This window comes from Mycobacterium scrofulaceum (assembly GCF_001667885.1).
In the GTDB taxonomy this organism is placed as follows: Bacteria; Actinomycetota; Actinomycetes; order Mycobacteriales; family Mycobacteriaceae; genus Mycobacterium; species Mycobacterium scrofulaceum_C.
Window position 1 is genome coordinate 1 of the sequence record NZ_LZJW01000182.1, and the last position, 57671, is coordinate 57671.

The following is a 57671-nucleotide window of genomic DNA, read 5'->3' on the forward strand; positions in this document are numbered from 1 at the left end:
ATGGCCGGATACGTTGTGCCGCAACGGCCGATAGTCGATGACGCAGAGATGGCCTCGTTCGCATCGGAGGTGCGCGCGGCGGCGGCGGCGACGCCGTCAGCGGCCGCCAGCGCCGCCTCGACCTCGGCCAGCTCCACGCGGAAACCGCGCACCTGGACCTGATGGTCGGAGCGTCCGACGAATTCCAGTTGGCCGTCCTCGGTCCAGCGGGCGAGATCGCCACTGCGGTACAGACGTGAACCCGGTTCGAGCGCAAAGGGATTGGCGATGAACCGGGTGGCGGTCAGTGCGGGCCGTTTCCAGTAGCCCCGCGCCAGTTGATCGCCGGCGTAATAGAGTTCGCCGACGACTCCGACCGGCACCGGCCGCAGGCCGTCGTCGAGCAGATAGGCACCCGCCCCGGGAACCGGCTTGCCCACCAGGGGATTCGGGGGCTCCAGCCGTCCGCGTGATACCGCGCCGGACGTTTCGGTGGAGCCGATGTTGTTCAGCAGCTCGATGTCCGCGCCGGCGCACACGGACACCAACCGCTGCAGCAGCGACGGGCTCACCGGCTCTCCGCCGCACACCAGCCTGGACAGTCCACGCACCGCGTCGGGCCGGCTGTCCAGCAGGGCGGAGACCAGGCTGGGCACCGCGGTCACCTGCGCGACCGCGTGCCGATTCATCAAGTCGCCGAGGGCTTCCGGGTCGCGGTGGTCGGCATCGTCGGCGAGGATCATCGTGGCCCCCGCCGCCAGGCCGGCCAGCATCTCCATGCCGCCCTCGAGGAACGTGATCGACGCCTGCGCCAGGCGGATGTCGTCGGTCCTCGGCGGGTAGTGCCGCAGCTGCCAGTCCAGCCGGGCCGCCATCGACCGATGGGTGCCCAGCGCGCCTTTCGGCTTGCCCGTGGATCCGGACGTGAAGACCAGGAACATCGGGTCGTCGGGGTGTGGCAGCGGCAGCTCCGGCCGGTCGCCGTCCCCGTTCTCGACGGCGGCGCGCACCCGAGGGTCATCGAGCGAAAGCACCTGGACACCGGCGACTTCGGGGACGCTGTCCGCCGCTTCGGCCGTGGCCAGCACGACGGGCGGTCGCACGTCGTCGAGCATGAACTGTTTGCGCGCCGGCGGATAGCCCGGATCGATGGGGAAGTAACCGCCGCCCGCCTTCATGATGGCCACCAGCGCCACCACCAGGTCGATGCTGCGCCGTGTCGACAACCCAACCAACGTTCCCGGTCGAACGCCGCGCGCCGCGAGCAGCGTCGCCAGGTTGTCCGAATGACGGTGCAGCGTCGGGTAATCGATCTGCTGATCACCGCAGTGCACCGCGATCCGGCCGGGGCCCCAGCCCCGGCTGGGCTCCAGCAATTCCGGAATGGTGCGTGGCCGGTCGTGCGGGGGCCGTTCGCCGCGGCTCCAGTGCTCCAGGCGGCGCCGCTCTGCGGCGTCGGTCAGCTGCACGTCTCGCAAACTCTGATCGACATTGTCGGCAAACTCGGTGATCACTCGGGTCAGCCATCCGGCCAACCGCTCGATCGTGGTCCTGCTGTACAGCTCGGTGCGGAAGATCAGATTGCCGTTGTATCCGACTCCGCCCGAGCCGTCGGTGCCGAAGAAGTTGACACTGAGGTCGGCGTGCGCCATGTCGAAGACGGGGTCCAGCGAGGTGCACACCGTGTCCTGCTCGCCGCCGTCGGGCGCTTGCTCGATCACCCGCGTCGCCGGCAGGTGGTCGCGGACGTGCACGACCACCTGGAACAGCGGGTTGCGCGACAGCGAACGCACCGGGCTGACGCTGTCGACCACGCGGTCGAACGGCAGGTCCTGATGGGCGTAGGCGGCCAGCGCCGTTTCCCGCGCCCGAGTCAGCAAGTCGCGCAGCGTCGGGTTGCCGGTCAGGTCGTTGCGCAGCACGAGGATGTTGACGAAAAACCCGATCAGTTGGTCCAATTCGGCCTCGGTGCGCCCGGCGACCGGGGTGCCCAGCGGGATGTCGAGCCCACCGCCCGCCTTGTGCAGCACCACGGCGACGGCGGTTTGCAGCAGCATGAATTCGGTGATGCCCAGCTCGCGAGACAGCTCGGCGAGCTTGGCGCGCGTGGCCGCGTCGATGCGGAAGTCGACGGATTCGCCCTCCCCGCTGGGCACCCGCGGCCGCGGGAAGTCGGGCCGCAGCCCGCTGTCCTCGGGCAGCCCGGCCAGCTGCCGGTTCCAGTACTCGCGCTGCTCGGCGGCGATGCGGGACTCGTGACCGCCCGCGTCGCCGAGGAACTCCCGCTGCCACGCCGCGTAGTCGGCGTACTGCACCCGCAGCGGCGCCCACGCCGGAACGTCCCCGGCTCGCCGCGCCCGGTACGCGGTCATCACGTCGGCGAACAGCACCCCGGCCGACCAGTGGTCGGAGGCGATGTGGTGGACCACCAGCGACAGCACGTGCTCGGCGGCGGCGGCGGCGGTGCGCAGCACCGCCACCCGAATCGGGAATTCGCGGTCCAGCTCGAAGCAATGCCGGCGCTCGGCATCCAGCTCCCGCTGCAGCCAGGCCTGATCGGGCCCGGTTGCGCGGCGTACGGAGACCTCACCCGCGGGCCCGACCACCTGGTAGGGCACGCCATCGGACTCCACGTAGGAGGTGCGCAGGATTTCGTGCCGGGCGACGACGTCGCCGATGGCGGCGACCAGGGCGTCGATGTCCCAGGGCCCAGTCAGTTTCGCGGCGAAGGGAATGTTGTTGACCCAGCTCGGCCCGTCAACGCGGTAGGCGAACCAGCTGCGCAGCTGGGAGGCCGACAGCGGCATGGGCCCGTCGTGGGCGGTCGTGATCAGCTTGGGCCGCGACTGCCGGACCTCGCCGGAAGTGAGCTGGTCAACCCGCTCGGCCAACAAGCCGACCGTCGCCAGTTCGAAGACGTCGCGGATGCCGACGTCCACGCCGCACTCGGAGCGGATCGCGGCGACCAGCTTCGTGGCCACCAGCGAGTGGCCGCCCAGGTCGAAGAACGAGTCGTCGACGCCCACCCGGTCGTGTCCGAGCAGCGCGGAAAACAGTGCGGCGATGCGGCGCTCGGTTCCCGTGTTCGGGTCCCGGTATTCGGCGGCGGCCGCGATCTGCGGTTGGGGCAGCGCGGTGCGGTCGATCTTGCCGTGCGCCGTGATCGGGATTTCGTCAAGCGCCACATAGGCGGCCGGCGTCATGTAGTCCGGTAGCGCCGCTGCCACCCGGGTGCGGATCCGCTCGATGTCAACGCTTTCCGGGTCGCCGCCCGGCGCGGGCGTGACGTACCCCACCAGGCTCTTGCCCAACCGCGGCAGGTCCATGGCCAGCACCACCGCTTGCCCCACGCTCGGGTCAACCGAGATGGCGGCCGCGATCTCGCCCAGCTCGATGCGGAAGCCGCGGATCTTGACCTGTTCGTCGGCGCGGCCCACGAACTCGATGTCGCCGTCGGCGTTGCGGCGGGCGAGGTCGCCCGAGCGATACAGCCGGCCCCCCGGGGCGAACGGGTCGGCGACGAACCGCTCGGCGGTCAGCCCGGGCCTGCGGTGATAGCCGTGCGCGACATGCGTTCCACCGATGTATATCTCGCCGATCACCCCGGGGGGCACCGGGCGCAGCGCGTTATCGAGCAGGTGGACCTGCGTGTTGATCTTCGGGCGGCCGATTGGCACCACCCGGGTGCCTTGGGCCCCTTCCACCGGGTAGCTGGTGCAGTTGACCACCGTTTCCGTGGGGCCGTAGAAGTTGTACAGCAGCGCATCGAAGGTGGCATGGAACTTGTCGGCGATCTCGCCCGGCAACGCCTCGCCGCCAATCGGCACGCGGCGCAGGGTGCGCCACCGGCTGACGCCGGGGAGCGAGAGGAACAGGCCGAGCAGCGACGGCACGAAATGCATCGAGGTGATGCCTTCGCGGCTCAGCAGATCCGTCAGGTACCCGATGTCGCGCAGCCCGTCCGGGCGCGGAATCACCAGCCTGGCGCCCATGATCAACGTGCCGAAGATTTCCCCCATGGACACGTCGAAGCTCGGCGACGCGACCTGCAACAGCCGGTCGGTCTCGTCGACGCGGTACTCGTCGCCGAACCAGACGAAATATTCGGCGATCGGCGCGTGGGGCACCGGCACGCCCTTGGGCAGCCCGGTGGAACCCGACGTGTAGATCAGGTAGGCGGTGTTGTCCGGGGACAGCGGCCTGATCAACTCGGCGGGCGCGGTCGCCGGGTACTCCGACAGCCCGGAAACGGGCTGGCGCAGCACGAGTTTGGCGTCGGCGTCGCCGAGGATGAAGCTCAGCCGGTCCTCGGGGTAGGTCGGATCCACCGGCAGGTAGACCGCGCCGGCCTTGAGCACGCCCAGCGCGGTGATGACCAGTTCGGGTGACTTGTCCAGCAACACCGCGACGCGGTCCTCCGTGCCGACGCCCCGCTCGATCAGCCAGTGCGCCAAGCGGTTCGACTCTTCGTCGATCTCCCGGTAGGTGTACTGGCGGCCCTCGTACACGACGGCGATCGCGGCGGGTGACAGCGCCGCTCGGCGGGTGACCAACGCCGGCAAGGTGGTGGCCGGGGTGTCGAAGTTCTCGCCGGTCGATGCCCGGCGTAGCCACTCGGCGTCGTCGGTGCCGATCAGCGCGCATGCCGACAGCGCGGTGTCGGGGTTCGCCAGCGCGTCGTCCAACAACACGGCGTAGTGCCGCAGCAGCTGGTCCACCAGCTGCCGATCCAGCACCTCGACCAGGTACTCGGCTTCGACCAACCCGCCCCCCGAGCGGTCCAGCTCGACCATGAAACTCAGTGGCAGCTGGTTGAAATGGCCACGCAGTTCCGCGCGCGTGCACCGCACCCCGGGCGGGCAGAAACCGGCGCCATCGGGCTCGCGCTGCCCGAAGCTCACCCGGGTCATCCGGTCGGCGCCGTGCCGGCGATCGGGGTTGGACTCACGGACGAGCCAGTCCAGGTCGGCGCGCGCATGGGCGAACGCGCCCACCGCGCGGTCCCGAGTTTCGGTCAGCAGCTCTCGAAAAGTCTGGTGGGGCCCCGGCCGCAGCCGGATCACCACGGTGTTGCCGTAGTACCCGATCAACGATTCGGTTCCGACGCCGCGGTTGAGGACCGGAGCGGCGATCAGGAAGTCGGTCGACTGGGTGTAGCGGTGCACCAGCGCGGCGAAGGCCGCCATCAGGACCATGTACGGGGTGGCACCGGTTTCCCGCGCCAGCGCCGCCGCCCGGTCGACGGTGGCCGCCGGCAACGGCATCGTGGCCCGCCCCGCACGCCAGGTGCTTGGCACGACCGATCCGTTGGGACCCGGAAGCTCAAGCGGCTCTGGCAGATTCGCCATCTGACGTCGCCAGTATTCGTAGTCCGCGGCGGGATTCGCGGCTTCGGCGGGCGGTGGGGCCGCGGGTGCGGGCTCGTCGCCGAAGCCGTCCGGATCGACATACGCGCGGGTCAGGTCGGCAAAAAACGGTGCCCACGAAGCGTCGTCCCAGGCGATGTGGTGGGCGGTGATCAACAGCATCAGCTCGTCGGCGGAAAGCCGCGCCACCGTGACCCGCAGGGGCGAATCCGCGGCAAGGTCGAAGGGCCGGCGGAAGTCGCGCTGCGCCAGCACGTCCAGCCGTAACTGCCGGGCCTGATCGGTCAGCCCCGACAGGTCATGCTCGGCCCACTCGGGGCGCAGTTCCTCGCGGATGACCGGATGCGGGTCGCCGTCGGCGCCCGTGTCATACGTCGTGTGCAGCACCGCATGCCGCGCGGCCACAGCGTCGACCGCGCGCCGCAGGCGTTCGGTGTCGACCGTGCCGGTGACGCGGTAGGAGACGCAGACGTTGAGGAGCGCGCTGTCCGGGTCCATCGACTGCACGAACCACATCCGGTGCTGTCCGACGGACATGCGCGGCTCGTCGTGGGTGGCCACCGGCGCTTCCGCGGCCGGCCTGGCCAGGCCGCGTTCGGCGATCTTGCGGCGCAGCAGTTCCAGGCGCTCGTCGTCGAGCCGTGCGTCGGCTCGGGTGGTTTCCGTCACGCGGGCAGTCCAACCTTTCTGGCTTCGCGAGCGTCGGGTGGTGCGCCTTCCGGCGGCTCGCCCGAGCCGGCGCGCAATGCGTCGACCAATTCGGTGAGGGTGATCCCGCCCAGCATGCGGGCGACGGGAACGGAGCGTCCGACCGTGCGGCGCAGCCGCTTACGCAGATCGAGTGCGAGCAGCGAGTCCACCCCGAGGTCGATGAGCGGCGCGCTCGGGTCGATCGAGACGGAGTCACTCAGGTGTAGCGTCGCGGCGAGTTCGCCGCGCACCACGTCGGCCAACGGCCTGGTCGCGGAGTCGCCCGCTCCCCCGCCGGTCTGGGCCGCGCTGAACGGCATTGGCATTCCCTGGCTTTCGAAGAACACCGCGAGCCGGTCGAAGTCCGCGTCGAAGATCAGCGGATCGCCGTCATAGCGGTGCAGGCCCGCCTCGATCGCCGCCTCGGGAACCATCGCGGTCAGGCCGGATCGTTCGGTGCGGGCGATCTCCTCGGCCCCCACCACGCCGGCGGCCTGCCAGAGTCCCCATCGGATCGCCACGCAGTCCTGGCCCCGGGCGCGCAGCTGAGCGACCAACACGTCCAGCATCCGGTTGGAGGCGGCGTAGGCGGCGTGGTGGTACCCGCCCCAGACCCCGAACACCGACGAACAGGCCAGGATTCGGCAGTCCGGCCGCAGCGGCCACATTTCGGCCAGCAGGGCCAGGCCACGCACCTTGGCGGCACACACCGCCGCCACGTCGGTGCCGGTGAGGTCGGTGCGGGAGCGCGTCTCGGCGATGCCGGCGGTATGGATTAGCAAGGACGCCGCCGCGCCGGCGTGCCGCACGGCTTCGGCCACGGCGGCCGGATCGGTGATGTCGCAGCGCAAGGCGCGGACATCGGTGTCGTGTCCTGCGGTGAGCCGGCGCAGTGCGGTTTGGTCGAGGCCGTTGCGGCTCAGCAGCGTGACCGTTCGCGCCCCGCGCTCGATGCAGTACCGCGCATAGCGCAGGCCGATAGCGCCGCTGCCGCCGGTGATCACCACGTGGTCCAGGGTCGCGGCGTCCAGCGGCCGATGGACCGCCGAATCGCGGCAGTCCCGGAAGGTTCGGACGTACCGTCGCGGCACTTCATCCCCGCGCACTGCCACCTCGGCCGCCTCGCCGAGCAACACGTCGATGACGGTGTGCGCGGCCCGCGCGTCGAGGTCCCGGCTCGACAGGTCGAGATGCCCGAAGGCCTGGTCGGCGAATTCGAAGCCGACGCTGCGGTGCATCGCGGCCAGCGCCGCCTGCGCCGGGGACGCCTCGACGTCGCCCGCATCGACGCTTTCCGCGCCCGCGGTGAGCAACCAGACGGCCCGGCAGCGCGGTCCGATCAGGGCGGCGTAATCGGGTAGGCCCGCGTCCGGCCGGCGGGCGATCTGCTCGATTGCCGCCACGGGATCCCGCTCGTCGAGCCCGGTGGCGACGACCGCGAGGATCTCCGCCTCCTGCGGTTCGACCACCCGGCAACCGCCTTGCGCGCCAACGGTATCGATCAGCCGCTGCGTCAACGCGCTACCCGCGCCGGTCACGTCGAAGAACCCGATGTCGGCGCCCGCCGCGTTCGACGGGGTCGCCCGCTGCCAGGTCTCGACCGCGACGGTGAGCGACGGGGCCCGCACCGTGTCGGTCAGTGGATCGGGCGCCGCCCATAGGTGCACCGCCCGCATGGGAGCGTTCGGGAACCCGCGCAGCGGCCGCCGGGCAGCGCCGGGAATGGTGTTCGCCCACTGGCACCCGGGATCGGCCGACGCCACGGTCACGATGTTCTTCGCCAGCACGTCGGTGACGGTCCCCTCGCGGTGACCCGAGCCGACCGCCACGCTGCTCTCTTCGATCAGGTCCGCGAGCGGGTACAGCAGCGAGGGGTGCGCGGACATCTCGATGAACGTGGTGGCCCCGAGTTGTCGGGCCGTGGCCACGGCCCGGTCGAAACGCACCGTGTTGCAGAGATTCTCATACCAGTACTCGGCGAATCCCACCCCGCTGCCGACCTCCCCACCGAAGGTCGAGCCGACGAATCTGACCGGGCTGTCCTGGAAGGCCGAACGGGGAACCAGCTCGGTCAACTGGGCGCGCAACGGCCGCAGCACGCTGGTGTGCCCGGGGTAGTCCACGGCCAGCTGGTGGGTGAACATCCCGCGTTGGCGGGCCAGCCGCACGGCGGCCGCCACGGCGTCGTGGTCTCCGGACACCACGGTCGACGCGGGGCCGTTGACCGCCGAGACTTCCAGCCAGCCCGTGGTTTCCCCGATCAGCGACTCGGCGTCGTCGACACCGGCGCCGAGCACCACCATGGCGTACTGACCCGCCAATTGGTCGACGATGCTGGCGCGGGCCCCGACCAGTGCGACCGTGTCGGGCAACGAAACCGTACCGGCTACGTACGCCGCCGCGACCTCGCCCAGGCTGTGACCGATGGTGATTGCGGGGAGCACACCGTGGAATCGCCATTCGTGCGCCAGGCTTACCGCGTGGGTGAATTGCGCCCCCTGGATTTCGGTCCGCGACCAGGTGCGGTCGAGCCCTCCGGTCAGGTAGGGCAGCGGCGAGGGCAGTCCCGCGGCGAGGAAGGCCTGCGCACAGCGGTCGGCCTCGGCCCGATACGCCGAAAGCTGTTGATACGCTTCGGCTCCCATCGATTGCCATTGGTTGCCCTGGCCGGGAAACACGAACGCGATGCACGGGGCGGCCCCGGCCGACGACCGGGTCACCAGGGGATGCTCTTCGCCGCGGGCCAGGGCGGACAGTCCACCGGTGAGCTCGGCGCGGTCGGCCGCCAGGACCACCGCGCGGTGCCGTCGCACGCGCCGCAGACGCAGCAGGCTCGACGCTATCGCCGCGATGTCCGCGTCAGTCCGATCCAGATAGTCCAGGATCGCTTGGGCGTCGTTGGCGATCAGCTCTGCGTCGTGCGCGGTGAGCAACACGGGTACGCGCCCGTCGGGCAGTGGCGAGGTGAGCATCACGCGACCTCGGGGAGGGAGACGATCACGTGCGCGTTGGTGCCGGCGATGCCGAACGCCGACGTCGCCGCGATCCGTTGGCCGCCGACCGCGGGCCACGGGGTCAGGGTCTTCGCCAGGCGCAAACCTTGGCTGTCCCAGTCGATTTCCCGGCTCGGGTTCGCCGCGTGCAGCGTCGGTGGGATGGCACCGTGTTCGGCCGCGACCACCACCTTGGCCAGCCCGAGTGCCCCGCTGGCGGCAAGCGAATGGCCCACGTTCGACTTCACCGAGCCGAGCAGCGCGCCACCACCGGGCGCCGTGTCGCCGTAGGTTTGCGCCAGCGACCGCAGTTCCGTGCGGTCACCGAGGCGGGTGCCGGTGCCGTGGCCCTCGACCATGCCGACCTCGTCCGGCCGAATCCCGGCCTGTGTCATGGCACGCCGGAACAGGCGGAGCTGGGCGTCACCGCTGGGCGCGCTGAGCCCGGCGCTGCGGCCGTCCTGGTTGACGGCCGTGGCGCGGACCTCGGCCACCACCTCGTGGCCGGCGCGCAGTGCGGCCGATCTGCGTTGCAGCACAAACATCGCCGCACCTTCGGCCCACACCGTACCGCTGGCCTGCGCGCTGTAGGGGCGGCAGTGGCCGTCGTCGGAAAGCGCGTGCTGCTTGGAGAATTCCACGAAGAACCCCGGCGAACCCAGCACGTTCACCCCGCCGGCCAACGCCAGGTCACAGTCGCCGTTCTGGACCGATCGCACCGCGACATGGAACGCGGCCAGGGCGGAAGCGCACGACGAGTCCACGGTCAGCGCCGGCCCGGCCAGCCCCAGCGTGTAGGCGACCCGGCCGGAGATCACGCTGAGCGCGGTCCCGGCGAGCAGGTGGCCGCTGTGCTGGGAGAAGCTGGCCATCTGCGGCCCGTACCCGGTGGCCGAGGCGCCGACGAAGCAGCCCACGTCGTGGCCGGCCAGGTCGTCGGGATTGATTCCGCTGTTCTCCAGCGCGCGCCAGGAGACGCGGAGCACGACGCGTTGCTGGGGGTCCATGGCGACGGCCTCCCGCGGCGAGATGCCGAAGAACTCGGGGTCGAAGGTTGTTGCCCCCGAAAGGAATCCGCCGCGATCATGGATTTCCTTGAAGCCGCTGCGCCGCGAGCCGGCGAGCAGCTCGCTTACCTGCCAACCGCGGTCGGTGGGGAACGGACCGAGCGCCTCGCGGCCCGCCGACAACAACTCCCAGTACTTCTCCGCGGTGTCGATGCCGCCGGGCGCTTCGAGCGCCATGCCGACGATCACGACGGGGTCGGCGGCCCCGTCGCACCGGTTGTCAGACATCGGCGTTCACCCGTTCGGCCACGGCGTCGATGTGTTCGTTGAGGTAGAAGTGGCCGCCGTCGTACAAGAACAGCTCGAAGTCGCCCGCGGTGTGGTTCTCCCACAGCCGCAGCGCGGCCGGGTCAACGCGGTGGTCGTCGCGCGCCGCCAACACCCGGATGCCGGCGCGGATGCGCACGCCGGGGGCGCACTCGTAGCGATTGATCGCTTGGTAGTCGGCGCGCACCGCCGTGGTCAACAACTCCGCGAATTCTTCGTCGGCGAGCAGTTCGGGGTCGGTGCCGCCGAGATCGGCGATGTCGGCGAGCAACTCGTCGTCGGTGGTGGGGAGTTCGGGCATCGCGGCAACCGCGGACGGCGCGGGACCGGCCGAGACCCACAGGCGCCGCACGGCGGTGTCGTGGGCTTCGGCGATCCTGGCGAACTCGAACGCCACGACGGCACCCATGCTGTGGCCGAACAGCCGAAGCGGCGCGACGCGACTCCACGGGCCCGCGTCGAACAGGCCCTGGGCGAGGTCGTGCACCGTATCGGGGGCCGGGTGATCCAGCCGGTCCGCGCGCTGCGGGTATTGCACGATGTAGGTGTCGCCGCCCGAAGCCAGGGCGGCCGCGACCGAGCGGTAGCTCGCGGCGGCGGCCCCGGCGTGCGGAAACACCAGGGTCGCGTGGGCGGGCCCGCTCCCGTTTCTACCGGGCACCCGCTTGATCCAGGATGCGAACTCCGTCGGCATGCTCAGCACATGGTCGGATGTCATTGCGTCGTCTCGGATTCCGCGGTGTGGCGACTGGCCGACAACACCGTGTCGGTATCCAGCCGGATGACCTCGAGGTACAGCTCGGCGACCTGCCCCAGCCGCGCGTCACCCCCCTCGCGTTCGGTGAGCAGATTGGCAAGCGCCGCTACGGTTTTGGTGGCGAAGATGTCGGCGACCATCACATTCGGGGTGTCCAGCCAGGTGCGAATGCGACCCACGGCCTGGGTGGCGAGCACCGAATCGCCGCCAAGCGCGAAGAAGTCGTCGTCACGACCCACCCGGTCGGTGCCGAGCAGGTCGCCGAGCAGCGTGGCGAGGGCGGATTCCAGCGGTGTCGCCGGGGCGCGGTAGCCGGGTTGCCCGGCCGCCGACATCGCGGCACCCAGGTCGCGCGCGACGGCACGGCGGTCGATCTTGCCCGCGTTGGTGAACGGGATCCGCTCCACCAGCGCCCAGTGGCGCGGAATCATGTGTGCGGGAACCAGTTCGGCCATCAGGCCCGTCAACCGTTCGGCGGTCAGTTCGGCACCGCCGGGGCTTTCGGGGCACACGGCGGCGGCCAGAACGTCTGATCCACCGGGACCCGGGAGCAGGGCGGCCACCGCTATGCCCACCCCGGGCAGTCGGCGCAAGGCGGCCTCGATCTCACCGAGTTCGACGCGGTATCCGCTGATCTTGACCCGGTGATCGGCGCGGCCGACGAACTCGAGTGTGCCGTCGGGCCAATACCTGGCCAGATCACCGGTGCGGTACCACCTGCGTCCCGCGTGCTCGACGAAGCGCTCGGCGGTGAGATCGGGCCGCCCGCGATAGCCCCGCGCGACGCCGCGCCCGGACACCCACAGTTCGCCGGCGACCCAGTCGGGGCAGTCGTCGCCCGCCTCGTCGACGACGCGGCAGGCGTTGTTGGTCAGCGGCACACCATAGGGCAGAGCGGTCCAGTCGGCCGGCAGTGCGTCCGGGTCGGCCACCTCGAAAATGGTGTTATGGACCGGCGTTTCGGTCGCGCCGCCCAGGCCGGCGAACCGGAGGTTGGGTGCCTCGGCCCGCAGCCGGCGGGCCAACTCCGGGCGCACCCAGTCACCGCCGGTGGGAATCACCCGCACGGAGGACAGCCGGCCGCGGCCGACTTCGATCAGCATCTCCAGCCACCCCGGCATGAAGTGCAGAACGGTGACCTGGTGGGTGTCGATGAGCCGGGCCCAGGCGTCGGGGTCGCGGCGCTGCGCTTCGTCGACCACCACGATCGACCCACCCGTTCCCAAGGTTACGAAGATGTCCATCACCGAGATGTCGCCCTCGAGCGTCGATAGGGCCAGGCATCGGTCCGCGGGACCGATGTCGAAGTGGCGGGCGATGAACTCGACGGTGTTCATCGCGGCGTCGTGCGTCACCTCGACACCCTTGGGCTCCCCGGTCGAACCCGAGGTGAACAGCACGTAGGCCAATTCTGCGGGATCGACTCTGGCGGGACGGGTCTCAGCGGCAACGGGCGCGTCGCGCAGCACGTCGGCGAGGCAGAGTTCGGGCACCGGCAGCCCCAGCCGCCGCCCACCGCACACCACGGCCAGGCGCACGTCGCCGGTCTGCAGGATGCGCTCGGCGCGGTCGCGCGGCTGGTCGACGCCGATCGGCAGGTAAACCGCGCCGACGGCCAGGATGCCCAGCAGGGCGGGTACCTGCTCGGCGGTCTTGGGGCCCATCACGGCGACCGTGTCGCCGGCGCCAACACCCGCCGTGCGCAAGGAGTCGGCCACCGCCAGCGCCTGATCGCGCAGCCGCGCGTAGCTGAGGTCCCCCGAACTGGCGAATACCGCGGGCGCGTCGGGCCGTTGCTCGGCTTGCCGAAAGAACCCCTCGTGCAACGCTTCTCCGCTGGGCACGGCGGTGCGGCCGTTGACCGCGTCACGCACCGCGCGCTGCGCGCCCGGTAGCGGCGGCGGCCCAACCCGATCCCAGCTGTCGTCGGCGGAGGCCAGCCCGAGCAATTCGTCGATGTGGTAGGCGAACATGGCGTCGATGACTCCGGGGGCGAAAACCCCGTCGCGGACATCCCAATTCACCAGCACGCCGCCATCGAACTCGGTGACCTGGGCGTCGAGCAGCACCTGCGGACCCTGGGAGATGATCCACGCGGGGGTGCCGAATTGGGCGGTGACGTCGCGACCGAACAACTCGCCGAGTCCCAGCGCGCTGGTGAACACGACCGGCGCGAGCACCTGCGTGCCGCGATGGCGGCCGAGGTCCCGCAGCACCGACAGCCCGGGATAGGCGGAGTGGGCGGCGGCGGACCGCATCGCGTCCTGCACTGCCCGTGCCCTAGCCACCGGGGCGCGCGCGCCGGTGAGGTCGACGTCCAGCAGCAGAGACGACGTGAAATCGCCGACCAGCGCGTCGACATCGGGATGCAGCGGCTGGCGGCCGAACAGGGGCACGTTCAGGAGGAAGCGTGAGGTGGTCGACCAGCGCGCCAGGGCGTTGGCGAAGGAGGCGGCCAGCGTCATCGCGGGGGTGACCCCGCGGGCCTGGGCGCGGGAGAACAGGGCGTCACGGGTTTCCGGGTCCAGCCAGTGCCAGACCCGGGTACTCCTGCGCGAGCCACGGTCACCGGTGGTGGGAAGCGCCGGCGGGTCCGGGAGTAGCGGAATGCGCTGTGCCCACCACTCACGGGCACTGTCGCGGGCCGGTTGCGGCCGCGCCTCTTCCGCCTCGATCGCATGGCGGTACTGCCGGTAGGTGTAGCTCAAGGCGGGCAGCTTATGGCCGGCATACAGGGCGGCCAGGTCGGCCATGAGCGTGCGATAGCTCATCGCGTCGGCGGCCTGCATGTCCAGATCGACATGCAGCCGCGAGCGTTCCGCGGGCAGCCGCGTCAGGGCGAGCTCGAACACCGCGCCGTCGAGCTGCTGGTGCGATTTGGCGTCGCGGATGGCGGCCAGGCGCTGCTCGACCCCGTCGGCGTCCATGTGGCGCAGGTCCTCGATCGTGACCGGGAATTCCCTCTCGGTTGCCGCGATGCGCTGGGTGCCGTCGGGCAGGAACTCGACCCGCAGCATCGGGTGGCGCCGGGCCAGCTCCGTGGCGGCCACGCGCAGCCGCGCGGGATCGACCGACGTGCCGTCGAATTCGACGTAGAGATGTCCGGCCACCCCACCCAGCTGCTGGTTGTCCTCGCGGCCAATCCACATCGCGTGCTGCATCGGGGCCAGTGGGAAGGGCTCGCCCGCAACCGGGTCCGCCTCGATGGAAGCCTCGCGGTTCGCCGGGTCGGCGGACGGCCCGGCGGTCACCAGTTCGGCCCAGGCCTCGACCGTAGGAGTTTCGGCCAGCGTGGCGAAATCGACGGCGACCCCCTGACGGCGCCAGCGGCCCGCCAGGGTCATCATCCGAATGGAGTCCAGGCCCTGGCCGATGAGGTTGGTGCTTGGGTGAACGTCGTCGACGCCGACGCCGAGCAGTTCGGCCACCTCTGCCCGGACGTCGTCTGCCGAGCGCGCCGAGGCACGCACCACGAAACCCTCCCTGAATTAGCACAGGCTGCCCTAAGTTGTGGTGGTTACCCTATCCTTACTCACGGATCCCCGCTACCACGCCCCCCGTCTGAGGACCTCGATGACCGCGAACGCACGGCAACCCCTGGCCGGGGCCCTCGACGGGTTCGTGCCTTTCCCCGCCGATCGCGCCGCGGCCTATCGGGCGGCCGGCTACTGGGCGGGCCGGACTTTGGACACCATCCTGAGCGACGCCGCGCAGCGCTGGCCCGACCGGACGGCCGTGCTGGACGCGGCGGACGGCGCCGGATTGACCTATGCCCGGCTCGACGACCACGCCGGCCGCGCCGCCGCCGGGTTGCGGACGCTGGGGATCGAGCCCGGCGACCGGGTGCTGTTGCAACTGCCGAACGGCTCTCAGTTCGCGGTGGCGCTCTTCGGACTGCTGCGGGCGGGCGCCATCCCGGTGATGTGTCTGCCCGGCCACCGGGCGGCCGAACTGGGGCACTTCGCCGCCGTCAGCCAGGCCACCGCGCTGGTGATCGCCGACGCGGCAAACGGTTTCGATTACCGCCCCATGGCGCGCCAACTCGTCGCGGACCATCCGGCGCTCGAGCACGTCATCGTCGACGGCGATCCGGGCTCGTTCACCTCGTGGACGCGCCTGTGCGATCAGGCCACCGCCCCGCCCCCGGCGCCACCGGCCGACCCGGGATCGCCTGCCCTGCTTCTCGTTTCGGGCGGCACCACCGGCACGCCCAAACTTATCCCCCGCACCCACGACGACTACGTCTTCAACGCGACCGCCAGCGCGCAGGTCTGCCGACTCACCGCCGACGATGTCTGCCTGGTGCTGCTGGCGGCGGGCCACAACTTCCCGCTGGCCTGCCCCGGGCTGCTCGGTGCCATGACGGTGGGCGCCACCACCGTATTCGGCACCGACCCGAGCCCCGAGGCAGCCTTCGCCGCCATCGAACGCCACGGCGTCACGGTGACCGCTCTGGTGCCCGCCCTGGCCAAACTCTGGGCACAAGCCTGCGAGTGGGAGCCGGTGACACCTAAGTCCCTGCGGCTCTTGCAGGTTGGCGGCGCAAAACTGGAGCCCGACGACGCCCGATTGATCCGCGCCGCATTGACCCCCGGGCTGCAACAGGTGTTCGGGATGGCGGAGGGGCTGCTGAATTACACCCGCCCGGACGATCCACCCGACGTCGTCGACCACACCCAGGGGCGCCCGCTGTGCGTGGCGGACGAGTTGCGGGTGGTCGACGCGGAGGGTGAACCGGTCGCGCCGGGCGAGGAAGGCGAGCTGCTGGTGCGCGGGCCGTACACGTTCAACGGCTATTACCGCGCCGAGCGCGACAACGAGCGCTGCTTCGACCCCGACGGCTTCTTCCGCACCGGTGACCTGGTCCGGATCCGGCCCGACGGGTATGTGACCGTCACCGGACGGGTCAAGGACGTGATTTGCCGGGGCGGCGAGACCGTCTCCGCGGCGGACCTCGAGGAGCAGATGCTCAGCCACCCGGCCGTGTTCTCCGCGGCCGCGGTGCCGCTGCCCGACCCGTACCTAGGCGAAAAGATCTGCGCGGCCGTCGTTTTCAGTGGGCCCGGGGTCACGCTGGCGGAGCTGAATGCCCACCTCGACCGGCGCGGCGTGGCCGTTCACGCCCGGCCCGATGTGCTGATCACAATGGCAGCACTGCCGACCACACCGATCGGCAAGATCGACAAGAAGGCGATCGCGACCCAGGTCTCGGCGCAACGAGCGCCCGGCTGACCAGGCCCCGTCAGCTGTCCTTGGCGCGCAAGGCGTTGAGCAGCCGATCCATCACCGCGCCTGCGTCAGCCCGGGCTTGGCGCTGATCGTCTGCGCGGGCGATATAGAGCGTTGCCTCGCGCAGCGCCCCCATCACGGTCAGGGCCGTGGCCTCAACCGGCTGGGGCGGAATGCTGCCGGACTCGATCGCATCGTTCAAAAGCGCCGTCACGAATCCGATGTTGTAGCGATGCCCGATGTCGCTCCAGCGCTCCCAGCCCAGCACCGCGAGCGCCTCCAGCAGGACTATGCGCTGAACCTCGGGATCGGCGCACGCGTCCAGCCAGAGGCCCGCGCACAGCCGCATGATCTCGACGGGGTCCGTATGGCCCGCGGCCGCGACGGCCTCGACCATCCGCGCGGCCATTTCGCCCTCCACTTGCTCGAACACCGCAGCGAAAAGCTCTGTCTTGTCGGCGAAATGGTGATACAGCGCGCCGCGCGTCACGCCCGCGTCCCGCACGATGGTTTCCAGCGATGCCTCCGCGAATCCCAGCGATGCGAACAGCGGCCGGGCGGCGCTGATCAACGCGCCACGCGTGTCGGCGGCCCGCTCGGCCTGAGTCCGGCGACCATCCTGCGCCATTCGACCGTTACCTTTCCACCTCGTATGCATTGTCATACATACCGTATGCAGGTGGCGGGAGGCGCTACGGCAGGGCGCGGCGTCGTTCAGAACACCCGGAGCCGACGGACGACGTCCAGAGCCGACGGGTCTCCCTCCGCCCGGACGCCCAGGCCTTCCCAGGTGCCGCGCTGAGTGACCCACCGGACGAACGCTTGTGAATCGGAGGTGATCCGCGCGGCCACATCGGCTCCGGCGCCGAGGCGCAGGGTCCTGGCACACAGTCCCTCCAGCCCCACCTCGACCCCGACGCGTAAAGAGTTGAGCAAGTGGGTGTTCTGCTGCGGCAACGCCGCCTCGATCCAGTCGAGCGTGGGGGCAAGCCGCAGCTCGTCGACGGCGGGGGGGTCCGACTGCAGCGGTCCGTCCGGAGCGAACAGGTCGTACCGGAGGTGGATGAACGACTCGAAGACGAAGGTCTTGGGCACCACCGAGGCCGGATAGGTTCCGACATCCCCGATCGGTATCTCGATGTCTTGGCCCTCGATGGCGGCGAGCAGCTCCACTCCCCGCGCACTGACTGCCTCGTAGTCGGCCAGGACTTCTGCGGGTGTCATGCGGCGACGCGACTCGACGTAGAGGTCCGCCGCACGTTCGGCGGGCAGCCCGCCAGGGTCGGGCAGCGTCGACGGATCGACCGCCAGCCGGTAGCTACACGCCATGTGCGACACCAGATCCTGGACAGACCAGCCGGCACATGCGGTGCCCTTTTCCCACATCGAAGCGGGCAGCCCCGAGCAGACCTCCAGGACGAGTTCGCGTTCCTTCGCGATGGCATCGAGCGTGGCACTCATGACCCCAGACCTCCTAGATACATACGGTATGTATAAACATACACACCGTATGTATGAAGTCAAGGTGTCGCGAGCCCGGAAGTCTCCGATTCAACGGTGGAGCTCGGACCTACGCCCTGGCCAATCGTGCTGCCGCACTGAGGGTTCCGCTCGCGGCCAAAACCGTTGCCACCAGCCAGAACTGGCGAAGCACGCCGAAAGACGTCCGTGTCGGTAGGCGGGGGCCTGAAGCGACTACCGGCAACACCCGCCTGGCCCCTTTAGCGGTGCACCCTGGACCACGCGTCGGGCCGAATGTAAGACTTTGCGGCACAAGGGGATAGCCCGAGTAGCGGTTGACCCGCCGCTGATGTCGCTCACGCCCGGACGTTCGAGAGACGAGGAGTCAACGGCGACCGCGACCGGCCTTTTCGCATTTTGGATAGCTCGTTCGCCGATCGGACGACGGGCGAACGAACTTTCTTTGGCTGGTACTATTCCGCCGTAACCGAACCTGCGATAAAGTACACGCGGCGCCGTTCCGCGGGCCCGGGGGTGACACGAATGGCATCGCCGAGATAGCGCACGCTATCCGGGGATGGTCGGGCCGTGGCGTCGAGTAAAAGGCTTTCAGCAGTAGTTGTGAGTTAGCCGTGCGCGCGAATTGAGCGATCGGCGTTGCGGTTACCTCGCATGGCAAGACGACGGCGATCGGGCGGGGTCTTCTGCATTCTCGTGCGATTGTCACGCCCGAGGAGAATCGTTTATGAGTACTCCGTGCGACCATATGACACGACTTCCAGCGTCAACTCGCGCCGGCGTGACCCAAATCACTTTTGCGCATTTCACGCAGCTAGCGACAGGGCCACTTGCTGAGCTCGCGGTGCGCAATTCCCTCGGCGGTCGAAATCATCCGGCAACCAATGCACGGCCACGTTAAGGTCATCCGGACCGACGTCGCCTACTGACGGGAGAAAGGTCGCGCATGTTCTTGGGCACGGTTGACGACTGGACAGCCGAGGGCACCGTCGTATCGTGGTTTCCCACCGCCCGCACCTACGAGCAGGCAGCCGAAGCTCAATACCACCCGGCGGCGGTCAGTTATCAGCAGTCGCAGCATCTTCGGTATTACCGACGCCAGGTCAGCCGCGGCCGCGATATCCCGCGATTGTGCATCGGAGCCTGGGAGATTTGGGGTGTCTGCGACATCGATGCGATGACCCACGCCTTGAACAGCCATGTGCGGCGGCATGACGCCTATCACGACCGATTCGTTTTCGGCGACGGTGACGAGGTGGTTCGCTACGTTATTGCCGACCCGGATAACATCACGCTGGCACCGACGGATCTCGGGGAAATGGCCCCGCAACAGATTCGCAAACTGATTCTCGATACGCCCGATCCGCTGCAATGGGACTGCTTCAGTTTCGGAATCATCCAGGGCGAAGATCGCTTCACCATCTACATTGCCGTCGATCACCTGCGCGCCGATGGCATGTCGGCCGGTGTGATTTTCCTGGACATCCAGACGGCGTACTTCGCCGCGCTACAGAAGTCGCCGGTTGCGCCGATACCCGCGCCTAGCCACCGCGAGTACAGCGCGCGACAGCGCGCATATACCGCGGGCTTGGCTGCCGATTCGCCCGAAATGCGGTGTTGGCGGGCGTTTCTCGCAGCGAATGACGGCATGCTGCCCAGATTCCCCCTGGAACTGGGCGAGGCCTCTGCCGATACGCCGGGGGCCATCGACGTGTTCGACCTCATCGATGACGACCAGGGCCGGCGATTCGAGGCGGCGTGTCGCGCCGCGGGAGCCCGCTTCAGTGGCGGGGTGTTCGCCTGCGCCGCCCTGGCCGAGCATCGATTGACCGGCGCCCCCACCTACTTCGGGCTCACTCCCTTCGACAATCGCCGAGACCCCGCCCACGCCGCCGCGGTCGGGTGGCTGGCCAGCTTCGTACCCTTGGCGATCCCCACTGCCGGTGCATCATTCGACGAGGTGGTCAGCGCCGCCCAGGCGTCCTTCGACGCGAACACGGCCTTGGGCGCGGTGCCCTATTACCACCTGCTCGAGACGACCGACGATGGATTCGAGGTCCCGGACCGACCCGTCCCGATGTTGTCCTTCATCGACATCCGGAAGCTGCCGTTCGGTGACTACTTCGACGGTTTGCGCGCCGGCATCTGGGGAGACAACCGGCTGTCGGAGACGGTGTGCATGTGGGTCAATCGCATGCACGACGGGACACAATTGGTGGTCGCCTACCCGGGAACCGACGTCGCCCGCAAGTCCGTCCAGCGCTACGTCGAGACGTTGCGCGCCGAATTCACGCGAGTGTGCGACGCCGGGTTGTGCACCCGCGCCTGATGGATTTGCGTTCTCCCGCGCGAGGTCCCGGCACCAGCACCGGGCAGCCAAGAGGTGTTGGGGAGCCGAGATGCGAGCGAGGCGGGACTTCGGTGCCGTGGTTGGCATTGCTGGACCAGGCGGCCTTCTTGCGGCTGCGTGCCACGGGTCAGGGCAGTACGGTGCAGTGCACGTGGGTTTACGACCGCGACGTGAATGTCGACCAGTTGCGGGTCTTCCAAGCCAATCTCGCGGCCGGCCTTCTCGGACGGCGGATCGAGCGCTCGCCGCTGCCGTTCGGGCGTCACCGCTGGGTGGCCGAACGCCGCTCAGGCGATATCACGCTGGAACCGCGCCGACCCCGGTCAGAACTCGGTGCGTGGGTCGAAAATCGGGCGCAGGTGGCCGTCGATCCCGAGTTCGGCCCGACGTTTCACCTTGGCGTGCTGCCCTTTGACGGTGGCGGCGCGGCGGTCACCTTGGTGGCATCACACTGTGTGGTCGACGGGCTCGGGCTCATAACGGCGATAACCGAGGCGGTCAACGCGGAGAGTCGCAAAGACCGCTACCCCCAACCCCTTTCGCGCAACCGGCTGCGAGCCGTGTTCGAGGACCTGGCCGATGCGATCAACGCCGTGCCATCGGTCATCCGCGCGCTGATCGCGACCCTGTCGATCTTGCTCAGGTCGTCGTCCGGTCCGAGGGTTCCCCGCACGGCGCCGGGGCCCGCCCCGCACTTGCCGATCGACGACGAGCGCACGGCGCTGCCATCGGTCACGCTGCAAACCGACGCCGCGGCATGGGAAGCCCGGGCGCGTGCCCTCAACGGAAGCAGCAACACCCTTTTCGTCGCGTTCGCGGCCCGGTTGGCTCACCGGATGGGCAGGGTGCTCGCGGACGGAAACTCGGTGACGGTCGTGCTTCCGGTCAGCGATCGCGCTGCCGATGACGACCGGGCGAACGCGTTGACCTCGATCACGCTCACCGTGGACGCGGTGGCGGCGGCCCGCGACTTGAGCCCCGTGCGCGCGGATGTCAAGAGGCTGCTGACGTCGCTGCAATTGGACCCCAACGAAATGCTTGCCGGCCTGCCGCTGATTCCGTTCACGCCACGATGGCTGGTCCGGCGCGCCGAAGGTGTCGCCATGTCGGCCGGCCAACTTCCGGTCGGCTGTTCCAACCTGGGTAGCCTTGACGCCGCCGTGGGCCGCATCGACGGCGCGGACGCAGCCGAGGTCTGCATCCGGCTGGCCGAGCAAGGGGTCACCCGGCGCCGGATCGAGCAAAACCATGGGCAATTGTTCTGCAGCACCGGGACGTTCAACGGAAGCCGGTTTCTCAACGTCATCGCGTGTCAAAGCGGGACCGACAGCGCCGCGGCCGCCCGCGAGCTCGCGTGTAGCGCGCTGGCCGATCTGCAGTTGTCCGCCAGCACCGTCTACCAAGGTCCGGCCGGATGGTGAACCTGGACGTCGACGCGAATCGGCACACACACCACCGTAGGTACGCGGCGGGCGCCGCCGCGATCGCCGCGTGGGCGCTCGCCGTGATGTGGTTTGCGGTCAAGGTCGTTCCGCTCGACGTGTACTGGATGTCGTACTACGCCGCCGACTACACGCACGGGTTCGTTCGCCGCGGGCTCGCCGGTGAACTGGTTCGCCTGCTCCCCGGGCATTATTTTGAGGCCACGCTGGGTCTGCGTTGGCTGTCGACGGCGGTGTATCTGTGCGGCCTGGCAGCCGTTGCGGGCGTGATGCTCTTCGGTCGCCGTCGCTCCGAGCGCCGGCTGATGGTTGCGCTGCTGATTCCGTTGCTGCCCTTCGGTGTCCCGTTCGCCGCGTATTCGGCCCGGCCGGACCTCTTCGGCGGAGCGGCCCTCGCGCTGTTCTCCTCTGCGCTGGCGGTGGGGCGTTCCCGCGGGATCGCGATGGCATGGTGCGCGGCCTACGGGGCCGCAATCGCGGCGTTGACGCTGGTGCACGAGGCGATCGGCCTGCAGTTTGCGCTGGGAGCCGTGCTGGCGATCATCGCCTTGGGCGGTGCGCTGGACAACGGTCGGGGCCCGGGCGCCATCCTGGCGGTGGCACCGGGCGTCTGCACGACGGTTGCGGTGGCGGCATTCGGCCGGCATGACATCGCGGCGCAACTGTGTGCATCGGTCCCCCATCACGTGATGCCCAACCCGTTCGCCACGATCACGTCGCCGACCACGCTGATCCACTATGTTGTTGACGGGCGACCCCTTCCAACCGACTATCACGACTGGGTGTGCCGCAACGTGATGCCGAACTACGACAACGGAATCGGCGATGCCGTCCGCACGGTCGGCCACATCGGCATGCTCGGCCTCACGGTCTCGCTGGTATTCGGCGCCGGGGCCCTCGTGCTGACCATGTGGGGACTCAGCACCGTATCGGGCGTGCCGCTCGGCGCGTTCAGCGACGCGCTGCGGGGCCGGATGGCGTGGGTCGTCGGCGCTCTGCTGTTGATCTGTCCGGTTTTCCTGACCGGCTATGACTGGACCCGCTGGTTGACGATCGTGACGTTCGATGTCGGCGTGGTGTTCATCCTCTTCGCGGCGGGCAGGCCGGAGATCGAGCGCGAGCCCACACCAAAAGCGTTGCGTTCCTTCGTTGTTCTCGCCGTCACCCTCGCACTGATCCCCGTGGGCACGGTTCCGGGTTTCGGCGGGCCGCGAATGATGTGACCGGCCCAATCTTCGATTTTCTGACCTGTGGTGATGCCGGTCGTCGCACGGCATGTCATCTGCACTTCGTCACAATTCGTATGATTTCCTCAGACGCAGCGTTTGCCACTTCGGCGTACTCCACCGTTCGGTTCGCTCACGGTATCAATTTCAGATGCGCCTTTTCCTTTGCATGTGATCGTTGACCTCTCTGACCGGCGAACGCGTTGTGAGCACGGTTGGAGAGGCCGTCTTGGCCGCCACCCGACGTGGACGTGAAAGGTTCTGCCCCGTCGGCACTGTGAGCGGGTAGCGCCGTGTGGATCACATTCGGTGTGTGGCTTGAATGAATTGCGCGGCCCGCTCGCCGATGACGACGCAGGGTGCCATGGTGTTGGCGGTACTGATGCGGGGCATGATCGATGCGTCGGCGACGCGCAGGCCCTCGATGCCGTAGACCTTGAGGTGTCCGTCGACCACTGACATGGGGTCGCGGCCCATTTTTGCGGTGCCGGATTCGTGCCAGTAGGTGGTGACGGCGTCGCGCAGATAGGTCTCGAGTTCGGTGCTGGTCAGATCGCCGGGCATGACCTCGCGTGCGGCGAACGGTCGAAGCTCGGCGGAGTTGCCGATCTCGCGCAGTGTTTCGATGCAGGCGATGGCGGTCTTGAGGTCCTCTGGGTCCGAGAGCGCGTTGGCTTCGATGCGAAGCGGGTCGGACGGGTCGCTGCCCGACAACCGAAGCCGTCCGCGGCTGTGGGGGTGCGTGGGCGAGCCGAACAGCACCCAGCTGTTAGGCGGCAGGCCGTATTTCGCGGTGTTCTCCGGGGTGGCTTTCGGGAATGGGCCCGAACAGGCGAACAGGTCCGGTCCCTGCACATCGGCTGCCCCGGAGTCCCAGAACATCGTCGCGCCCACCTGGGCGTTGCCTTGGATGTTCTCGGGAAACTCCCACACGCAGTCGAAGCCGAAATGGTCCTGAAGGTTGCGTCCGACTCCGGGCAGGTGCTGGCGAACGGTGATGCCGACTCGACGCAATTCGTCTTCGTCACCTATGCCGGACTGCATCAGCACCTTCGGCGTGTGAATAGCACCAAGCGACAGTACGACCTCAGCGTCGGCGCCTACACGATGCACCGTGCCGCCATGGACGACCTCGACACCGGTGGCCCGATTGCCGTCGAAGATCACTCGGGTGACCAGTGCGTGCGGGAGGACGGTCAAGTTCGGCCGCTGCCGATATGGGTCGATGTAGGTGCGAAACACCGAGAGGCGTTTCCCGTCCCGCCAGCGCAGATCGGCGATGGCGGCCCCACGGGTCTCCTCCATCAGCCGCCCGTTTGGGCTCTGGTAGGTGGGAATGCCGACGGCCCTGGCCGCCTCAAGAGTCGCCGCGGCGAGCGGGTGGGCGTCGGGCGCCGGTTGTACGAACACCGGGCCGCCCCTGCCCCGGTGACTCGGCTCGCCGATGCCGTGCCAGTCCTCGATTTCCCGGTAGAGATCGAGGATTGGCCCGTATCCCCAGGCGGTCTCGCCGGACTCCGCGGCGTAGTGGTCCCAGTCGCTGCGATGTCCGCGCGCCCAGATCATTAGATTGATGCTGGATCCACCGCCGAGGACTTTGCCCATCGAAAACGGGATCGCTCGTCCGTGAAGTCGCGGGTCCTTCTCGGAGATGAATCCCCAATCGCGTTCGCTGCCAAGGTTGGACGGCCATTGGCTTGCGTCGGTCACGCTGGGGACATCGTCGCTGCCGCCGGCCTCCAAAAGTAAGACCGCGATGTCGGGGTTGTCCGCCAACCGGCCGGCGATCACCGATCCTGACGACCCAGCACCACACACGATGACGTCGTAATGCGCCTCCAACTCAGTATTCACAAACGCCTCCTGACGCGTCCGCTGAGTATGTTCACTGATACCTAGACTCACGCGCGGAAAGGCGCGGCGGTTCAATCACATTCGGAACGAATCGGAGCCACTGACCGCGCTCGCGCGCACTGCTTTCCGCGGATCGTGCCGCGGTGGCCACATCGGCCAGTCTGCCGCGGATTGGTAGGCGTGGCCGACGCGCAGCACGGTGGCCTCGGCGAAGGGCCCGCCCACTACCTGCAGGCCGATCGGTAGCCCGGTGGTGGTGAAACCACAGGGCACTGACAACGCCGGCAAGCCCGCGAGATTCGCGGGGGCGGAGAACCGGATGTACGCCTGCACCGGGTCCTCGGTGACCCCGTCGGGCCACGTCACCTCGGGCCTGCCTGCGTCCATCGCCGCGACGGGCACCGTCGGAGCGATCAGGACGTCGATGTCATCGAAGAGCTCTCGCCACTGCTGCCGGATGAGGGCTCGCTTGCGTTGCGCGTCAAGGTAATCGATGGCCAATACCGACGCTCCGGCCTCCAATGCCTGGCGCACGTCGTTGGTGTACAGATCGGCGTGCTCGCGCAGCATCTGCCGGTGATAACTGGCAGCCTCGGGCTGCAGGATGGCGAATTCGGTGGCCATCACCTCGTCGGCTAGGGGCAGCCGGACTTCGCGTAGCCGTACGCCCAGGTCCGCGAGCAGTGCGCGCGCCGCCTCGACGGCTTTGCTGACTTCGGGGTCGACACGCTCGGTGAAGAAGTTGACCGGCACGCCGACCGTCGTGCCGGAGACCCCGCCGTCCAGTGTGGCCGAGAAGTCCGGCACCGGCACGTCGGCCGAGCCGGGATCGCTCGGGTCGTATCCGGCCATCGCGTTCATCGCCAGCGCCGCGTCCTCGACCGTGCGCGTCAGCGGGCCGGCGTGGTCCAGTGACCAGGAAAACGGCGTCACGCCCGTGCGGGACACCCGGCCGTAGGTGGGTTTGAATCCCACCGTGCCGCACAGCGCCGCGGGGATGCGGATCGAGCCGGCGGTGTCGCTACCCAGCCCGACCATGCACGCCCCGACGGCAACCGCGGCCGCCGATCCGCCGCTGGACCCTCCCGCGATGCGATCGGGACGCCAGGGGTTGCGCGTCTGCGGGGTGACGACGCCGTAGGCGAACTCGTGTGAGTGGGTGCGGCCCACCACCACCGCACCTGCCTGCCGCAACTTGGCGACGACGGCGCTGTCCCGCTCCGGCATGTACCGGGCCCGCACGCGCGAGCTCGAGGTGCTGACCACGCCGGCCATGTCATAGATTTCCTTGACCCCGATCGGAATTCCGTGCAACGGTCCGCGATACCGGCCGCCCGCAATCTCGCGTTCCGCTCCCGCCGCGGCCCGGGCCGCCAGCTCCACCGTGACATTGCTGAACGCGTTGATCTCCGGCTCGACCGCCTCGATGCGCGCCAGCACCGACTCGGTCAGCTCGACCGGTGACAGCGCCTTGGCCCGCATCTCCTTTGCGGCCGCGGCCAACGTCAGTTCGAACGGCTGCATAGCTCTCAGGCCACCGCAGTCTGGAGCCCGAGCGTGGAGCGCAGCCAGCGACCCATCTCGGCGATCGCGCGGTCGACCTCCTCGACGCGGCCCGCTCCCATGATGAAGGAGTGCTGCCCCTCGTCGACTCGCCGGACGAGGATGTCGTTGCCCGCCTCCTTCGCCCGACACGCGAAGGCGACGGCGTCCGACGCGAGCAGTTCGTATTCGCCGTAGTACACCGCTGTCGGCGGCAGTCCCGACAGGTCGGCCCCGAGCAGATGCACTCGCGGATCGGTGAATTCGACGCCGGTTCCATCAAGCCAGCACGACCGGAACAGTTCCAGCAGGCCCCGCGTGAGCAGCCTGTCCCGCTCGGCGTTGGTCTCGATGGATTCACCCGACAGCGTGGCGTCGGTCCACGGCGAGATGGACAGCACGGCGCCGGGCAGCGCCTCGCCCCGATCACGCAGCCGCAGCGCGAGCTCGACCGCGAGGTAGCCGCCGATCGAGTGGCCGACACTGCCGATCTTGTCGGGCCGGTAGCCCTGGGCGAGCAGCCAGCGATAGGCGGCATCCACATCGTCGACCTGCGCCGGGTACTTGTGCTCTGGGGACCGCCGAAAGTTCAACACCAACGACCGCACGCCCGCCGCTTTCGCGATGTGCGCCGCAGCTTTTCGGTCGGAATGCATCGACATCAGCACGCTGCCGCCCATGTGCGTGTGCAGAAGCGCCGACTCGGGGTCGCTGTCGACCGGGATGCACCACAATGCCTCCACACCGCCGGCGTCCACCTCGGCGTAGGTCACGCCCTCGGGTTCCTTCGTCGCCAAGTGGATGTTCTCGGTGACGTCGCGAATCGTCTCCAGCCCGAAACCGGGAGTCGAGGATCGCCTGCCGATCTCGGCGTAGAAGTCGGCGAACTCGATCGCTTGCTGGCTTGCCACGTGTTTTCCTTCCGTCCTGCCATAGAATAACGACCACTATATAACGATCGCTATCCCATGGCTAGCCCCCGCCGCAGTCCGGACGATTCACGGTCAGCGGCGGGAACCTCGCACCCGCCCGTACCAGACGGCGACCGAACCGTCTCCCGGCCGTCGCTTCGCACCTCAGCTAGGAGAAGTACGCGTCAAACGAGCCGACATCGGTCAAATGCGCTGTGACCTCGGAAATTTGGTCGCCACGGATGGTGAGCACGTTCACCACGTCCTGGTCAAGCCGCTTGCCGTTGTGTTCACCGTTGTCGTGCAACGTGACCGCGACGGTGTCACGGCCGAAAGCGAATCCCCGCGGGGAGATGTGCAGTCCGTACTGGGCGAATGCGTCGGCCAGCCTCGTAACGTCGTCGATTCCGGTCGCCCGGCCGGACACCACGCTGGACCCGGGGATCGTCCAGACGATATCGGGGGTGGCGTGTTCGGCGATCCCGGCATGGTCGTCATGCACGATGGCGGTCGCGAACGCTCCGACGATGGCCCGCTGGCGCTGGGTGGCCGCGGCGTCATCGTCCGGCGAGGCGGTCGAATCGGCGCCCGGCACCACGCAAACCAATGCCATAGCGATACCCGTGCCCGTCAGGAATGCTTTCCAAGCACTCGCAGCCCGCATGCCGCCTCCGATTATTTGCGGCGCTTGCCGGGTGAAATGAGCCTATCCGCGGTCTGCCGCGCGGCGTCGAGCACCTCTGTCTGCGTGCCCGGGTCGGACATCGCACGCGAGATCGACACCGCGCCCACCATCAGCGCGACGACGCTCCACGCCCGGCGCTCCCGATCGGCACCGTCGAGCACCTCGGCCACCCGGCTCGCCAGCGCGGCGATCTTGTCTTCGTATGCCTTCTGCGTGGACACTCCCGCCCGCGCCACATCAGCGCTCAGGGTCGGCATCACGCATCCGTCGCCCGGGTTTTCCACGTGGTAGGCGCTGAGGTATTCCGCGACAAAGCCTTCCAGCTTCGACCTGCGCTCAGCCTTGGTGCCGGACTCCGTCTCGGAAACGAAGGGCTCACCGACGCTGGCGTCGATGATCGCCTCCAGCATCGCTTCCTTGTTGGAGAAGTTCGAATAGAACGCTCCCGAGGTCACGTCCGCCGCGGCGGCGAGCCCGTCCACCCCGATCCCGTTGAAGCCGGCCACCTTCATCGCACGCGTACCGGCACGCACCAGCGCGGCACGCGCCTTGGCTTTCTGGTCTGCCGGGTATCTCATGACAAGACCAGTTATAGCATAACTATCGCTATCGTATCCTAACTTCCGATTCGGTCCGCGATCCGGCACTGCATAACACCTGAACCGGCCGCGGACTCGGCACCTCCCAAAGCTGCCATTGACTAATGTCACCATTTGGTATTGACTTCCTCGCATGGCGGACGGTGTTCCGGTCCTCGGGTCAGTGTTGGACAGACTGCTGGGCAGGTCGAAGACCAGCCGCGGCGCGTCGGCGGTGGTGACCGGCGCGGGCAGCGGCATCGGGGCGGCCTTCGCCACCGAACTCGCCCGCCGCGGCGGAGCAGTCGTCTGCAGCGACATCGACGAGGCCGCCGCCCGACGGACGGCTGACGCGATCACCGCGCAGGGCGCTCGGGCGACCGTGATCCGTTGCGACGTCTCGAGATTCGAGGACGTCGAGGCGCTGGCCGAGCGATCCGCGGCCTGGTTTTCCGGGCCGCCCACGCTGGTGATCAACAACGCCGGCGTCGGTGCCGGCGGGGCCGCCATCGGCGATACGCCGCTGGACGATTGGGTGTGGACCCTGGGGATCAACCTCTGGGGACCCATCCACGGCTGCCACGTCTTCACCCCGATGTTGCGGGAAGCCGGTCGGTCGCACGCTCCCCGCGGCATCATCAACGTCGCCTCCGCTGCGGCGTTCGGCGCGGCCCCGGGCATGGCCGCCTACAACGTCAGTAAGGCCGGTGTCCTGTCGCTCTCCGAAACGCTGGCCGCCGAATTGGTGGGCACCGGGGTGCGCGTCACCGTGCTGTGTCCAACCTTCGTCAAGACCAACATCGTCGAGTCCGGCCGGATCAGCGAGGAATCCAGCGAGCTGGCCAACAAGTTGATGCGCTGGACCGGATTCTCGGCGGACAAGGTCGCGCGGATCTGCCTGGACGCCCACGACCGCGGCGAGTTGTATTGCATGCCGCAGCTCGACGCCAAGATCGGCTGGAGTGTCAAACGCCTGGCCCCCCAGGCCTATACGCGCGCCGCCGGCGTGGTGTCGCGCATCAACTTGCCCTGATCAGCCGACGCAAAGGAGCTCCCGGTGGCCATCGACATGGAAGCAATGCTCGCCAAGATCAAAGATCGGCAATGGGCGCTCGCCGACATCGATTGGGAAGCACCGGGTGCCGATACGATTCGGAGCGAATTCCGGCCGAAGCTCAAGGCGTTCATGGCGGACCTGTGCTGGATCGAGAACGTGGGCGCCCGAGGGTTCGCCGCACTGGCCAAGAAGGCGCCCGACGCCACGCTCGCCGAGATATACCGGTATTTTCACGCCGAGGAGCAGCGGCACGCCAACGCCGAGATGGCGCTGATGAAGCGCTGGGGAATGCTCGATGACGGCGAGGTTCCCGAGCCGAACGTCAACATCCGCCTCGCCATTCAGTGGCTCGACACCTACTCCGACGACATGCCGCTGTCCGTGCTGGGCACCGTCATACCGATGCTGGAGGTCGCCCTCGACGGCGCGCTGCTGAAGTTCTTGCTCGATACCGTCGAAGACCCGGTGTGCCATCAGGTCTTCGAAAAGATCAACAATGACGAATCGCGCCACATCGCCGTCGATTTCGCGGTGCTCGACATGATCGGCCACGCGCGGGCGCGCAAACTGGCCATCGAGTTCGTCGGCACCATCGCGTCGCCGGGCGTGATCGTCGGCACCCTCATGTACATCCCGTTGCTGAATCGGGTCCGCAACGAGATGGCCGGGATGGGCATGGAGCCCGAGCGCCTGTACAACGCGGTCAAACGCTTCAAGCAGCTCGGCGAGCGGGGTGAGCGCACCTCGCGGGTGCCGGCATACCAACTGCTCAAGCGGCACGCCGCGATGGTCGTCAACCCCGCTCACCCGTACCACCTGCTGGCCAACTCGATGGTGTGGTTGTCCGACCGCTATCCCAGACCCCTGCTCAAACCCGTTCCCAGCTGGTTCAAGGAACTCACCTACCGGCCGGCGGCGTGACCGTGGCTGACGACCGCGTCCACGCGGCGCTCATCATCGGAGCCGGCTTCACCGGACTGGGCGCGGCGATCCGCCTGGCCGATGCCGGGGTCGACGACATCGTGATCCTCGAACGCGGCGACCGGGTCGGTGGGACCTGGCGTGACACCACGTATCCCGGCGCGAGCTGTGACGTCCCCTCGTTGCTGTATTCGTACTCGTTCGTCAAGAATCCCCGCTGGTCGCGGACGTACTCCCCCGCCCCGGAGATCCGCCGCCATCTCGAAGACATGGCCACCAGATTCGACATCCGCCGCCACATCCGATTCGGTCAGGAGGTCAGCGGTTTGGCCTTCGATGAGAACAGCGGCGTGTGGACCGCAACCACCAAACGTCGCAAGCGCTTTCGAGCGCGCACCGTCGTGTTGGCTTCGGGACCGCTGTCGGACGTCAGCTTCCCCGACATTCGCGGTCTGGACAGCTACCGCGGTCACAAGATTCACAGCGCGCGTTGGGATCACGACTACGACTTCACCGGCAAGCGGGTCGCCGTCATCGGCACCGGCGCGAGCGCCATTCAGATCGTCCCCGAGCTGGTGAAGCGGGCCGGGTTCGTCAAGGTGTTCCAACGCACGCCGTGCTGGGTGTTGCCCCGCTTGGACGTCGCCACCCCGCCCGCCGTGCAAGCCTTGTTCACCAAAGTGCCTGCTACGCAGCAGCTTGCGCGGCAGGCGTTGTTCTGGGGCCACGAGGCCAGCGCAACGGCTCTGGTGTGGGACACGCCGCTGACCTCATTGGCCGCCCGGCTGGGCCGGGCACACCTGCGCGCTCAGGTGAAGGACCCGTGGCTGCGGCGTCAGCTGACGCCGGACTTCCGCCCGGGCTGCAAGCGCATGCTGGTTTCCAGCGACTATTACCCCGCGCTGCAACGCGACAACTGCAAGCTCATCGACTGGCCGATCGCCACCCTGAGCCCCGCGGGCATCCGCACCAGCGACGGCGTCGAACACCACCTCGACTGCATCGTGTTCGCCACCGGCTACGACGTGCACCTGACGGGACCGCCGTTTGCGGTCACCGGGCTCGGCGGCCGCTCGCTGGGCGCCGAATGGGCCGATGGCGCACGGGCTTACAAGAGCATCAATGTGCACGGATACCCGAACCTGTTCGTGATGACCGGACCCAACTCGGGGCCGGGTCACAACTCGCTGCTGGTGTATATCGAGGGTCAGCTGGAGTATGCGGTACGCGGCATCACCGCCATTCTCGACAACGACCTGCGGTATCTCGATGTGCGCGAAGAGGTTCAGCGCCGCCACAACGACAGCCTCCAGCGCCGCCTCACGAAGACGACGTGGATGTCGGGTTGCCGCAGCTGGTACCTGACCAAGGACGGATACAACGGGTCGATGTACCCCGGCTTCGCGACGCAGTATCTTCGCCAGATGAGGGATTTCCGCTACGGGGACTACCAAGCGGTGGCGCGCAACGCCCGGGCGCTTGCGACCGCGTCGGGTTGACGCATGGCACCCGACCGCTCCTCGAGACCCGAGCCCGGCACGATCGCCAGCGTGCTGCACAACGTGCGGCGTGCGCCCAAGCGCGTCCGGCGCCAGTCGCGGGAGTACCGGCAATTGATCGAGACGGCGGTCTCGCAACTGTTCGACGCGGCCGTCCGTCACCCGCAGGGCATCGCCACATCCGGTGAGTACCGGATCGAGGACCTGGCCCGGCTGGCCGGCACGACCACCCGCAACATCCGGGTCTACCGTGACCGCGGGCTGCTTCCGCCGCCGTTGCGCGTCGGCCGCATTGCGCTGTTCAACGACACCCACCTCACCCGCCTGCGGCTGATCACCTCGATGCTCGACCGCGGGTACAACATCGCGCACGTGCGCGAGATGCTCAGCGCCTGGGAAGAAGGCAAGAACCTGGGCGACGTGCTGGGCCTGGAGACGGCCATCGTGGGCTCCTGGACCACGGAGAAGCCGGAGACCATGCCGCTGCTCGACGCGCAGCGGCTCGTCGACGACCCGGAGGCGTTCGATCGCCTGGTGGCGCTGCAGGTCATCCGGGTCGACGGCCCGCGCGCCACTGTCACCCGGCCCAAACTGATCGAGGCGTTCAACGAAATCCGGGGCTACGGCGTGGAATTGGAGAAGCTCGTGGACCTACACGAGCAGATCGTCCCCGAGATCGACAAGATCAGCGACATGCTGGTGCGTGCCGGGGCGGAGCATGTGCTGGACCGCATCAGGCCGGGTGAGCCCCTGCCGGCGGATGCCGAGATCGCCGAGTTGATCACCATGCTGGTGCGCTTCCGGACTCAGGCCGTGGCAACGGTCACGGCGACGCTTGCGTCGTCGATCGAATCGAACATCGAGTCACTGGTGAGCCGGATACTCGCCGACTATCTGGAGTCCAACGCGACTGCCGAATGGGCTTGAGCTACGCGATGAGGCGTGGCTGCTGCGCGGGTCGTTCCGCGTTGGGAGCGACCTGGCTTACGGGGTGCCTCGCTTTTTTACGAATGGCAAGGCCGTAGATGATGCCCAACTGGGGTGTGGACACAGCGGCCAGTTTGCCAAGGAACAGAAACCAATCTTCCTTGAAGCGGTCGATACGTGCGCTAAGCATGGGAATTCCTGATCTTCACGATATGAGGGGGACTCAGGAATTCCCGGTGCAGACCGGGTTCAAACTCCCAGATTTGCCGGCCGCGGGAGTTCGGCCCTATCGATGACGTGCTCTACGGTGGCCGCCGCCCCGATCTCCTGGACCGACGCATGGTCAGTGGCCGCTCAAGGTCAGCGTGCCCTCCGTTTGCAGCACCTTGCTGGCCGTGATCCGTTCGGTCTTGCGGGCCTCGCGCTCGAGATAGCGCTGCTTGGACTCGTCGAACTTGTCGGAGGCCTGCTCGAGCTCCTTGACCAACACGGCGAGATCGTCGCGCATCCGCGCGGCGTCGCCGGTGAAGTCCTCGCGTTCGAAGATGCGCCACTTCCTGAGCACGGGCATCACCACCTCGTCGAGGTGGATGCGCGGGTCGTAGACGCCGCCGACTGCGATGATCACCGCCTTGCGCCGGAATTCCGGCACCGTGAATCCGGGCATCTTGAAGTTGCGCAGGATCTTGTGCACCGACTTCATCGCCTGGTTTGGCGCGATGTCCAGACCCGCCGCGCTGACGTCGCGGTAGAAGATCATGTGCAGGTTCTCGTCGTGCGATACGCGGGCCATCAGCTGCTCGGCGATGGGTTCGTGCGAGGCCTTACCGGTGTTGCGGTGGGAGACGCGCGTGGCCAGCTCCTGAAACGAGACGTACATGACCGAGTCGAACAGACTCTCGGCAAACATGTCACCCTGCTGATTCTGCCCCGGGCTGAAGCCCCTGGTCATTTGCTCGAGCCGTAGCTGCTCCAGCGCCACCGGGTCTACGGCGCGGGTGACCACCAGGTAGTCGCGCAGCGCCGTGCTGTGCCGGGCCTCCTCGGCCGTCCACCTGTTGACCCACTGCCCCCAGGGGCCGTCCATGCTGAAGTTCATCGCGATCTCGCGGTGATAGGACGGCAAATTGTCCTCGGTCAGGAGGTTTTGCACCATCGCCACCTGCGCGACGTCGGGAAGCCGGCTCTGTCCGGGCTCCCAGTCCTGACCGTCCAGCGCGTAGAAGTTCTTGCCGTCCGACCATGGCACGTAGTCGTGGGGATTCCACTCCTTGAACATCGAAAGGTGGCGGTTGAGCAGGCCTTCGACCACAGGCTCGAGCTCGTGAAGTAGCTGCAGGTTAGTCAGGTCCTTGGACACGAAGCCCTCCAGTTATGTGTGCCGTCAAGTAACGCGCAATGTATCTGTGTCATTCGGTTACATAAAGATGACACGCGGGAAACTCGACCAACTAGGGCCAAAGGTCCCTACACGGCAGGGACGCCGCTCACACGGGGGGCCGAACAACGGGTGCTACTGCCGCGCAACCAGATAGGGCGCGAGGGTGGACAGCTTTTCGCAGGTCTCTTCGAATTCGCGCTCGGGAGTGGACTCTTCGATGATGCCCGCCCCCGCGCGCAACCATGTCTTGCCGTCGCGCTCGTACGCCGCTCGCAGCGTCAGCGCCGCGTCCAGGCCGCCGTCGGCCGAAAACATCACGACCGCTCCCGAATACAAGCCGCGCGGGGCCTCGTCGAGGCGCAGGATCGCCTCGACGCCGCCCGCCTTCGGGATGCCCGATGCGGTGACCGCGGGGAAAAGCGCTTCCAGCGCGTCCATCCGGTCATTCGGCGGACCCAGCCGTCCGCTGACCGTGGAGCCGAGGTGCTGGACGCTGCCGCGCTCGCGGACCGTCATGAAGTCCGTGACCACCGCGCTGCCGGGCTCGGCGATCTCGGTCATCTCCTGCAGCGAGCTGCGGACCGAGATCGCGTGCTCCACAATCTCTTTGGAGTTGGATTCCAGGTCGTCGCGGGCCTGCCGGTCGCGCGTCACACCGCGCCCCAGCGCGCGGGTGCCGGCCAGCGGCTCGGTCACCACGATGCCGTCATCACGGACTGCCGCGACAAGTTCGGGGCTGTAACCGACAGCGCGAATTCCGCCCAGCCGCAACAAGAACGACCGGACCGGCGTGTTGTGGCGACGACCGAGCCGGTAAGTGGACGGGAAGTCCAGGGGGAAGGGCACTTCCAGCGAGCGGGACAGGATCACCTTGTGGTAGCGGCCATCCGCGATCTCGCCGACGGCCGATGCCACCCGGTCGCGATAGTTGGACGGATCGGCGATGACGTCGACGGGGCGCGCCTGTCGCACCTCGGGCAGGCCGTCGCCCAACAAGCCGAGGATCGTGTCGCGATGCGCCTCGGTCGCGCCCCACAACTGGATCTGTTCGCGCGTCACCACGATGCGAGTGCGCGGCCAGAACACCCGGGCCAGCGGGGTTCTCGGTGCCAACCGTTGCTGCAGCCCGTACCGGTAGACGCCGAACTCGAAGGCGATCCAACCGAAGAGCTGATCGGTCTCCAGCAACAGTCTGTCGATGGCTTCGCCCAGGACCGGTCCGGGCCGCCCCGACCACTGTTGGCGCCGAGTCACTCCGTCCCGGATAACCCGCATCTCGTCGCTGTCGAGCTCGATCATCGCGCGCACACCGTTGGCCAGCACCCATTGACCGCCGTGCTCGTAGACCAGGTACTCCTCGCCGGCGTGTTCCGGCAACCGCGTGGCCAGCTCGGCGACCAGGTCGGCCGGGTGGACGTGCGCGGGAAGCGGAATCGACGATGACGTGGAGCCGGCGGAGCTCGTCTGAACGCTGACCTCGGTCACGGTTAGTAAATGTAGCCTAACCTATCTAAAAACACGCAACCTATCCCCGCGGCAGCCCGGCACATGCTGCCCGCCCCGCCGAAACCGCGGTGGAGTGAAGGCGCCGGCCCGTCCCGCTCGTGCCGCACATCGAAGCCACATCGCCCGGATCGCCGCAGGTGGACGGCGCCCCGACGCCGCCCGAGCGGGGCCGGCGACCGGGCGGGACCGCGGGACCTCTCCTAGACTCTGGGGCGAGACCGTGCGAACCCGCCGGCCGGCCGATTTAATTGAGTGCGGCGGTCCGGCAGGCCAGCGGCGTGAGTGAAGGAGTAGCGGTGAACTCCGGGGAGGACGTCGTGCGTGATCCGAGAGCGACCCCATGTTCGTGATCCGGCTGGCCAACGGCGAAGAGATCCAGGGCAGCGAGAGCGACGGGCTCGAAATCAATCAACAGACCGGTGTGCTCACGGTCTCCCGGGTCGACGGCTTAGAGGAAATCACCACCTATTACTCGCCAATGGCATGGCTGTCGGTGACGCACCGCAAGAAGGGCACGGGGGTCATGCCTTCCGCCGTTTCGTCGGCCCGTTGATTTCTGTGCGAACCACACAGCAAATACACAGCACATTCCCACCAAATGCACGCCTGCCGCGCCAGCGCCGCGCGGCGAAAAGGCCACCCGCAGCAAGCCTCTGACCAGCCGTTTTGCTGGACGTCGGCGCGCCGGCGTTGATTCGACACGCCTGTACTTCATGCTTTGCATTCGAGTGGCGGTTTGACATCGCCGGGGATAGGTTTTGCACGGTCGTCGGGATGTTCGTGGTGGCTCCGCTTGCGGACGGTGCTTTCCCTGATCACCGCACTCATCGAGGGAGGCATCGAATGCTGCAAGAGTTTTGGCAGAACTTCACCCACAACCTGTTCAAGCCGCTCCTGCTGTTCTTCTACTTTGGCTTTCTCATTCCGATCCTCAAGGTGCGCTTCGAATTCCCCTACGTCATCTATCAGGGCTTGACCATGTACCTGCTGCTGGCCATCGGCTGGCACGGGGGTGAAGAGCTCGCCAAGATCAGCGCGGGCAGCATCGGGATGATCGTGGGCTTCATGGTGTTGGGCTTCGTGCTGAACTTCGTGATCGGCGGCATCGCCTACCTGTTGCTGAATTGGCTCACCTCCCTTCGGCGAGTCGACCGAGCCACCGTCGCCGGCTATTACGGGTCAGACTCGGCGGGCACGTTCGCCACCTGCGTCGCGGTGCTGACGGCCGTCGGCATGGCATTCAACGCATACATGCCGGTCATGTTGGCGGTCATGGAGATTCCCGGCTGTCTGGTGGCCCTGTACCTGGTGGCGCGGCTGCGTCACCGCGGGATGGACGCGGCGGGGAACATGGTCGACGAGCCGGGCTACACGGCGCCGGTAAGGGTTTCGGTCGGACCCGGCACCGCGGCCAAGCCGCCACACGGCCAAAGCCTCGAGGCCGAGCACGAGCGCGGCATCGAAGAGGAACTCGAGTTCTCCCTGGAGAAGCTCGACCATCCGGACTGGGAGCCGGACCAGAGTCCGCCCCGCCCGACGGGCAGGCGCGTCCCGATCTTCTCGCGGGAGCTGTTCCAGGAGGTGTTCCTCAACCCTGGGCTGGTCCTGCTCATGGGGGGCATCATCATCGGCCTGGTCAGTGGCCTGCAGGGACAGAAGGTGGTCGCCGACGACGACAAATTCTTCGTCATGGCGTTCCAGGGCGTGCTGTGTCTGTTTTTGCTCGAGATGGGCATGACGGCCTCCCGGAAGTTGAAGGACCTGCGTACCGCCGGCCTCGGATTCATCTTCTTCGGCCTGTTGGCGCCGAATATCTTTGCCCCGCTTGGCATTCTGGTCGCCCACATCTACTCGTCGCTCACCCACGCCGATTTCAAGCCGGGCACCTACGTACTTTTCGCCGTGCTCTGTGGCGCGGCGTCCTACATCGCCGTCCCCGCGGTCCAGCGACTCGCGATCCCGGAGGCCAGCCCCACCCTGCCGCTTGCCGCATCGCTCGGTTTGACGTTCTCCTACAACGTCACCATCGGGATTCCGCTGTACATCGAGGTCAACCGGCTGATCGCCCACTGGTTCTAGTTTCGCCAACCAGGCGGTCGCCGGAACCGGCGAATCACGATGGGCGACAGTTCCTTTGATGGGCCGCGCCCGGGCCCCGATCGGCCGGTTGTTAATTATTCGTAAAGGCGGGTTGCGTCGACTCGCTCAAGCCCGCGGGTTTCCACTAAGTTCGGGGGCGCCGCGAGTCGCTTGCTGCCACCCGCTCGGCGGAACTGTGTCGCCAGGAGGCGCCCATGCTTTACGAGATGTGGCAGAACTTTATCCACAATCTGTTCAAGCCGCTCCTGCTGTTCTTCTACTTCGGATTCCTCATCCCGATCCTGAAGGTGCGGTTCGAATTTCCGTACGTGATCTACCAGGGTCTGACGATGTACCTGCTGGTAGCCATCGGCTGGCAGGGCGGCGAAGAACTGGCCAAAGTGAAGCCCGCCGACATCGACAACATCGCCGGATTCGTCGCACTGGGCTTGGTGTTGAACTTCCTGGTCGGTGTGCTCACCTACATCCTGCTGAGGTACCTGACGCGGCTGCGACGCGTCGACAGGGCGACGGTCGCCGGGTACTACGGGTCCGACTCGGCGGGCGCCTTCGCCACCTGCGTGGCGGTTCTGACCAGCGTGAAGATCGCCTTCGACGCCTACATGCCGGTTCTGCTGGCGTTCATGGAGATCCCCGGCTGCCTGGTGGCCCTGTACCTGGTGGCCCGGCTACGCCACCGGGGGATGGACGAAGCCGGGTACATGCCGGACGAGCAGGGCTACACGGCCCCCGCAAGGGTCGGTCCCGGCGCGGCCGCCCAGGCCGAGGGCGTTGACGACCGGGTCGAGCGCGGCATCGAAGAGGAGCTGGAGTTCTCCCTGGAAAAGCAGGAGCATCCCGGCTGGTACGCGAACCCCCGTGAAAAGGCGCCGCTGTTTTCGCGCGCGATATTGCAGGAAGTGTTCCTCAACCCCGGGCTCATCCTGCTCGTCGGCGGCATCGCCATCGGCTTCGTCAGCGCGCTGCAGGGCCAGAAGGTTGTGCACGACCAAAACGAGCTTTTCGTCGCCGCGTTTCAGGGCGTGCTCTGCCTGTTCCTGCTCGAGATGGGCATGACGGCGTCCCGCAAGCTCCGGGATCTGAAGTTGGCAGGCAGCGGGTTCATCGCCTTCGGCTTGTTGGCGCCCAACCTGTTTGCGACGCTCGGGATCGTGGCCGCCTACGCCTACGCCAACCTGACCGACACGCATTTTCAGCCGGGCACCTACGTCCTGTTCGCGGTGCTGTGCAGTGCGGCGTCTTACATCACCCTGCCCGCGGTGCAGCGGCTGGGAATCCCAGAGGCCAGCCCGACCCTGCCGCTGGCGGCCGCGCTGGGTCTGACCTTCTCCTACACCGTCACCATCGGGATCCCGCTGTACATCGAGATCAATCGCGCAGTCGCGCATTGGTTCCCAAGCAGCTGAGGACTACCCCAACACGGTGCGCACCACCGCGTCGGCCAGCAGCCGGCCGCGCGGCGTGAGGATAAACCGATCGGCGTCGGACACCAGCAATCCGTCGGCGACCGCGCGTTCGGCGCGCTCCCCTTCGGCTGAGCTCAGCACGTCACGCGGGAGTCCCTGTCGCAGACGGGTTTTCAGCAGCACGTCTTCGGTGTGCAGTGCGTCGGAGTCGAGCCGCTCGAACCCCCCCACCGGCAATTCGCCGGCGGCCAGCCTTTCCGCGTAGGCGTTCGGGTGCTTGACATTCCACCACCGCGTGGTGCCGACGTAGCCATGGGCCCCCGGTCCGGCGCCCCACCACTGGCCACCGTCCCAGTAGCCGAGGTTGTGTCGGCACTCGCCGCCGGGCCGCGCCCAATTGGACACCTCGTACCACGTCATTCCGGCTTCGGAGAGCCGGGCGTCGACCAGCTCATAGCGGTGCGCCAGCACGTCGTCGTCGGGAGCTGCGAGCTCGCCGCGGCGGACCCGCCGGGCCAGCGCGGTGCCTTCCTCGACGACCAGGGCGTAGGCGGACACATGATCGACGCCGGTGTCGATCGCCGTGTCGACCGAGTGCAGCAGATCGTCGTCCGATTCCCCCGGCGTTCCATAGATCAGGTCGAGGCTGACGTGCTCGAAGCCGGCGTCCAGCGCTTCGCGGGCGGCCGCCGCCGACCGGTTCGGCGTGTGGATGCGGTCCAGAACCCCCAGCACCCGCGGTGACACCGACTGCATGCCGAGCGACACCCGCGTGTAGCCCGCCGCGCGGATGGCGTCGAAGAAGTCCGGCCAGGCCGACTCCGGGTTGGCCTCGGTGGTGATCTCGGCGTCGGCCGCCAGCGCGAAATGCTCGCGGACCATGTCCAGCACCGACGCCACGCGCGCGCCACCCAGCAATGACGGCGTCCCTCCCCCGACGAACACGGTGTCCACGGTCGGCCCGGAAAGCCGCTCGGCCGCCAGCTTCAATTCCGTCCGCAGCGCCGCCAGCCAGGCGTCGGGGTTCACGCCACCCAACTCGGCCGGGGTGTAGGTGTTGAAATCGCAGTAGCCGCAACGGGTTATGCAGAACGGGACGTGGATGTAGATCCCGAACGGCCGCCCGGGTACGGGCTGCAGGTCGGGCAGCTCGACGGCTTCCTCGCGAAGTGCCATGCCAAATCATCCCACGGTGCGCGGCACCCGGCCGCGGCCCGCAACCGGGTCACCGCTGCGGGCGGTCGGCCCGTTTTCTTGGGTTTTCTTACCCGCGCGGCCAGCTAATCGGGAATTCCGCTCACCCTGAGCCGATATTTGACCTGGTGACATGGCCGCCCGACGGGCATGGCACAATGGTGGCGTGACCGTCGCTCAGCCCAGCCTTCGCATTGCGCTCGTGGCGCGGCGGCACATTGATCTCAAGCGTGTTTGCAGCTGTTGCTGTCTCCCTTGATGTCGTAGACCCGCCCACCTGTACGTCCAGCTGGCATCGGATCTGCGCCGCCGATACCACCGGTGAGCTGCGCTTTCATGCCTGCGATGTTTGAAGGAGACCTCCGAGATGACCACAGCCCGTCCCGCCAAGCCTCGTAACGAGGGTCAGTGGGCGCTGGGAGATCGGGAACCGCTCAACCCCAACGAAGAGATGAAGCATGCCGGGGCCCCGCTCGACGTGCGCGAACGCATCGAGAACGTCTACGCCAAGGCCGGCTTCGACAGCATCGACAAGAGTGATCTACGCGGCCGCTTCCGCTGGTGGGGGCTCTACACCCAGCGCGAACAGGGTTATGACGGCACGTTCACCGGTGACGAAAATGCCGACCTGCTGGAAGCCAAGTACTTCATGATGCGAGTGCGCTGCGATGGCGGCGCCCTGTCGGCCGCGGCGCTGCGCACGGTCGGCCAGATCTCGACGGAGTTCGGCCGGGACACCGCCGACATCTCCGACCGGCAGAACGTACAGATGCACTGGATCGAGGTCGAAGACGTCCCCGAGATCTGGCGGCGACTCGCGGAGGTGGGGCTGCAGACCGCCGAGGCATGCGGTGACTGCCCCCGCGTCATCCTGGGATCGCCGCTGGCCGGCGAGTCGCTCGACGAGGTGCTCGATCCGACCTGGGCGATCGACGAGATCGTGCGGCGCTACATCGGCAAGCCCGACTTTGCCGACCTGCCGCGCAAGTACAAGACCGCGATCTCGGGTCTGCAGGACGTCGCGCACGAGATCAACGACATCGCCTTCATCGGGGTCGAGCATCCCGAGCACGGACCCGGCCTGGACCTGTGGGTCGGCGGTGGTCTGTCCACCAACCCGATGCTGGCCCAGCGGGTGGGCGCCTGGGTACCGCTGAACGAGGTCCCCGAGGTGTGGGCGGCGGTGACGTCGATATTCCGCGACTACGGCTACCGGCGGCTGCGGTCCAAGGCCCGGCTGAAGTTCTTGATCAAGGACTGGGGCATCGAAAAATTCCGTGAGGTCCTCGAAACGGAGTACCTCAAGCGGCCGCTGATCGACGGTCCGGCCCCCGAGCCGCTCAAGCATCCGATCGATCACATCGGGGTGCAGCGCCTCAAAAACGGCCTCAACGCCGTCGGGGCGGCGCCGATCGCCGGGCGGGTCTCGGGGTCCATCCTCTCGTCGGTGGCCGACCTGATGGACCGGGCCGGCTCGGACCGGGTCCGATTCACCCCATACCAGAAGCTGGTCATCCTCGACATCGCCGACGACAAACTCGACGAGGTGCTCGCCGGGCTCGAGGCGCTCGGACTGCAGACCAAACCGTCCCACTGGCGCCGGAACCTGATGGCCTGCACGGGGATCGAGTACTGCAAGTTGTCGTTCGCCGAGACCCGCGGTAAGGCGCAGGTCTTGGTACCGGAGCTGGAACGCCGCCTCGAGGACATCAACTCTTCGCTCGACGTGCCGATCACGGTCAACATCAACGGTTGCCCGAACTCGTGCGCGCGAATCCAAGTGGCCGACATCGGCTTCAAGGGCCAAATGGTGGACGACGGTCACGGCGGCTCGGTCGAGGGCTTTCAGGTGCACCTGGGCGGCAGCCTCGGGCTGGACAGCGGATTCGGGCGGAAGCTGCGCCAGCACAAGGTGACCAGCGACGAGCTGGGCGACTACATCGACCGGGTGGTACGCAACTTCATCAAACAACGCAGTGCGGGAGAACGGTTCGCGCAGTGGGCGATTCGGGCGGATGAGGACGATTTACGATGAGTGAACAAGCAACGAAACGGACCGAAGCGGAACTGCGGGAACTGGCGGCGCGTGGCGCCGCGGAGCTCGAGGGTGCCAGCGCCACCGAGGTGTTGCGCTGGACGGATGAGACCTTCGGTGGGGTCAACGGGCCGCGCGGCTGGGCCACCTGCAACTACGTGCTGACCTCGAGCATGCAGGAGGCCGTGCTGATCGACCTGGCCTCCAAGGTTCGGCCCGGCGTCCCGGTCGTCTTCCTCGACACCGGATACCACTTCGCCGAAACCATCGGAACGCGAGACGCGGTGGAGTCGGTCTACGACATCCACGTGCTCAACATCACCCCCGAGCAGTCGGTGGCCGAGCAGGACCAGCTGCTGGGCAAGAACCTGTTCTCCCGGGATCCGGGCGAGTGCTGCCGGCTGCGCAAGGTCGTGCCGCTGCGCCGGGCTCTGAGCGGATACTCCGCCTGGGTCACCGGGTTGCGGCGCAGCGAAGCGGCGACACGCGCCAACGCCCCGGTGATCGGTTTCGACGAGGGCTTCAAGCTGGTGAAGATCAATCCACTGGCGACGTGGACCGACGAGGACATGCAGAACTACATCGACGAGCACGGTGTCCTGGTGAATCCGCTTGTCTACGACGGATATCCGTCGATCGGTTGCGCTCCCTGCACGGCCAAGCCGCTCGCCGGGGCCGACCCGCGCAGCGGGCGTTGGCAGGGGCTTTCCAAAACCGAGTGCGGGCTGCACGCCTCCTGACCGCGGCCTAAGTCACGCCGAGGTCAGCGTGGTCTGGTTCTCGCCGGGACGGCTGCCGGCGTCGGCGGCGTCCTCCGCGGGCAGGGACGGCATCCGCGTGGCGCGCACGTAGACGGTGTCGCCCTCGCGTAGCGCCAGGGCCTCGGCGTCGCCTCGGGTGATCTGAGCGGTGAAGGCGCCACCGGTGGCGGCGCTGGTCAATTCCACTCGTACCTCGAAACCCAGCACGACCACGCGATCGACCGTGGCGCGCACCACCCCGATCGACTCGGCGGTGCCGTCCCCGCCCGCGATGGCCATCTCGGGGTTGCGGCCGACCCGGATGTCGTGGGGGCGAACCAGATTGCCGTTCAACGTCGACACCGCCCCGAGGAACGACATGACGAACGCCGTCGCCGGGGCGTCGTAGACCTCGGTCGGCGATCCCACCTGCTCGATACGCCCGTGGTTCAGCACGGCGATCCGGTCGGCGACGTCCAGCGCCTCCGCCTGGTCGTGGGTGACCAGGACCGTGGTGACGTGCACCTCGTCGTGCAGGCGACGCAGCCACGCGCGCAGGTCCTCCCGCACCTTGGCGTCCAGCGCACCGAACGGCTCGTCGAGCAGCAGCACCTGGGGGTCGACCGCCAGCGCCCGCGCCAGTGCCATCCGCTGTCGCTGACCACCGGATAGCTGATTGGGATAGCGGTTCTGAAAGCCGCTCAGCCCCACGACCTCCAACAGGTTGTCGACCTTGGCCTTGACCTCCGCCTTGGGCCGCTTGCGGATCTTCAGCCCGTACGCCACGTTGTCGCGAACGGTCAAGTGCTTGAACGCCGCATAGTGCTGGAACACGAACCCGATGCCTCGTCGCTGCGGCGGGATCCGGGTGACGTCTTGGCCGTTGATGGTGATCGTTCCGCTGTCGGGCTGGTCGAGCCCGGCGATGGCGCGCAACAGGGTCGACTTGCCCGAGCCGCTGGGACCCAACAGTGCCGTCAACGAGCCGGACGGGACGACGAAGTCGACGTTGTCCAGCGCCACGAAGTCGCCGTAACGCTTGTGGGCGTTCCGCACGATGATGGCGTGGTCCCGGTTGTCCTTGATGGTCATCTGCGAGTCTCCATGTCGAGCCTATCTGTCCGCTTGTGCCCGGCGAAGGTCCAGAACCACCTGGAAGATCAGCACCAACACCGCAACGCCCATCAACAACGTCGACAGCGCGTAGGCGCCGTACTCGGCCCCGCGGTTATACCGATCCGAGACCAGCAACGTGAGCGTCTGGGACTTACCCGGCAGGTTCGACGACACGATGATGACGGCGCCGTATTCGCCGAGGGTGCGGGCGACGGTCAGCACGATGCCGTAGGTCAGACCCCACCGGATGGATGGCAGGGTGATTCGCCAAAAGGTCTGCCACCAGCCCGATCCCAGGGTCGCCGCCGCCTCTTCCTGGTCGGTGCCCAATTCGTGCAGCACCGGCTCCACCTCCCGCACCACGAACGGCAAGGTGACGAAGATGCTGGCGAGCACGATGCCGGGCAGCCCGAAGATGATCTTGAACCCGAGGTCCTTCTCGACGAAGCCGAACGCGCCGGCCGATCCCCACAACAGGATCAGGGCGACACCCACGACGACGGGCGACACCGCGAAAGGCAGGTCGATAACGGCCTGCAGCACGCCCTTGCCGCGAAACCGGTTGCGTGCCAGCACCAGAGCGGTCGGGATGCCGAACACCACGTTCAGCGGCACCACGATGGCGACGACCAGTAGCGTCAGGTTCAGCGCCGAGACCGCCGCGGGGGTGCTGACCCAGTCGAAGAACTGGCCGAAGCCCGGCCGGAAAGTCCGCCATAGGATCAGGCTCACCGGGACGACGAGCAACACGAAAATGTATGCGAGCGCGACGAATCGGATCAGGTAGCGAACCCGGCGCGATGACGTCACGGGGCCAACTCCTCACGCTTGGCGGCGCGACCGCCGACGATCCGCAAGATGAACAGCATCACGAACGAGATCGACAGCAACACGATGGAAATGGCGGCCGCGCCGGTGCGGTCGTCGTTCTCGATCAGAGTCCGTATCCATTGCGACGACACCTCCGTCTTGCCCGGCACCGCGCCACCGATCAGTACCACCGAACCGAACTCACCGATCGCGCGCGAGAACGCCAGCCCCGCACCGGACAGCAACGACGGCGTCAACGAGGGCAGCAGCACGGAGGTGAAAATCTTTGGACCGCTGGCGCCCAACGACGCGGCCGCCTCCTCGGTCTCACGATCGATCTCCAACAGCACGGGCTGCACCGCGCGCACCACGAACGGCAGCGTGACGAAGGCCAGCGCCACCGCCACGCCCCACGCCGTGTGCTGCAGGTGCAGACCCACCGGGCTGTTGTTGCCGTAGAGCGCCAGCATCACCAGGCTGGCGACGATGGTGGGCAGCGCGAACGGCAGATCGATGATCGCATCGACGAGCCGCTTGCCGACGAAGTCGTCGCGCACCAGCACCCAGGCGATCACCAGGCCGAACACCAGGTTGGCCAATGTGACCCCGGCGGAAATGGTCAGCGTCACCCGGAACGACTCGAGCGCCGCGTTGGAGGTGACCGCCAACCAGAAGGCGTGCCAACCGCCGCCGGCGGCCTGCCAGGCGATCGCGGCCAGCGGCAGCAGCACGATCACCGACAACCACAGCGTTGCCACACCGACCCGCAGCGACGTGGTGCCGCGCGCGCGCCGGGCCTTCGCCGGCCGGCGTCCGCCGCCGGCCGCGGGATGGCCGAGCTCGGGCCTGATCGCCTGGGGATCAGGCGTGACGGCGGCGGTCATCCGGTGGCCTGCGTGTAGATCTTGGTGATGCTGCCGGTGCTCTTGTCGAAGAGCTGCGGGTCGACCGGCGTCCAGCCGCCGAGGTCGGCGATCGTCCACAATTTCGCCGGCGCGGGGAACTGGTCACGGAATTCGGCGGCGACGGCCGGATCGACGGGCCGAAAACCGGCCTGTGCCCACACCTTCTGCGCGGCGGCCGTGTATTGGAAGTTCTTGAACGCGACCGCGGCGTCCAGGTGGGGACTCGTGGTCACCACCGCCACCGGGTTCTCGATCTTGAACGTCTGCGGCGGGTTGATGTGCTCGACCGGCTTGCCCGCGCGCTCGGTGGCGATCGCCTCGTTCTCGTAACTGATCAACACGTCCCCACTGCCCTGCACGAAAACATCGGTGGCCTCCCTGCCCGAACCCGGACGCAGCTTGACGTGTTCATGCACCAACTTGCTGATGAACTCGACCCCGGCCTGGGCGTTGCTGCCGCCTTCGCTCTTGACCGCGTACGGCGCCAGCAGGTTCCACTTGGCCGATCCCGAGCTCAGCGGACTGGGCGTGATGACCTCCACTCCCGGCCGCAGCAGGTCATCCCAGTCCCTGATGTTCTTCGGATTGCCCTTACGCACCACCAAGGTCACCACCGACCCGAACGGAATTCCCTTCGTGGCGTCCGTATTCCAGTCTTTGGAGACCTTGCCCGCCTTCACCAGCCGGGCGATGTCCGGCTCGACCGAGAAGTTCACCACGTCCGCGGGCTTGCCGTCGACGACGCCGCGGGATTGGTCGCCGGAGGCGCCGTAGGACGTGATCACCTGGATGCCCTTGCCCTCCTCGGCCGCATTGAACGCGGGAATCACCTTGCTCCAGCCGGGTTCTGGGACCGAATAGGCGACGAGGGTGATGCTCGTGCGCGCGTTGGTGGGGCCGCTTCCGCCCACGACGTCACTGGGCCCACCACTGCACCCCGCGATGACGGCCACGACGAGGGCGAGCATGGTCACCGGTCGCCAGCGCGCTGCGATGTGGTCGGGCATTCGGGCCTTCCGGTACGGGGACTTACGGACGATGGTCCCGTTGCTGCGGAAAGGCGCCTTTAAACGGAGGGAGACCTGACGAACCCCATACCAGACCGCACACGGGTTTGGCAGTCAGCGACAACAGTGCACGAAGACATGGCGCTCCACACCAGATGTCACATGCATGGCGGGAAGCCTAACAGGAATCAGCTGAGGCGCCACCGCTCGCGGGGCCGGGCCGGCAACCTGCGCTCAGTGCGTTAGCCACCACGCGACGATCACCAGCACCACGAGCGCGACCAGAATCAATGTCACGTGTGACCGAGGCATGCGGGTTACCCGGGCGCCTCACCGGCGTGGCGGGCACGGCGCATCAGCGCGATGCTCTTGCCGAGCAGACCGTCGAGCAGCCCCGCCGTGACCGCGGCCACCACCAGCACGACCGGCATCACCACCAGGGCCTGGAGCACGAAAGCGAGCCCGGAAAGCCACAGCTCATTCCCGTCCCACCAATTCAGGAACGCGGTCACGCGGCTCACCCTATTCGGCCCTGCAACGGAATTCCAATGTGCCAAGATCGGCGCATGTCCGCCCCGCCGCCCGCGCCGGAGGCGACGGCCTGCCTGATCGCCGGTGGCGGGCCGGCGGGCATGGTGCTGGGCCTGTTGCTGGCACGGGCCGGCGTTGACGTCACGGTCATGGAAAAACACGCCGACTTCCTGCGTGACTTCCGCGGCGACACCGTGCACGCGAGCACCTTGCGGCTGCTCGACGAACTGGGCCTGGGCCCCCGGTTCGCGCAGATCCCGCATCGCCTGATCGACACGGTCCACATGGAGATACAGAACGAACCGGTGGCCCTCGACCTCACCCGCCTGCCCGGCGAGCACAAGCACATCGCCCTGGTGCCGCAATGGGACTTCTTGGAGCTGGTGGCCACCGCCGCCGAAGCCGAGCCGAGCTTCCGGCTGCTGCGCAACACCGAGGTGACCGGCGTTATCCGGGACGGAAACCGCGTCGTCGGCGTCACCTATCGCGACCGCACCGGCGAGGCCAGGAACATGCGCGCCGAGCTGACCGTGGCCTGCGACGGCCGCTCGTCCACGCTGCGTTCGGCATTGGGCCTGCAGCCGCACAGCTTCGGCGCGCCGATGGACGTCTGGTGGTTCCGGTTGCCCCGCCATCCCGGCGATCCGCGGGGGCTGGGGGGCGTGCTGCGCTCCGGGCACGCGGTCATCGTGATCGATCGCGGGGATTACTACCAGATCGCCTACATCATCCCGAAGGGGACCGACGCCGAACTGCGGGCCGAGGGCATCGAGGCACTGCACCGGGTGCTGGTCGCCATGGTGCCCTGGCTGGGCGAACGCGTGCAGACACTGACGTCGTTCGACGACGTGAAACTGCTTGACGTGCAACTGAATCGGCTTCGCCGCTGGTTTGCCGACGGCGTCCTGCTCATCGGAGACGCCGCGCACGCGATGTCGCCTGTCGGCGGAATCGGCATCAACCTCGCGGTGGCCGACGCGGTGGCCGCGGCGCGCATCCTGGCCGGTGCTCTGCGCGCGGGGCGGGTGCCCACCTGGCGGCTGGCCCGGGTGCAGGCGCGCCGTTGGCTACCCACCGTGCTGCTCCAGGCGGCGCAACGGGGGATCCATGCCAACGTGATCGCCGCGGCGGTGGACCGCAACGAGGACCGCGCGCCGCAGGGCGTGCGGCTGGTGGGCCGATCCCCAGCCCTGCGACGGCTGCTCGGCTACCTCGTCGCGATCGGCCCGCTGCCCGAGCGCGCCCCGAGGTTCGCCCGACGCCGCGGTTGACAAAGAGTGACGCCACGTCGGCGAAAGAATGGACGGGGAGCCGCTCAACAGATGATGATGTCGGGATGGTCCTGCACGCCCAGCCCGACGACCAGCCCGCCGACGCCATCCCCGATGACGCATTCCAGGCGGCCCCGGCGGCTCTGCCGTCACCCATCGACTTCAGCGCGCCGGCGCCCCTGGCTTCCAGCGGGGCCCTGCGGAATCCATTTCCGCCGATCGCCGACTACGCGTTCCTGTCCGATTGGGAGACGACATGCCTGATCTCCCCCGCCGGGTCCGTCGAATGGCTGTGCGTGCCCAGGCCGGACTCCCCCAGCGTGTTCGGCGCCATCCTGGACCGCAGCGCCGGCCATTTCCGGCTCGGCCCCTACGGCGTCTCGGTGCCTTCGGCCCGCCGCTACCTGCCCGGCAGCCTGATCATGGAGACCACCTGGCAAACCCACACCGGGTGGCTGATCGTGCGTGACGCGCTGGTGATGGGGCCCTGGCATGACATCGAGCGCCGGTCGAGGACGCACCGGCGCACACCGATGGACTGGGACGCCGAGCACATCCTGCTGCGCACGGTGCGCTGCGTCAGCGGCACCGTCGAGCTGATGATGAGCTGTGAGCCCGCGTTCGACTACCACCGCGTGGGCGCCACCTGGGAGTACTCGGCGAATGCGTACGGCGAGGCGGTCGCGCGGGCCACCAAGCAGCCCGACGCCCACCCGACGCTGCGGCTCACCAGCAACCTGCGAATCGGGTTGGAGGGCCGCGAAGCGCGGGCGCGGACCCGCATGAAAGAGGGCGACGACGTGTTCGTCGCGCTGAGCTGGACCAAGCACCCGGCGCCACAGACCTACGAAGAAGCCGCCGACAAGATGTGGCAGACCACCGAATGCTGGCGGCAGTGGATCAATATCGGCAACTTCCCCGACCACCCCTGGCGCGCCTACCTGCAGCGCAGCGCGCTCACGCTCAAGGGTTTGACATACTCGCCCACCGGGGCGCTGCTTGCCGCCAGCACCACGTCGCTTCCGGAAACACCTCAGGGCGAACGCAATTGGGATTACCGCTATGCGTGGGTGCGTGATTCCACGTTCGCGTTGTGGGGGCTTTACACGCTCGGACTCGACCGCGAGGCCGACGACTTCTTCGCGTTCATCGCCGATGTCTCCGGCGCCAACAGCAACGAGCGGCACCCACTGCAAGTGATGTACGGCGTGGGCGGCGAACGCAGCCTGGTGGAGGAGGAACTTCACCACCTGTCCGGTTATGACCATGCGCGCCCGGTGCGCATCGGCAACGGCGCCTACGACCAGGTTCAGCACGACATCTGGGGTTCCATCCTGGATTCCTTCTACCTGCACGCCAAGTCGCGCGAGCAGGTTCCCGAGACCCTGTGGCCGGTGCTCAAGAAGCAGGTGGAAGAGGCCATCAAGCACTGGCGCGAACCCGACCGGGGCATCTGGGAGGTCCGCGGCGAGCCGCAGCATTTCACCTCGTCGAAGGTGATGTGTTGGGTGGCGCTGGACCGCGGCGCGAAGCTCGCCGAGCGGCAGGGCGAGAAGAGCTATGCGCAACAGTGGCGGGCGATCGCCGAGGAGATCAAGGAGGACATCCTGCAGCACGGCGTGGATGCCCGCGGGGTGTTCACCCAGCGCTACGGCAGCGACGCGCTGGACGCCTCGCTGTTGCTCGTGGTGCTGACCCGCTTCCTGCCCCCCGACGACCCGCGGGTGCGCAACACCGTGCTGGCGATCGCCAACGAACTCACCTCCGAAGGCCTGGTGCTGCGCTACCGCGTGGAGGAGACCGACGACGGCCTGTCCGGCGAGGAAGGCACATTCACGATCTGCTCGTTCTGGCTGGTGTCGGCGCTGGTGGAGATCGGCGAGGTCGCGCGCGCGAAGCGGTTGTGCGAGCGGCTGCTGTCCTACGCCAGCCCGCTGCACCTCTACGCCGAGGAGATCGAGCCCCGCACCGGTAGGCACCTGGGTAACTTCCCGCAGGCTTTCACCCACCTGGCGCTGATCAACGCGGTGGTGCACGTGATCCGCGCCGAAGAGGAGGCCGACGGCTCGGGAATGTTCCAGCCCGCCAACGCCCCGATGTAGCTCGTGCCGCTAGTCAGCCGGCGCCGCGTCAGCTGCGGGCGCTGAGTTTGTCCATCAACGCGTGGGTGAGGTCGATGGCGGTGGTGTTGATGTCGCCGTTGCCCTGATCCGCTGGACCATAAATGGGAATGAAGTCGACCGTTATCTCCACCACGTACGGCCCCTTGACGCCAAGGGCCCGGGCCGTGGGGATGGCGTTCAAAACCGAGTGTGGGCCGGAACCCCTCGAAACCGTCGCCGCCACAACCGAATCCGCGACGCGCACGTCGGAGATGGCGTCCAAACCGTAGACATCGACAGGCTTGACGGTCAGCGTGGTCCCGTCGCACTTCTGCCACTGCGCGGCGAACCTGGCGAATAGCGCGGCGGCGTCCGCGTCCGACCGCAACGCGACGACACCTTCCTCGACGCTGTCGATCTTCACCGAATCGCCTTTGTGTACCCACATTTCGGCGGCGGTTTGTTGTACCGGCGCCGGCCCATACGGGCCCCTCTGCATCCAATGGACGACGCCGATGCAGTCGGCGGGTTGCGCGTCATCCCACGCGCTTCCCAGTTTGTCGGCGCCCCCGAACTCCGAGTAACGCGGGTAGGGCTGGAACGGCTGGCCGAGCAGTTTCGCCAGCGCGGTGCCGTCGAACAAGGCCCGTTTGATGGCTGGCACGTGCCCCGCGTTCGGTGCCAGAACTGCTGTGCCGGAGGTGGTTACGGTGCAGCCGCTGGCCAGCAGCACCGTGATCACAACGGCCGGAGCGCGCCAGCGGTTCTTCACTTCGCACCTGCCCTTCCCGGCGTCAGCTCAGCCCGCTGACCTTGTCCATCATCGCGTGCGCGATGTCGATGGCGCTGCGGTGCACATCGCCGGAACCCTCGTCCGACGAGCGCGTCGAATTGAAGAACGCCACCTCGACTTCGACGAGGCAGTTCCCCCGCACGCCGATGGCGCGCGCCTCGGGCCTGGGTCCGCTCGACGGTATGCCGGGCAATTGGGTGTCGATCGAAATGGTGGCGGCCAGAACGGATTCGGAGACGCGCACCTCGGAGATGGTGTCGGAGAAGACAATCGCGGGGCGGTCGGTGATGATGCTGGGGCGCCCGATCGTCACGGTCGTGCCCTCACAGTCGCGCCATTGCTGGGCGAACTGTTGGAAGAGCGCGGCGGCCCCGGCGGCGCTGGACAGTGCGACCACGCCCTCGGCGACACTGATCACCTTCGCCGGCCCCCGCTGGTTCCACCACGTCTCCCGTGCCGCGTTCTTGACCTCGGCGGATCGGTAGGCGTCCTTCACCATCATCGAGGGGACGCCGACACAGTTGGCGGGTGACACCGCGCCGAAGGCGGGCTGTAGCACCTCGGGCCCGCCGAACCGCCCCGGGAGTTCGTTCTTGCTTCCGAAGGACTGGCCCAGCAGCTTCGACAGCTCCGCGTCGTCGAGGAGCACCTGCTTGACGGGCTGCCCGGTGACCGGGTGGGGCTTCAGGTTCGGGGCGGGCCGTGCGGTGCCGTCGACGGTGCAGCCGGTGGCGAGCGCCACGACGGCCAACCAGGACAGGACGATTCGGGCGGTTCTCATCAGTTGCTGCTCGAGACTTTTCGCAACATCACCTCGACGAGATCGATCGCCCTGCGGCCGGCCTGCGCACGCGGGCCGTCGGCTACTTTGACGTCGGCGATGACATCCCCCTTGACTCCCACGGCCCGCTCGTCCGGGCTCGGCGGGGCGTGATGGTTGTCCCACGCGACGACGGTCGCCGACAGCACCGGGCCGTCGACGCGGGTTTCGGTCGCCTTCGAGTACAACTCGGTGTTGCTCGAGTCGTGGGTGAAGGTGGTGACCGTGGCGCCGTCGCAGCGTTGCCATTGCTCGACAAACGACGCGAAGAGCCGTTGCGCGTCGGCCGTTGACGCCAGCTTGATCGCCGCCGCCGTGGCGCTGAACACCGCTACACCGGAGTCGTAATTCCAGTAGTCCTGCGTCGCGACGGCATGCACGTGCCCCGGCTCGTAGACGACCCGCATCGCCGGCGCGACGACCCCGAGGCATTGGATCGGCGTAGCGTCACCGCTGTCGCGAATCCCGTTGGGCAGCAGGTCGATACCACCCACCTGCGCGGGACCGTGCGGCGGCAGCTCGTTCCCGACGGCCGCGTTGATTTCCGCGCCGTCCGGCAGGACTTGCTCGAGCGGCAGCGTGGCGGCGCCCAGGTGGCCGGCGCGTGCGGGTGTGCCGGTGACGGTCGTGACGCATCCCGTGCTCAGCAGGCTGATGCCCACCAGCGCGGCGGCGCGCATCGGCACGGCTACTTCTTGCCCTTGTCGCCGGCGGCGTCCGTGGACAGCGCCGCCACAAACGCTTCCTGCGGCACGTCCACCCGCCCGATGGTCTTCATCCGCTTCTTGCCTTCCTTCTGCTTTTCCAGCAGTTTGCGTTTGCGGGTGATGTCGCCGCCGTAACACTTGGAGAGCACGTCCTTGCGGATTGCCCGGATATTCTCGCGCGCAATGATTTTCGAGCCGATCGCCGCCTGCACCGGCACCTCGAACTGCTGGCGCGGAATCAGCTCTTTGAGCTTGGTGGTCATCTTGTTGCCATAGGCGAACGCCGAATCCCTGTGCACGATCGCACTGAAAGCGTCGACGGCTTCGCCTTGCAACAGGATGTCGACCTTGACCAGCTGGGCCTCCTGCTCGCCGGCCTCCTCGTAGTCGAGGCTGGCGTAGCCGCGCGTGCGCGACTTCAGCGAGTCGAAGAAATCGAAGATGATCTCGCCGAGCGGCATGGTGTAGCGCAACTCGACCCGCTCGGGCGACAGGTAGTCCATGCCGCCCAACTCGCCGCGGCGCGACTGGCACAGCTCCATGATGGTGCCGATGAACTCGCTGGGCGCAATGATGGTCGTCTTGACGACCGGTTCGTAGACCGTGCGCACCTTGCCCTCGGGCCAGTCCGACGGGTTGGTCACCACGATCTCGGTGTCGTCCTCCTTGATCACCCGATAGACGACGTTGGGTGAGGTCGAGATCAGGTCGAGGTCGAACTCGCGCTCCAGCCGCTCCCGGGTGATCTCCATGTGCAGCAGGCCGAGGAATCCGCACCGGAAGCCGAAGCCCAACGCCACCGACGTTTCCGGCTCGTAGGTCAGCGCCGCGTCGTTGAGCTGCAGCTTGTCCAGGGCGTCGCGCAGAACCGGGTAATCGGAGCCGTCCACGGGATACAGGCCCGAGTAGACCATCGGCTTGGGTTCGCGGTAGCCCGTCAGCGCCTCGGTGGCACCGTGCCGGGCCGTCGTCACCGTGTCGCCGACCTTGGACTGGCGGACGTCCTTCACCCCCGTGATCAGGTAGCCGACCTCCCCCACCCCCAGCCCCCCGCTGGCCTTCGGTTCGGGCGAGACGATGCCCACCTCGAGCAGCTCGTGGGTGGCGCCGGTGGACATCATCAGGATGCGCTCCCGCGGCACGATCTTGCCGTCCATCACCCGGACATAGGTCACCACACCGCGGTAGATGTCGTAGACCGAGTCGAAGATCATTGCGCGGGTGGGCGCGTCGGCGTCGCCTTGCGGATGCGGCACCTCGCGCACGACGTGATCGAGCAGGTCGGCGACGCCCTCACCGGTCTTGCCGGAAACCCGCAGCACGTCGCCGGGCTCACAGCCGATGATGTGGGCGATCTCCCCCGCGTAGCGGTCCGGATCGGCGGCCGGCAGGTCGATCTTGTTGAGCACCGGAATGATGTGCAGGTCGCGGTCCAGCGCCAGGTACAGGTTGGCCAGCGTCTGCGCCTCGATGCCCTGGGCCGCGTCCACCAGCAGCACCGCGCCCTCGCACGCCTCCAGCGCCCGCGACACCTCGTAGGTGAAGTCGACGTGCCCCGGGGTGTCGATCAGGTGCAGGACGTACTCTTCGTCACCGACCTTCCAGGGCAACCGGACATTCTGCGCCTTGATGGTGATTCCGCGTTCGCGCTCGATGTCCATCCGGTCCAGGTACTGCGCTCGCATCGATCGCTCGTCCACGACGCCGGTCAGCTGAAGCATCCGGTCCGCCAGCGTGGACTTGCCGTGGTCGATGTGGGCGATGATGCAGAAGTTCCGAATCTGCGCCGGCGCGGTGAAGGTCTTGTCGGCGAAACTGCTGATGGGAATCTCCTGGTCTGCACATGCTTGCGGCGGCGTCGGCGCCGGCGCAGTTGATATGTCCAGGGTATCTAGGCGCGGTGCCCGAGACCTACTTGGACACAATCGCACCCACGCGCGCGCGTCTATGCTGCGAATATGGCGTCTGCCCGGAAATCCCAGTGGAAGACGTTCCAGCGGTTTGCCGAGAACCTGGTCTTCGACCGGGCCCCGCGGCTGGCCCGGCACGTGCAGAACTCGCAGACGGTGCTGCGGGAACTGCAGCAGGCCGTGAAGATCACCGCGAACGTCATCGCGGCCGCCGCGCCGCAACCGCCCGCCGTCACCGCGGGCCGCCCGGTGACCAGCACGAGCTTTCCCACCGCCCACCGGGCGCGCAAGCTGGTCTACGCCCCCGACCTCGACGGCCGGGCCGATCCCGGCGAGATCGTCTGGACGTGGGTGGTCTACGAGGACGACCCCACCCGCGGCAAGGACCGACCCGTGCTCGTCGTGGGGCGGGACCGCCGCGTGTTGCTGGGGCTGATGGTGTCCAGCCAGGAACGGCACGCCGAGGACCGGGACTGGATCGGGATCGGTTCGGGGGCGTGGGATTACGAGGGCAGACCCAGCTGGGTCCGGCTGGACCGGGTGCTCGACGTGCCGGAGGAAAGCATCCGCCGCGAGGGCGCGATCCTGGATCGGGAGATCTTCGACCTGGTGGCCGAGCGGTTGCGTGCCGACTACTCCTGGAGCTGACACCTCCACGAACGGGTGACCACGGCGCGCGGACGGCCCAACTTCCGCGCTGCGTGCGCGTTCGGCGAAGCGGCGCTCAGCCCTGCGTGATGTAGGACTGCAGCTGCTGGTGCTCGGCCTCGAGTTCTTCCATGCGGGTCTTCACCACGTCGCCGATGCTGACGATGCCGATCAGCTTCTTGCCGTCGAGCACCGGGACGTGACGCACCCGGTTCTTCGTCATCAGCACGCTCAGCGAGTCCACCGTGTCGGCTTTCGTGCAGGTGGCGACGTTAGCGGTCATGATCTTCGAGACCGGCCGCGACAGCACGCTGGCGCCGTGGGTGTGCAGCTGACGCACGACATCGCGCTCGGAGACGATGCCGACGACCCCCTCGTCGCCGACCACCACCATGGCTCCGATGTTCTGCTCGGCGAGGCCCGCGAGCAGCTCCTTGACCGTCGCCTCGGGATTGATGGTCACCACCGCCGCGCCCTTGTTCCGCAAGACGTCTGCAATCCGCATCAAGGCCTCCAGCTGGTTGTGATCGGCTTCACACCAGGCTACGGCTAACTCGCGCGGCGCAAAAGCCACGGCGAGAACCGGTAGCCGATCCGTGTCCATACCCTGACGTCGGCGTTCGAAACCGGCGCGGGACGCCGCGGCGGTTCGGATCGCGCGATTGGGCCACTGCGCGGGCCGGGGCCTTGCAAGATAAGGGCCATGATCGAGATCACGCTGCTCGGGACCGGAAGCCCGATCCCCGACCCCAACCGGGCCGGGCCGTCGACTCTGGTGCGGGCCGGCGGCCAGGTGTTTCTGGTGGACTGCGGGCGGGGCGTGCTGCAGCGCGCGGCGGCGGTCGGCGTGGGCGCGGCAGGGTTGTCCGCGGTGCTGATCACCCATCTGCACAGCGACCACATCGGAGACCTCGGTGATCTCCTGATCACCCGCTGGATCAGCACCTTCGCACCCGACCCCGCGCCGCTGCCGATCATCGGACCGCCCGGGACCGCGGAAACGGTCGAGGCCACGCTGCACGCCTTCCGCCACGACATCGACTACCGGCTCGCCCACCACGCCGATTTGAACGCCCCGCCGGCGGTGGACGTCCACGAGTACACCGACGGGGCGGTGTGGGACCGCGACGACGTGTCGATCCGCGTCGCGCCGACCGATCACCGACCGGTAGCGCCGACCATCGGGTTCCGCGTCGACTACGGCACCGCGTCGGTGGTGCTCGCCGGGGACACCGTGCCCTGCGCGGGCCTCGACGAGCTGGCGACCGGCGCCGGCGCGTTGGTACACACCGTGATCCGCAAGGACATCGTCGGCAACATCCCGCAGCAGCGGCTGCAGGACATCTGCGACTACCACTCGTCCGTCGAAGAAGCGGCGGAGACCGCCGCACGCGCAGGCGTGGGCACCCTGGTCATGACGCATTACGTGCCGGCGCTGGTACCGGGCCAAGAGGAACAGTGGCGGTCGCTGGCGGCCTCGCGGTTCGGCGGGCGGATCGAGCTCGGCGACGACCTACATCGCGTCGAGGTCAACGGCCCGTAATTCCTCACTGCCGAACGCCGTTGCGCCGCAACGGCAGCAGCGCCCCGGCCAGCACCAGCCACGAAAGCGCCAGCGCCCGCGCGATCGGCAAAATCACGCCGAGATCCGGCCAGATCAACACCCCCACCGCCAATTCGGCGAGGGCCGCGATTGCCAGGCCGGCCCACGCGACGGGCCGCGGCAGCGCCTCCAGGTTCAGCGAGGCTCCCGCCATCCCGGCCACCATGAGGCCTAAGGCGACGATGTGCCCCGGGCCGCCGACCAGGAACACCAGCAGGTACAGGGCCCGGACCAACGTCGCATCCGCGGCGACTTCGGGCCTCGACA

General features: G+C 67.7%; 42 protein-coding genes and 2 pseudogenes (1 of these 44 running past the window's edge). 18 read left to right on the forward strand and 26 right to left on the reverse strand.

What is annotated here, in order from left to right:
* From A5681_RS25865 to A5681_RS25885, 5 genes and pseudogenes are all read right to left on the reverse strand, one after another.
* Nucleotides 1-6014 (reverse strand): non-ribosomal peptide synthetase (locus A5681_RS25865; RefSeq protein WP_156738167.1); only part of this gene is annotated, 6014 nt, incomplete at its 3' end.
* A 4-nt stretch (nucleotides 6015-6018) separates the two neighbouring features.
* Nucleotides 6019-9007, reverse strand: a pseudogene (gene mbtD, locus A5681_RS25870) (mycobactin polyketide synthase MbtD); the annotation flags it as partial.
* On the reverse strand, nucleotides 9007-10323 hold the full coding sequence (locus tag A5681_RS25875; protein WP_067282866.1) for a polyketide synthase: 1317 nt from the start codon (nucleotides 10321-10323) through the stop codon (nucleotides 9007-9009). The gene A5681_RS25875 and the pseudogene mbtD, both read right to left, overlap by 1 nt.
* Nucleotides 10316-11056, reverse strand: coding sequence for a thioesterase II family protein (locus A5681_RS25880; protein WP_419866359.1), 741 nt, complete (start codon nucleotides 11054-11056; stop codon nucleotides 10316-10318). The genes A5681_RS25875 and A5681_RS25880 overlap by 8 nt, the downstream gene beginning before the upstream one ends.
* A gap of 20 nt (nucleotides 11057-11076) precedes the next feature.
* The gene (locus tag A5681_RS25885; RefSeq protein WP_067282873.1) at nucleotides 11077-14592 is read right to left on the reverse strand and encodes a non-ribosomal peptide synthetase; all 3516 of its coding nucleotides are present in this window, start codon (nucleotides 14590-14592) and stop codon (nucleotides 11077-11079) included.
* 100 nt (nucleotides 14593-14692) lie between these two features.
* Between A5681_RS25885 and A5681_RS25890 the strand changes: the two genes are divergently transcribed.
* Nucleotides 14693-16351 carry a (2,3-dihydroxybenzoyl)adenylate synthase gene (locus tag A5681_RS25890; RefSeq protein WP_067282876.1) on the forward strand — a complete coding sequence of 553 codons (1659 nt, stop codon included), beginning with the start codon at nucleotides 14693-14695 and terminating at the stop codon, nucleotides 16349-16351.
* A gap of 10 nt (nucleotides 16352-16361) precedes the next feature.
* Here the strand turns inward: A5681_RS25890 and A5681_RS25895 are convergent, their stop codons facing one another.
* Nucleotides 16362-16976 carry a TetR/AcrR family transcriptional regulator gene (locus tag A5681_RS25895; protein ID WP_067282879.1) on the reverse strand — a complete coding sequence of 205 codons (615 nt, stop codon included), beginning with the start codon at nucleotides 16974-16976 and terminating at the stop codon, nucleotides 16362-16364.
* A gap of 86 nt (nucleotides 16977-17062) precedes the next feature.
* Nucleotides 17063-17809 (reverse strand): maleylpyruvate isomerase family mycothiol-dependent enzyme, encoded by a 747-nt coding sequence (locus A5681_RS25900; protein WP_082968548.1) that lies wholly within the window; start codon nucleotides 17807-17809, stop codon nucleotides 17063-17065.
* 964 nt (nucleotides 17810-18773) lie between these two features.
* Between A5681_RS25900 and A5681_RS25905 the strand changes: the two genes are divergently transcribed.
* From A5681_RS25905 to A5681_RS25915, 3 genes are all read left to right on the forward strand, one after another.
* Entirely contained in the window at nucleotides 18774-20156 is a 1383-nt protein-coding gene (locus tag A5681_RS25905; RefSeq protein ID WP_067282884.1) for a condensation domain-containing protein, read from the forward strand.
* A 92-nt stretch (nucleotides 20157-20248) separates the two neighbouring features.
* Nucleotides 20249-21598 carry a hypothetical protein gene (locus tag A5681_RS25910; protein ID WP_156738169.1) on the forward strand — a complete coding sequence of 450 codons (1350 nt, stop codon included), beginning with the start codon at nucleotides 20249-20251 and terminating at the stop codon, nucleotides 21596-21598.
* Nucleotides 21592-22842, forward strand: coding sequence for a hypothetical protein (locus A5681_RS25915; protein WP_067282888.1), 1251 nt, complete (start codon nucleotides 21592-21594; stop codon nucleotides 22840-22842). Before A5681_RS25910 ends, A5681_RS25915 begins: the two co-directional genes overlap by 7 nt.
* 303 nt (nucleotides 22843-23145) lie before the next feature.
* Here the strand turns inward: A5681_RS25915 and A5681_RS25920 are convergent, their stop codons facing one another.
* The 5 genes from A5681_RS25920 to A5681_RS25940 all read right to left on the reverse strand — a co-directional run bounded on the left by A5681_RS25920 (nucleotide 23146) and on the right by A5681_RS25940 (nucleotide 28415).
* Nucleotides 23146-24699, reverse strand: a complete 1554-nt coding sequence (locus tag A5681_RS25920; protein WP_082968549.1) for a GMC family oxidoreductase — start codon at nucleotides 24697-24699, stop codon at nucleotides 23146-23148.
* Nucleotides 24700-24774: 75 nt separating this feature from the next.
* Nucleotides 24775-26223, reverse strand: coding sequence for an amidase (locus A5681_RS25925; RefSeq protein ID WP_067282891.1), 1449 nt, complete (start codon nucleotides 26221-26223; stop codon nucleotides 24775-24777).
* Between the two features lie 5 nt (nucleotides 26224-26228).
* The gene (locus A5681_RS25930; RefSeq protein ID WP_067282894.1) at nucleotides 26229-27152 is read right to left on the reverse strand and encodes an alpha/beta hydrolase fold domain-containing protein; all 924 of its coding nucleotides are present in this window, start codon (nucleotides 27150-27152) and stop codon (nucleotides 26229-26231) included.
* Nucleotides 27153-27321: 169 nt separating this feature from the next.
* On the reverse strand, nucleotides 27322-27765 hold the full coding sequence (locus A5681_RS25935; protein WP_067282898.1) for a nuclear transport factor 2 family protein: 444 nt from the start codon (nucleotides 27763-27765) through the stop codon (nucleotides 27322-27324).
* A gap of 62 nt (nucleotides 27766-27827) precedes the next feature.
* On the reverse strand, nucleotides 27828-28415 hold the full coding sequence (locus A5681_RS25940; protein ID WP_067282901.1) for a TetR/AcrR family transcriptional regulator: 588 nt from the start codon (nucleotides 28413-28415) through the stop codon (nucleotides 27828-27830).
* A gap of 184 nt (nucleotides 28416-28599) precedes the next feature.
* On the opposite strand from A5681_RS25940, the gene A5681_RS25945 reads away from it, so the two are divergent.
* The 4 genes from A5681_RS25945 to A5681_RS25960 are packed head-to-tail and all read left to right on the forward strand — an operon-like array spanning nucleotide 28600 to nucleotide 32819.
* Nucleotides 28600-29448: an SDR family NAD(P)-dependent oxidoreductase gene (locus A5681_RS25945; protein ID WP_197498732.1), complete on the forward strand. Its 849-nt coding sequence runs from the start codon at nucleotides 28600-28602 to the stop codon at nucleotides 29446-29448.
* A 24-nt stretch (nucleotides 29449-29472) separates the two neighbouring features.
* Complete coding sequence (locus A5681_RS25950; RefSeq protein WP_067282907.1) at nucleotides 29473-30393, forward strand: reductase; 921 nt, start codon at nucleotides 29473-29475, stop codon at nucleotides 30391-30393.
* A gap of 2 nt (nucleotides 30394-30395) precedes the next feature.
* Entirely contained in the window at nucleotides 30396-31892 is a 1497-nt protein-coding gene (locus A5681_RS25955; protein WP_419866360.1) for a flavin-containing monooxygenase, read from the forward strand.
* A gap of 3 nt (nucleotides 31893-31895) precedes the next feature.
* On the forward strand, nucleotides 31896-32819 hold the full coding sequence (locus A5681_RS25960) for a MerR family transcriptional regulator (RefSeq protein ID WP_067282914.1): 924 nt from the start codon (nucleotides 31896-31898) through the stop codon (nucleotides 32817-32819).
* A 343-nt stretch (nucleotides 32820-33162) separates the two neighbouring features.
* Here the strand turns inward: A5681_RS25960 and A5681_RS25970 are convergent, their stop codons facing one another.
* Nucleotides 33163-34179 carry an acyl-ACP desaturase gene (locus tag A5681_RS25970; RefSeq protein ID WP_067282921.1) on the reverse strand — a complete coding sequence of 339 codons (1017 nt, stop codon included), beginning with the start codon at nucleotides 34177-34179 and terminating at the stop codon, nucleotides 33163-33165.
* Between the two features lie 153 nt (nucleotides 34180-34332).
* Nucleotides 34333-35685 carry a salicylate synthase gene (locus tag A5681_RS25975; protein ID WP_067282925.1) on the reverse strand — a complete coding sequence of 451 codons (1353 nt, stop codon included), beginning with the start codon at nucleotides 35683-35685 and terminating at the stop codon, nucleotides 34333-34335.
* A gap of 361 nt (nucleotides 35686-36046) precedes the next feature.
* On the opposite strand from A5681_RS25975, the gene A5681_RS25980 reads away from it, so the two are divergent.
* The 3 genes from A5681_RS25980 (at nucleotide 36047) to A5681_RS25990 (ending at nucleotide 39212) form a co-directional block, all read left to right on the forward strand.
* A complete protein-coding gene (locus tag A5681_RS25980) occupies nucleotides 36047-36259 on the forward strand; it encodes a hypothetical protein (RefSeq protein WP_067282928.1) in 213 nt (70 codons plus the stop codon).
* Between the two features lie 290 nt (nucleotides 36260-36549).
* Entirely contained in the window at nucleotides 36550-37785 is a 1236-nt protein-coding gene (locus tag A5681_RS25985; RefSeq protein ID WP_067282932.1) for a sodium-dependent bicarbonate transport family permease, read from the forward strand.
* 215 nt (nucleotides 37786-38000) lie between these two features.
* Nucleotides 38001-39212: a sodium-dependent bicarbonate transport family permease gene (locus tag A5681_RS25990; RefSeq protein ID WP_067282935.1), complete on the forward strand. Its 1212-nt coding sequence runs from the start codon at nucleotides 38001-38003 to the stop codon at nucleotides 39210-39212.
* Nucleotides 39213-39215: 3 nt separating this feature from the next.
* Here A5681_RS25990 and hemW read toward each other — a convergent pair whose 3' ends face one another.
* Nucleotides 39216-40388: a radical SAM family heme chaperone HemW gene (gene hemW / locus A5681_RS25995; protein ID WP_067282939.1), complete on the reverse strand. Its 1173-nt coding sequence runs from the start codon at nucleotides 40386-40388 to the stop codon at nucleotides 39216-39218.
* Nucleotides 40389-40539: 151 nt separating this feature from the next.
* Here hemW and A5681_RS28220 point away from each other — a divergent pair, with 151 nt between their 5' ends.
* The 3 genes from A5681_RS28220 (at nucleotide 40540) to A5681_RS26005 (ending at nucleotide 43181) form a co-directional block, all read left to right on the forward strand.
* Entirely contained in the window at nucleotides 40540-40665 is a 126-nt protein-coding gene (locus A5681_RS28220; protein ID WP_419866358.1) for an Ms4527A family Cys-rich leader peptide, read from the forward strand.
* Between the two features lie 108 nt (nucleotides 40666-40773).
* Entirely contained in the window at nucleotides 40774-42441 is a 1668-nt protein-coding gene (locus A5681_RS26000) for a nitrite/sulfite reductase (RefSeq protein ID WP_067282944.1), read from the forward strand.
* Nucleotides 42438-43181 carry a phosphoadenylyl-sulfate reductase gene (locus tag A5681_RS26005; protein ID WP_067282947.1) on the forward strand — a complete coding sequence of 248 codons (744 nt, stop codon included), beginning with the start codon at nucleotides 42438-42440 and terminating at the stop codon, nucleotides 43179-43181. Before A5681_RS26000 ends, A5681_RS26005 begins: the two co-directional genes overlap by 4 nt.
* A 12-nt stretch (nucleotides 43182-43193) precedes the next feature.
* On the opposite strand, the gene A5681_RS26010 is transcribed toward A5681_RS26005, so the two are convergent.
* The 5 genes from A5681_RS26010 to A5681_RS26030 all read right to left on the reverse strand — a co-directional run bounded on the left by A5681_RS26010 (nucleotide 43194) and on the right by A5681_RS26030 (nucleotide 47531).
* A complete protein-coding gene (locus A5681_RS26010; protein WP_067282950.1) occupies nucleotides 43194-44273 on the reverse strand; it encodes a sulfate/molybdate ABC transporter ATP-binding protein in 1080 nt (359 codons plus the stop codon).
* 21 nt (nucleotides 44274-44294) lie between these two features.
* Entirely contained in the window at nucleotides 44295-45107 is an 813-nt protein-coding gene (gene cysW, locus A5681_RS26015) for a sulfate ABC transporter permease subunit CysW (protein ID WP_067282954.1), read from the reverse strand.
* On the reverse strand, nucleotides 45104-45991 hold the full coding sequence (gene cysT / locus A5681_RS26020; RefSeq protein WP_067282957.1) for a sulfate ABC transporter permease subunit CysT: 888 nt from the start codon (nucleotides 45989-45991) through the stop codon (nucleotides 45104-45106). Before cysT ends, cysW begins: the two co-directional genes overlap by 4 nt.
* Complete coding sequence (locus A5681_RS26025) at nucleotides 45988-47019, reverse strand: sulfate ABC transporter substrate-binding protein (RefSeq protein WP_067282960.1); 1032 nt, start codon at nucleotides 47017-47019, stop codon at nucleotides 45988-45990. Before A5681_RS26025 ends, cysT begins: the two co-directional genes overlap by 4 nt.
* Nucleotides 47020-47336: 317 nt before the next feature.
* The gene (locus A5681_RS26030) at nucleotides 47337-47531 is read right to left on the reverse strand and encodes a hypothetical protein (RefSeq protein WP_067282963.1); all 195 of its coding nucleotides are present in this window, start codon (nucleotides 47529-47531) and stop codon (nucleotides 47337-47339) included.
* A 54-nt stretch (nucleotides 47532-47585) separates the two neighbouring features.
* On the opposite strand from A5681_RS26030, the gene A5681_RS26035 reads away from it, so the two are divergent.
* Both A5681_RS26035 and A5681_RS26040 read left to right on the forward strand, forming a co-directional pair.
* Nucleotides 47586-48821 (forward strand): FAD-dependent oxidoreductase, encoded by a 1236-nt coding sequence (locus tag A5681_RS26035; protein ID WP_067282965.1) that lies wholly within the window; start codon nucleotides 47586-47588, stop codon nucleotides 48819-48821.
* Between the two features lie 65 nt (nucleotides 48822-48886).
* Nucleotides 48887-50923, forward strand: a complete 2037-nt coding sequence (locus A5681_RS26040) for a glycoside hydrolase family 15 protein (protein ID WP_067282968.1) — start codon at nucleotides 48887-48889, stop codon at nucleotides 50921-50923.
* Nucleotides 50924-50951: 28 nt separating this feature from the next.
* On the opposite strand, the gene A5681_RS26045 is transcribed toward A5681_RS26040, so the two are convergent.
* The 4 genes and pseudogenes from A5681_RS26045 to lepA all read right to left on the reverse strand — a co-directional run bounded on the left by A5681_RS26045 (nucleotide 50952) and on the right by lepA (nucleotide 55178).
* Nucleotides 50952-51656, reverse strand: coding sequence for a sensor domain-containing protein (locus tag A5681_RS26045; protein ID WP_231996419.1), 705 nt, complete (start codon nucleotides 51654-51656; stop codon nucleotides 50952-50954).
* Nucleotides 51657-51717: 61 nt separating this feature from the next.
* A complete protein-coding gene (locus A5681_RS26050) occupies nucleotides 51718-52497 on the reverse strand; it encodes a sensor domain-containing protein (RefSeq protein ID WP_067282974.1) in 780 nt (259 codons plus the stop codon).
* A complete protein-coding gene (locus A5681_RS26055; RefSeq protein ID WP_067283076.1) occupies nucleotides 52497-53216 on the reverse strand; it encodes a sensor domain-containing protein in 720 nt (239 codons plus the stop codon). The genes A5681_RS26050 and A5681_RS26055 overlap by 1 nt, the downstream gene beginning before the upstream one ends.
* Before the next feature lie 8 nt (nucleotides 53217-53224).
* Nucleotides 53225-55178, reverse strand: a pseudogene (gene lepA / locus A5681_RS26060) (translation elongation factor 4).
* Nucleotides 55179-55201: 23 nt separating this feature from the next.
* Between lepA and A5681_RS26065 the strand changes: the two are divergent.
* On the forward strand, nucleotides 55202-55801 hold the full coding sequence (locus A5681_RS26065; protein WP_067282980.1) for a type II toxin-antitoxin system PemK/MazF family toxin: 600 nt from the start codon (nucleotides 55202-55204) through the stop codon (nucleotides 55799-55801).
* A 76-nt stretch (nucleotides 55802-55877) separates the two neighbouring features.
* On the opposite strand, the gene A5681_RS26070 is transcribed toward A5681_RS26065, so the two are convergent.
* Nucleotides 55878-56306 carry a CBS domain-containing protein gene (locus A5681_RS26070; protein WP_067283081.1) on the reverse strand — a complete coding sequence of 143 codons (429 nt, stop codon included), beginning with the start codon at nucleotides 56304-56306 and terminating at the stop codon, nucleotides 55878-55880.
* A gap of 198 nt (nucleotides 56307-56504) precedes the next feature.
* On the opposite strand from A5681_RS26070, the gene A5681_RS26075 reads away from it, so the two are divergent.
* Nucleotides 56505-57344 carry a ribonuclease Z gene (locus A5681_RS26075; RefSeq protein WP_067282983.1) on the forward strand — a complete coding sequence of 280 codons (840 nt, stop codon included), beginning with the start codon at nucleotides 56505-56507 and terminating at the stop codon, nucleotides 57342-57344.
* Between the two features lie 4 nt (nucleotides 57345-57348).
* Here the strand turns inward: A5681_RS26075 and A5681_RS26080 are convergent, their stop codons facing one another.
* Nucleotides 57349-57671: the final stretch of a hypothetical protein gene (locus tag A5681_RS26080; protein WP_082968550.1), read on the reverse strand. The gene runs 352 nt beyond the window's last position; only the last 323 of its 675 coding nucleotides appear in the window; the start codon falls outside the window, past its right edge; the stop codon is at nucleotides 57349-57351.

Excerpts from the sequence above, each read along its gene's own strand:
- A5681_RS25900 (WP_082968548.1), bottom strand. The coding sequence starts at position 17,809 with ATGAGTGCCACGCTCGATGCCATCGCGAAGGAACGCGAACTCGTCCTG.
- A5681_RS25935 (WP_067282898.1), bottom strand. The coding sequence starts at position 27,765 with ATGGCATTGGTTTGCGTGGTGCCGGGCGCCGATTCGACCGCCTCGCCG.
- A5681_RS28220 (WP_419866358.1), top strand. The coding sequence starts at position 40,540 with ATGGCCGCCCGACGGGCATGGCACAATGGTGGCGTGACCGTCGCTCAG.
- A5681_RS26055 (WP_067283076.1), bottom strand. The coding sequence starts at position 53,216 with ATGCGCGCCGCCGCGCTGGTGGGCATCAGCCTGCTGAGCACGGGATGC.
- A5681_RS26075 (WP_067282983.1), top strand. The coding sequence starts at position 56,505 with ATGATCGAGATCACGCTGCTCGGGACCGGAAGCCCGATCCCCGACCCC.
- A5681_RS26010 (WP_067282950.1), bottom strand. The coding sequence starts at position 44,273 with ATGACCATCAAGGACAACCGGGACCACGCCATCATCGTGCGGAACGCC.
- A5681_RS26070 (WP_067283081.1), bottom strand. The coding sequence starts at position 56,306 with ATGCGGATTGCAGACGTCTTGCGGAACAAGGGCGCGGCGGTGGTGACC.
- A5681_RS26035 (WP_067282965.1), top strand. The coding sequence starts at position 47,586 with ATGTCCGCCCCGCCGCCCGCGCCGGAGGCGACGGCCTGCCTGATCGCC.
- A5681_RS25895 (WP_067282879.1), bottom strand. The coding sequence starts at position 16,976 with ATGGCGCAGGATGGTCGCCGGACTCAGGCCGAGCGGGCCGCCGACACG.
- A5681_RS25875 (WP_067282866.1), bottom strand. The coding sequence starts at position 10,323 with ATGTCTGACAACCGGTGCGACGGGGCCGCCGACCCCGTCGTGATCGTC.
- A5681_RS26040 (WP_067282968.1), top strand. The coding sequence starts at position 48,887 with ATGGTCCTGCACGCCCAGCCCGACGACCAGCCCGCCGACGCCATCCCC.
- A5681_RS26000 (WP_067282944.1), top strand. The coding sequence starts at position 40,774 with ATGACCACAGCCCGTCCCGCCAAGCCTCGTAACGAGGGTCAGTGGGCG.
- A5681_RS25905 (WP_067282884.1), top strand. The coding sequence starts at position 18,774 with ATGTTCTTGGGCACGGTTGACGACTGGACAGCCGAGGGCACCGTCGTA.
- A5681_RS26065 (WP_067282980.1), top strand. The coding sequence starts at position 55,202 with ATGGCGTCTGCCCGGAAATCCCAGTGGAAGACGTTCCAGCGGTTTGCC.
- A5681_RS25925 (WP_067282891.1), bottom strand. The coding sequence starts at position 26,223 with ATGCAGCCGTTCGAACTGACGTTGGCCGCGGCCGCAAAGGAGATGCGG.
- A5681_RS25990 (WP_067282935.1), top strand. The coding sequence starts at position 38,001 with ATGCTTTACGAGATGTGGCAGAACTTTATCCACAATCTGTTCAAGCCG.
- A5681_RS25915 (WP_067282888.1), top strand. The coding sequence starts at position 21,592 with ATGGTGAACCTGGACGTCGACGCGAATCGGCACACACACCACCGTAGG.
- A5681_RS25890 (WP_067282876.1), top strand. The coding sequence starts at position 14,693 with ATGACCGCGAACGCACGGCAACCCCTGGCCGGGGCCCTCGACGGGTTC.
- A5681_RS25940 (WP_067282901.1), bottom strand. The coding sequence starts at position 28,415 with ATGAGATACCCGGCAGACCAGAAAGCCAAGGCGCGTGCCGCGCTGGTG.
- A5681_RS25985 (WP_067282932.1), top strand. The coding sequence starts at position 36,550 with ATGCTGCAAGAGTTTTGGCAGAACTTCACCCACAACCTGTTCAAGCCG.
- A5681_RS26005 (WP_067282947.1), top strand. The coding sequence starts at position 42,438 with ATGAGTGAACAAGCAACGAAACGGACCGAAGCGGAACTGCGGGAACTG.
- A5681_RS25880 (WP_419866359.1), bottom strand. The coding sequence starts at position 11,056 with ATGCCGACGGAGTTCGCATCCTGGATCAAGCGGGTGCCCGGTAGAAAC.
- cysT (WP_067282957.1), bottom strand. The coding sequence starts at position 45,991 with ATGACCGCCGCCGTCACGCCTGATCCCCAGGCGATCAGGCCCGAGCTC.
- A5681_RS25980 (WP_067282928.1), top strand. The coding sequence starts at position 36,047 with ATGTTCGTGATCCGGCTGGCCAACGGCGAAGAGATCCAGGGCAGCGAG.
- hemW (WP_067282939.1), bottom strand. The coding sequence starts at position 40,388 with ATGGCACTTCGCGAGGAAGCCGTCGAGCTGCCCGACCTGCAGCCCGTA.
- A5681_RS26050 (WP_067282974.1), bottom strand. The coding sequence starts at position 52,497 with ATGAGAACCGCCCGAATCGTCCTGTCCTGGTTGGCCGTCGTGGCGCTC.
- A5681_RS25960 (WP_067282914.1), top strand. The coding sequence starts at position 31,896 with ATGGCACCCGACCGCTCCTCGAGACCCGAGCCCGGCACGATCGCCAGC.
- A5681_RS26025 (WP_067282960.1), bottom strand. The coding sequence starts at position 47,019 with ATGCCCGACCACATCGCAGCGCGCTGGCGACCGGTGACCATGCTCGCC.